This window comes from Flavobacterium kayseriense, from assembly GCF_014305095.1.
Taxonomy (GTDB): Bacteria; Bacteroidota; Bacteroidia; order Flavobacteriales; family Flavobacteriaceae; genus Flavobacterium; species Flavobacterium kayseriense.
This window is the reverse complement of record NZ_JACRUI010000002.1, coordinates 581,625-639,295: the sequence shown is the minus strand read 5'-3', so window position 1 is coordinate 639,295 and position 57,671 is coordinate 581,625. Positions and strand designations below refer to the sequence as shown.

Below are 57,671 nucleotides of genomic sequence, written 5' to 3'. Positions count from 1 at the left end.
TATGGTGCTTATCCTTCTCAGAAGGTATTGCAATTGCATAATGTTAAGGATGGGTTTTTAATTCATGGTCGCGCAAGCATTGCAGGTGAGGTTGTACAACGAGCTCGTGTTGTTCTGGCGCCTTTACGTTTTGGTGCGGGAATTAAAGGTAAATTAATTGAGGCGATGCAATGCGGTACTCCAAGTGTTACGACTTCAATTGGTGCAGAAGGTATGAACGGAAATTTGTTTTGGAATGGGGCAGTAGAGAACGATCCTATAATTTATGCTGATAAGGCAGTTGCCTTATATAAACAGGAAAAATTATGGAATGAGGCTCAAATAAACGGTATCCAAATTTTAAGGCAACGTTATCTAAGAAATTTATTTGAGCTTGATTTTGAAAAGCGTTTAGATCACTTAAAGTCTGATTTAAAGCAGCATAGACTAAATAATTTTATGGGTGCGCTTTTACAACATCATACACTTAGAAGTACTAAATATATGTCTAAATGGATCGAAGAGAAGAATAAATAGATAGGGAAGGGGTATTGTTTAGGAGTTAATTCCATTGTATCCATTTATAAAATTGAAGCTTATTAATTTTAATACTCTTCAACAACAATTAGAGGAAAAAACTAAGTAGTTTACAGGTTTATAATAATTGTTTTTTACCCGATTATCGCTATCGCTTCTATTTCAATTAACCATTCTCTTTTTCCTAGAATTGTTACACCAACTAATGTGCTAGCCGGATAATTTTCGTCTCCTAAAAAATCTTTTCTTATTTTTCTGTAGATTGGTAAATCATTTTCTGGATTAAAATTTACGATGTAGGTGGTCATTTTTACCACATTTTTAAAATTTGCATTACAATTGGTTAATTGTTTCTCTAAGTTTTGAAAAGTTGCTATTGTTTGACTTTCTAAATTGTTGCCTTCTCCTACTTGTCCTGATATATAAATTGTTTTGCTGTTGTTAACTTCTGTCATGACTGCTTGTGAGAAACCTTCATTAGGGTCGATAAATTGTTTTTTCATTTGGAAAATGTTTAGGTAATTTAAAATAATCTTAGGGTAAATTTGTATTCAATTCTCTTTATATATTGTTGATACAGAATGGTAGTGAAGATAGTGTTGGTTTGCATGAGGGATTGCAATGGCATCCTTTTATGTAACGTAGTGAAGTAAAAGATATAGTGCAAAGCCCGGCTTCGCTATAACGGTAGTGAAAGAGAGGTCATGCCCTAATAAAAAACCCGTCAAGAAAGTTCAAGACGGGTTTGGTTTTATTAGTAATTAGTGTTTATGCAAGCATAGTTACCGGGCTTTCGATGTATTGTTTCAATGTTTGTAAAAACTGTGCTCCCGTTGCACCATCGATGGTACGGTGGTCACAAGCTAGTGAAAGCATCATAGTGTTGCCTACAACAATTTGGCCATTTTTAACGACTGGTTTCTGTACAATTGCTCCTACAGATAGTATAGCAGAATTAGGTTGGTTAATTATAGAGTTGAATTCTACGATTCCAAACATTCCTAGATTAGAAACTGTAAATGTACTTCCTTCCATTTCTGTAGGTAGTAATTTTTTGTTTTTTGCTCTTCCTGCTAAGTCTCTTACGCTTCCGCCAATTTGAGATAAACTCATTGCATCTGTGAATTTCAATACAGGAACTACTAAGCCATCTTCTACAGCTACTGCAACACCAATATTCACATGGTGATTAATAGTAATTGCCTCTTCTTTCCACTGAGAGTTGATTTTTGGATGTTTTTTCAAAGCCATAGCACATGCTTTGATGACCATATCATTGAATGAAACTTTGGTATCAGGAAGGCTATTGATTGCTGTTCTTGCTTGCATAGCATCATCCATTGTAACTTCAATAGTTAAATTGTAATGAGGCGCTGTAAATAATGATTCAGCTAATCTTTTAGCAATAATCTTGCGCATTTGCGAGTTCTTGATCTCTTCAGTAAATACTTCTCCAGCAGGAACAAATACTTTTGGTGCAGCTGCGGGTGAAGCTGCTACTGCTTCTGTTTTTGCACCTGTTTCTGTTTTTGCAGCTGTTTGAGTAGTCGATGCTGTTGATGGCTGGAAGTTTTCGACATCACTTTTGATGATACGTCCGTTTTCACCAGAACCTTTAACTTGATTTAATTGAATACCTTTATCGTTAGCAATTTTCTTTGCTAGTGGAGAGGCCAAAATTCTTTTTCCGTCAGTACTTTCTTCTTGAGTCACTGCAGCAGGAGTCGCGGCATTATCTTGTTTTGGATCGTTTGAAGCGCTATCACTTTCTTCAGCTTTTCCGCCTGCTTTAAAGTTGGATGCGATTCCTGATATGTCCGTGCCTTCAGGTCCAATGATAGCTAATAAGCTGTCAACTGGTGCTGTGTTTCCTTCTTCGATTCCTATGTATAATAGAGTCCCTTCGTTGAAAGACTCAAATTCCATAGTAGCTTTATCTGTTTCGATTTCGGCTAAGATGTCTCCTTCGGTAATTTTATCTCCTACTTTTTTCAACCATGTAGCCACAGTTCCTTCTGTCATTGTATCACTCAAACGGGGCATCGTTACTACAACCACTCCTTTTGGTAATGCCGCAGATTTTGATGGTGCATCCTCTTGTTTTGTATCTTCTTTATGTGTTTCTTCAGTCGATTTTTCTTTTGAATCTGCGCTTGGTGCAGCATCTCCTCCAGCCAATAGTGCCGAAATATCTTCTCCTTCGTCACCAATGATCGCTAATAGAGAGTCAACTGGAGCTGTTTCGCCAGCAGGTATTCCTATATGTAAAAGAGTTCCTTCGTTGAAAGACTCAAATTCCATTGTTGCTTTGTCTGTTTCAATTTCAGCTAGGATGTCTCCTTCACTTACTTTATCTCCTACATTTTTAAGCCAAGTCGCTACCGTTCCTTCCGTCATAGTATCGCTTAATCGGGGCATTGTTACTTTGATTGCCATAATTATAATTTATGTGGGATAAATGGATAGTTTTCTTGTTCGTATACAACATCGTATAATTGCTGTACTGGTGGGTAATCTGATTCCTCAGCAAAATCTACACATTCTTGAACTAGGTCTTTCACTCTTTGTTCAATAACTTCGATCTCTTCTTCGGTAGCATATTTGTTTTCCATAATTACATCTAAAACTTGTGTAATTGGATCGATTTTTTTGTACTCTTCCACTTCTTCTTTTGAACGGTATAATTGGGCATCAGACATAGAGTGTCCTCTGTAACGATACGTTTTCATTTCTAAGAAAGTTGGGCCGTCTCCACGACGTGCTCTGTCAATTGCTTCAGTCATTGCTTCAGCAACTTTTACAGGATTCATTCCATCAACTGGTCCGCAAGGCATTTCGTATCCTAAACCTAATTTCCAGATATCTGTGTGATTTGCAGTTCTTTCTACTGAAGTTCCCATAGCATAACCATTGTTTTCTACAATAAAAACTACTGGTAACTTCCATAGCATAGCCATGTTAAAAGCTTCGTGTAGTGAACCTTGACGAGCAGCACCATCACCAAAATAGGTCATCGTTACTCCTCCAGTTTCAAAATATTTATCAGCAAAAGCTAGACCAGCTCCTACAGGGATTTGTCCTCCTACGATTCCGTGACCACCATAAAAACGGTGCTCCTTAGAGAAAATATGCATAGAACCACCCATTCCTTTAGAGGTTCCAGTTACTTTTCCTAAAAGTTCAGCCATTACACGTTTAGGATCTACACCCATACCAATTGGTTGTACGTGATTTCTATAAGCTGTAATCATTTTGTCCTTAGTTAAATCCATTGCATGTAATGCTCCGGCAAGGACCGCTTCTTGGCCATTGTACAAGTGAAGAAAACCTCTTACTTTTTGTTGTATGTATAACGCTGCAAGTTTGTCTTCAAACTTTCTCCACAGTAGCATATCTTCATACCACTTTAAATATACCTCTTTTGTAACTTCTTTCATCTCTAATGTTCTTTTGCTAAAGTTTTATTGTGTTATCAATTAGTACCCATAACGCAAAAAAGTTCCTCATCCAAGTTTGCGAATCGCAAAAATAAGACATTCCAACTGAGAACTAAAATTAAAAAGCCAATTTTTAGTTTTTTTATAGGAAGTTTTTATCAAACATTAATGGTAATAAGTTTTTTAAAGAATTGGACTTGTAGATATCACCAGATTCACCCATAAAGTATATTTCGATAGGACTGTCTTGCTTAATTTCGTATTCAGCAATAGATTGTCTACAAGCGCCACATGGTGGAATAGGGGTTTCGGTTTTAGTAGTGTCTGAGGCTGCGGTAATTGCCATTTGTACAATTTTTGCTTCTGGATACATAGAACCAGCGTAAAATATGGCTACTCTTTCAGCACATAGTCCAGAAGGGTATGCAGCATTTTCTTGGTTAGATCCTAAGATAACTTCTCCGTTATCTAATAAAATAGCAGCACCAACCCTGAATTTTGAGTAGGGTGCGTACGCTTTTTTTCTGATAGCGATTGCCTGCTCCAGAAGTTGCTGAGTAGCTTTTGGTAATTCGTTTATTGAATTATATACGGTTAGGTCAGTTGTAATGGTAATGTTTTTCATAGTATGTTAAGGAAAAAAAATCCAAATCTCATAAGCTGAAATTTGGATAATTATTTTAAAATATCGGTTGAATTAATAGGTTTCGTATTTGTCTCCAAAGTTAAATGTGAGAGAAAAACGAAGTGTGTTTTCTAGTGGGTTTGGTACTTTCGAAGCAGAAAATAAGTAAGAGACATCAATATTTACAGAGGTGTATTTGAATCCAGCTCCTAATGAGAAAAATCTCCTCGCTCCTTTTTCAGGGCTTTCGTGAAAATATCCAAGTCGCATTGCAAATGAATCTTGATAAGAGTATTCTGCTCCTACAGAATAAGTAAGTTCTTTTATTTCCTCTTTTACACCATCAGGTGCGTCTCCAAAAGATTTGAAAAGTCCAGATACCCAGCCAATAGATTTGTAATCTTGAGTAGCAAGATCAAAATCTGTTGCATCTACAGTGCCATCATTATTGATGTCTTTTCCTGTATAAGTGGATCCGTTGTAACCAACTTGAGGCGTTGGAACCAGAAGTTTAGTTATTTCCACATTTAAGCCCACCTTATTATAGTCATCTAAGATAAAGTCAAATCCTGTTCCTAATCTTAAATTAGCCGGAATGAAATTGGTGTTGATGTCGTCATTATCATAACTTATTTTTGGACCTAAGTTTTGAAGATTAAAACCAGCTCTCCATCTACCGTTAAATTGGTCATAGGCTATCTCCTCCGATTGATAGAATCCAGCAATATCTATTCCAAATGTATTTGCGGCTGTTGCATCACCAGTATCGGTACCTACTTTTAAGTTAGAACGAATGTATCGGCCTGCTACCGCCATAGAGAATTTCTCGCTTAGTTTTAAAGAGTATGATCCGTCCAATGAAAATTCGTTTGGAGAAACTATTCTAACATCTTCAGTAGGGTCACTCGTTTGACGTAATTCAATGTCTCCAAAACCAAAATAGCGTAAACTCCCTCCAAAGGCTGCTCTTTCACTGATTTTGTTGTAGTAGGTCGCTTGGCCCAACGAGATGTCGTTTGCTAAACCTGTTAAATAAGGTGTATAACTAACAGATAGACCTTGTTGGTCAGTAGCGAAAGCATATTTTGCAGGATTCCACTGTTGCGAAAATGCATCTGCTGAAGTAGCGACACCATTATCTGCCATTCCTGCAGCTCTTGCATCAGCAGCAACAAGTAAAAACGGGATTGCTGTAGTGATCACTCTCTCCTGAGCTTTAACGCCTTGAAGTAAGTGTACACATGCCAATAAAAATAATATTTTTTTCATTTTGGATATTAAAAATCATTAAACAAATATAGTATTTTATTAAAGTATTACAAGTTTTTCAAACTTTTCTGCTTTCTTATTAGTAAGGCTTGATTTTACAGTTAATTTATAGATGTAAACTCCTTTTCCTATTTTTTCTCCAAAATCGTCTCTGCCGTCCCACACAATATCTCTAGATAAAAAACCTTCTGTGGTTACTACTTGGTTTTTAGACCAAACAATTTTTCCTGTAACAGTTAGTACTTGTATCTGTATCTCTAATGGTTCAAATGGTCTATTGTGAGTAAACCAGAATTCAGTGTAATTTACAAATGGATTCGGATAGTTAAGTACATGTGTCAATGTTATACCTTCATCTGAAACTACTAAAAACTGAAGCTCCACTGTTGTTGGGTTGTTATAAACATCCCACACTTTAAAGGTAACAGTGTGTAATCCAGGAGCAATATTTCTTAAAGGAAAACGTAAGGTGCCCTTAGTGAAATCGTTTGTGTCTGTTTGATAGTAATCATTCAGTACAAATGGATTACTAACATCTCCATCTAAAACAGCTGTTATATCGTGTCCTATTCCGCTAGCGGTGTTTATTCCGTTTTCATCCTCAAGTAATGCTAATAAAAACGGTGAACTATTCGTTATGCCTCCCGATACAAATGTGTCATCATTCATATATAACTTCACTTTTGGGCTAATATTGTCTTGAGCGGCATTTTCGTTTATCCCTCCAATTTTTATTGTTGTATCGTACCCTGTTTGGTTCTCATTTGTTCCTGATTTGGTAGCGTAAAAACTAATTCTCCCATTATTTAAGGGGATTCTAATATCTCTAGGTACAACAAAATTAAACTCAAACAGCCCATTTACTACTGATGCGTTACCTCTAAATATAGTTTCTCCTAGTGTGGTGAAGTTCATAGCGGGACTATTGTTATCATTGTTAAAGGTTGTTCTTGTAATGTTTTTATCAAATATAGCAGTAGCAACATCTCCATTGTAATCCGTTAGTAGGTTGTTGTTTTCGTCGGTTAGTTCCCCAGATAGCTTAATTCGTCCGAGGGATTTAAAGTCATCTATTTGCTGAGAAACAGGAATGTCATTTACTTTCGTCAACCTAATTTTTGGCTTCGGGATAGCTAGTTTAATAGCGGGATCACCTATGTAAAAGACAACATTCGTTGAGGAGTTTGGATTGTTGTTTTTAGCGATTCTTAAGGCTTCTGCAATTGACACATCTTGATTAGAATCGTATGATAAAAGACTTGCGGTAAGTCTATCGTTGAAAATTTCGCCATTAAATTGTGATATTTCTCTAATAGTGGTAATCATGGCGATGGCGCCTCCTTTTGGATTCCAATACGTAAATTCTCCTGCCGTAGGCCTAGTCGGATTGTCAAAACGGGAAAATTCGCAAGTAATAGTAATGAATAAAGGGAATTTAAATTGATTGTTTAAGTTTTGACTATCCGATTTTTCCCAAATTCTTTCAGAAGCAAGCCCGTCCTCGCCTCCATGGCCAAGGTAATTAAAGATTAAAGCCCCTTTTTCGAATGCATTGAATATGTCGGTTCTCGCTTTTGGATAACGGAATCCTCCGGCAGATGCCTCCTGAGTGTATGAGTCTAAAATAATTTTATTTATGTTGAAAAATGGTTTTTTAACAGTAATCAAATCAGCTAGATTGTTTTGTTTGTTTTGTATACTTACATCAGATGTGATATCTGAATCATCAGCTATAATAACAACATTGTTTCGCCAGTTACCTAACGACTTCGCATCATGGTATTGTAAAACTTTATTAACCATTTCGTCCGCTTGTAAGGCATCATTCACGAGCATACGTCCGACTGTAATATCTATTCCTCCAAAAAATGAAATTATATTTCCTTCATTACTGTCCATTAACCCATAAAAATCATCAGAGGCAAAACAAGATTCTCCTATTGAATTACTATTTAAAGCGTGGTATATTGGTACAATGTTGCTGTTGTTTGGAGTTCTATTTTTATAATCATAGGAAGCATCTCCAAAGAGGTTAATGTATTTTAGTTTTTTGTCTGGTGTTGATGCGTTATCATATATATACTTTATGCAGTTGCGAATTGCTGCAATATCTTGTTTTCCCGCAGAGAACTCTTGATAGATTGTCTCGGTTGAAATAACCTTAACGTTTAGCATTGAATAAGACCGGTGAAAATTAGCTAGTTTTTCAGCTTGAGTTACTAAGGAATTCGGAGTAATAATCACATAATCAACATCTGTGAATAGCCCTTGGTTGTTTTTAAAAATAGTTCCTTTAATGTTTTGATTAGTAACTTTTGATCTATTTTCTTTTAAGGGACTATAATAATCTAAAGGATCAATTGCGATATATTTTTTTATAACTCCTAATTCGGACTTAAAAGAAAAAGAATCTTGTTTGTTGTTTTCTATCTTAGTTAGGTCTGCTAAATTAGTGATGTCCCATACCTCCGCTATTCCTGCCGCATTATTAATAGTGTATTGGGCAATTCCTGAACTGCTTACTGCTAGATCATATTGAAAACGGAATTGCTTACCATAACCTTGTAGTTTTCTCTTTGCAATTACGCTTATATAGTCAAGATAGCCTTTAGAACCCGGAACGCCATTGTTGTTGTAGGAGATTTTAATTTTGGTGGCTTCACTGCCTGTTGCTGTCGTATTACTGGGTAAAGATGCAGTATTAAAATTAATGCCAGAATTTGCTGTAATCGCACCAATATTTATTGATGCTGTATTTTGGCCATTTGTATTTACTGTAAATGAGGTAGGTGTGAAAGCTGCTGCTGCGAATGTTGCTCTAATTTTTAGTGGTACAGAGCTATCTATGTTTGGAAAGTTAAATGTAAATTCTTGATCTGAATTAAAATCAAATGATTCACCAAACCATTGTCTACCTAAGCGACTAATGTTTATTAGGTCTTGTTCGTGAAACTGGTAATCATCAAAAGTGCTTATTTGAAGAGTGCTATTGCCTTGAGGTTGGTTGTATTCTTGTATTCTTTTTCCTTTTGATCCAGATATTGTAATATAGTAGTATGATTTGGTGTCGTACAAGTTGAGATTTGTGTTGCTTTCTGAATTCCAATTTTCAATACCTTCAGCATAAAATAAAATATAATCTTCATTGTCGAACTTGCCGTCTTCTTCTCCTATTATTTTGATAGCGTTCTCCAATAGGTCAATAGGGTAATCTATACTATTGGATAATGGCAGCATTCTGCCTCCATTCCCGTACAAGCTAATTTTTTTGGGATCTAGAGAATTGGTGTTCAATCCTAAATCGTCTAAGAATTTTTTTGAAATTTTATAGACTCCTGATTTTTCGATATAAAAGCGATACCAATCCCCTGATGCCAGCACCGAGTTTGTTATTCCGCTACTTGTTCTATTCGTTGCTGTTGTTTTAGATGTGTTACTACCTATTAATTGATATGAGAAAGAGGTAATACGCTTTACGCCTGTTTCATCATTTATAATAGGTGAAACTGTGAAAAAAGTTTGAGTACTATTTCGTGCAGTATAGGTACTAAGTTTTGGTTCTGGCGTGCTGGGAATATTTTCTATAGGTAAATCACCTAGTTGTGTATTTGAAATGTTTTCATAAACGATATCGCTCAAAACTATTTTATTGTTTTGGGTCGAAGTATTAATGTTTATTGTGCTACTGTAAAGAATGGTTCTAGAAGGAGTGTCATAGAGGTACGATGTACCTTCGAATTGCGGTATATTTAGGGTACTGTCACCAAACTGCATTTCTGTTTTTTGATTCCATTTAATCGTTATCGTGCCACTATTTTGAGCTAGTGTGCTTATAGAAAGTAAGAATAGTATACATAAAAATAAATTTCGCATTATTTTGGTAAAATAGTATGAATTATAATTTATTAAATTAGGTAAAAATATGTCTTTTACTAGAAAAATAAATAATAAATAGTATAAATTTGCGTTTGATTTGTATAATTTGCTTAATATAGAGCAAGAAGATAAATTTAATTAATTCGGTATTGCAGGTTAATGGTTAATTATTATATTGCGTCACCTAAAAATCTCACCTTATAAATAGTATGAAAGTAAACAAAATTATAGCCTTACGATTGATGTTGTCAATGCTTATGGTCATAGGTTTTGCTAGTTGTAGTAAAAAGTCTAGTTCTAAAAATACGTCTAGAGGAACAGGATGGAATGTTGATAGTAAAAAAATGCAAGCTGCTAAAAAGCAAGAAGCTGGACCTGGTCTAGTTTTCGTTGAAGGAGGTACTTTCACCATGGGTAAAGTTCAGGATGATGTGATGCATGATTGGAATAATACTCCAACTCAGCAGCACGTTCAATCTTTTTACATGGATGAAACAGAAGTTACCAACTTTATGTATTTAGAATATTTAGATTGGTTAAAAGGAGTTTTTCCCCCTGAAGAAGAAAGTTACCGATATATTTATGAAGGAGCTTCGCCAGATACTTTGGTATGGAGAAATAGATTAGGGTATAATGAAACCATGACTAACAACTACTTGAGACATCCTTCTTATGCTGATTACCCAGTCGTAGGTGTTAATTGGATTCAAGCGGTTGAATTTAGTAAATGGAGAACAGATCGTGTAAACGAAGCTATACTTGAGAAAAAGGGATATTTAAAGAAAAATGCTAAAACGAATGACGTTTCAGCAGAGAGTACTTTTAGTACAGATACGTACTTAGCTGCTCCAACAATGACTTACGGTGGTAATGAAGAAATTGTGTTAAAGGGGGCGAAGGGCGCAAGAAAATCACCAAAAGCGGGTAAAGATGGTACAGTTGCTGAGCCTAAAAATGTTTATGCTCAACGTTCATCAGGAATATTATTGCCAGAGTATAGACTTCCTACTGAGGCAGAATGGGAGTACGCTGCAGCTGCAGATGTTGGTCAAAGAGAGTACAATATATATAAGGGGCAGAAAAAATATCCATGGTCTGGTAGTTATACTCGATCAGGTAAAAGACAATCTAAAGGAGATCAATTAGCTAACTTCAAACAAGGTAATGGTGATTACGGTGGAATAGCTGGATGGTCAGATGATGGTGCAGATATTACAAATGAAGTTAAAAAATATCCAGCAAATGACTTTGGGCTTTATGATATGGCTGGTAACGTTGCTGAATGGGTACTAGATGTGTATCGTCCTATAATTGATAATGAAGGAAATGATTTCAATTATTTTAGAGGTAATATGTACTCGAAAAATAAGATTGGAGCTGATGGCAAGGTAGAGATAGTTACTACAGAGAACATGAAAAGAGATACCTTGAGTAATGGTAAGATAATTGTTCGTAGTTTTCCAGGTCAGATCGCACAAGTTCCTGTAGATGAAAAAGAAACGTACTTAAGGCAAAACTTTAGCAAAAGTAATAATGTGAATTACCGTGACGGTGATAAACAATCTTCAAAGTATTATAATTTTGGAGAATCAGAATCTGATGATGCTGATAAGAAGATAGATAAGATGTATAACTCTCCTAAGCACAATGTCACAACGGATAGTTTGGGATTGATGGTTAGAAAGTATGATAGATCAAGCAAAAGAACTACTTTGATAAACGATGAAGTTCGAGTTTATAAAGGAGGTTCTTGGAGAGATAGAGCCTACTGGTTAGACCCTGCTCAAAGGAGATATTTCCCGCAAGACATGGCGACAGATTACATAGGTTTTAGATGTGCTATGTCTAAAGTTGGTCCAAAAGCAGAGAAAAGAAAAACACCTAGAAATTAATTTTTTTTATAATACAGTACTAAAAAGCCCTTTGATTAGGGCTTTTTATTTTTAAATCATTTACAGATGGATATTAGTTTTATTCACAGTTTGTTTTTAAAGTGCAATTCAGTTTCTATCGACACTAGAAAAATTGGAGAAGGTAGCTTATTTGTAGCAATAAAGGGTGATAATTTCGATGCAAATACATTTGCCGCAGAAGCGTTGAGTAAAGGAGCGCGCTATGCTATTATTGACAACGAATCCTATTATATAGATGACCGTACGGTTATTGTAGAAGATAGTCTTGTGGCGCTTCAGGCGTTAGCGAAGTTTCACAGGGCTTATTTGAAGCTGCCAATTATCGCATTAACAGGTAGCAATGGTAAGACTACAACAAAAGAGCTGATACAAGTTGTGTTGGCTAAAAAATACAATACTAAAGCCACGGTAGGTAATTTAAATAACCATATTGGTGTTCCTTTAACCTTATTGTCTTTTACTTCCAATACTGAAATAGGGATTGTAGAAATGGGCGCTAATCATAAAAAGGAAATTGAATTTCTTTGTGGTTTGGCTGATCCGGATTATGGATACATAACAAATTTTGGTAAAGCGCATTTGGAGGGTTTTGGTGGGGTAGAAGGGGTTATTGAAGGTAAAAGTGAAATGTATCAAAACTTAAGGGCTAATAATAAACTCGTTTTTGTGAATCTTGACGATCCTATTCAGGTGCTTAAGTCGGATCAAATTAAGATCTATTCTTTTGGTTTAAATAATGCGGCTGCGGATGTTGCTATTCTTGATGTAAAGGCTAATCCCTTTGTTACGGTTCGTTATGATTATACAACTATTTTTTCCCATTTAATAGGGCTTTACAATGCAAATAACTTGAATGCTGCTATAACTATTGGTAAATACTTTAAAGTTGATGATGTGCAGATCAAAGAAGCACTGGAAGCTTATGTTCCAGAGAATAATAGGTCACAAATGTTGAAAAAGGAAACGAACCAAATTATACTTGACGCGTACAATGCCAATCCTAGTAGTATGGCTGTGGCAATAGATAATTTTCTTCAATTAGAAGGTAATGGTAAGGTGATGGTACTTGGTGATATGTTTGAGTTAGGGCATGATAGTTTAGAGGAGCATAATGCGATTATTGCTAGATTATCAAAGGCGAATAACTGTCTCTGCTACTTTATAGGTCCCGATTTTTACGCGAATAGTATTGAAGCAGAAAATAAGATGTTTTTTAAATCTTTCGAAAACTTCTCGGATTATTTTAAAAATTTGAAAGTGGAAAATAGTACAATTTTAATAAAAGGTTCAAGAGGTATGGCTTTAGAGCGTACTCTGAACTTATTTTAAATAGAGATTTTTACACTAATGGAAGAGTGCATTGATAAGATATTGATGCACTCTTTTTGTTTAATTCTGAGATTAAATATTTGTAGTGCTTTTTGTTTTGAAGTAGTTTAGGAAGTGAATGCCTTTGATTTTTGTACTTGATCTAGATTTGGAGTATCTAACCTTTTTGCGCAATTCCTAACTTTTGAACTTCACACGAACTCAATCCTATTGATCCGTTAAAAGCTTATTGCTTTAAAATAAAAAAACTCCTTAATTTCTTAAGGAGTTTTTTGTGGGCGATGAGGGGTTCGAACCCCCGACCCCCTCGGTGTAAACGAGGTGCTCTGAACCAGCTGAGCTAATCGCCCTATTTTACTAGGTTGCTATCATTTCCTGATTGCGAGTGCAAATATATAGCTGTTTTTCGTTTCTACAAAATGTTTAGGCTATTATTTTCTTGATTATTTTAATATTTATTATATGTATTTGAATGATAAGATGTTGAGATTATTATTTTTTTAACCTTTAATTTCTTTTTCTAAAGGTAGCTCAGCCACAACAAATGTACTTCCGCCTATGTATATAAAATCAGTAGGCAAAGCATTCTTGATAGCGGTTTCATAGGCTATTGATACAGAAGGGTATATGTCTCCTTTTAGTTGAAATTCTTCTGCTTTTTCTCTTAATAGTCCGGCATCGAGTCCGCGAGGAATATTTGGCTTGCAAAAATAGTAAATAGCTGTTGTAGGGAATAAGGGAAGAATCTCTGCCAAATCTTTGTCATTGACTACGCCAAGTATAATATGTAGTTGATTGAATTTTTCTTTCTTGATTTGGTTTAAAACATACGTTAACCCATCCTTGTTGTGAGCGGTATCGCAAATAGTTTTAGGCGAAGCTTTAAGTTGTTGCCATCTTCCTTGTAGTCCTGTATTTTTTACTACGCTTTGTAATCCTGTAATTATTGCACTACTATCTACTTTAATCGGAGTAGTTGCTGTTAATACTGCTATCGTCTGCACAACGGTTTTTATGTTTTGCTGCTGATAGTCTCCCAGTAGGTCAGATTGGTGAATTTTGTCAATTAGATCTGATGCGAAAAAGATGTCGGCTTGGTTTTCCTTGGCTATAGTAAGAAAAACGGGTGTAGTTTCACTTGTGTATTCTCCTATTACTACTGGAGTATTTGGTTTAATAATACCTGCTTTCTCTCTTGCTATTAAAGGGATTGTGTTTCCTAAAAATTGTGTGTGATCTAATCCTATGTTAGTAATTACGGATACAAGTGGTGTTATGATATTGGTTGCATCAAGTCTGCCGCCCATGCCTACTTCGATTATAGCGATGTCTATTTTTTCTTTTTCAAAATAAGAAAATGCTAAACCTACACTCATTTCAAAAAAACTAATGTCGTTATTTTCAAAAAACGTTTTGTTATTGTTTATAAAGTCACAAACAAATTCTTCGCTGATTTCGGTACCGTTAATTTTAATACGTTCTCTATAGTCTATAAGGTGCGGAGAGGTATACAATCCTACTTTATATCCTGCTTCTTGCAAAATAGAGGCAAGCATGTGTGAGGTAGATCCTTTGCCATTTGTTCCGGCAACATGAATGCATTGTAGGCTTTGTTGTGGATTATCAAGATGATTTAATAGTGCTATAGTATTAGTTAAGTCTTTTTTATATGCCGATGCACCTTGTAGCTGGTACATTGGAAGTTGACTAAACATCCAATCTGTAGTTTCTTGATAATTCATTTCTATATTTTTGACTTCTAGTATTATGCCGTTTATTCGCCTAATTTAAAGTTTACCGTAATAAACCCTATTTGTGTTTCGGGTGCGTTAGAGTCGGGTTGCCATTTGTACTTTCTAGCTGTTGCCAAAGCTGGTTCTACCAAGCAAGGATTTGTATTAGTTGTTCCTTTGGTGTATTTAGCAGCAATTACATTGCCACTTCTGTTAACTGTAATTTGAACTACAACGGTTCCAAATTCATTACATTTTTGCACCTCTTTTCCTCTAGAGCTTATACTGCGACCATTTAGTCCCCAACCGCTTCCGTTACCAGTTCCTCCTCCTGATCCATAGTAGCTATTGGCATAGGGATTTCCATTAATACTTCCTTTGTCTCCTGCCGTGTTATCTGATCCTTCTCCACCTTTTGCTTTTCCGTCAGATTTAGGGCCGTTTATAAGGCTAGAGAGCGCATCAGAAGTACTTTGTGAAGGCTTTGGGCTTTCCTTTGGTTTAGGTTTAACCTCTTCGGTGGCTACTTGCTTTGTGGGTTGCGCTTTTTTTACTGCTTTCATTACTACAGCTTCTTCGATATCTTGTGACAATATTTCATCTTCACTTGAGGCAGCTGCTTTGGCAGTAGTAGGTTGCGGAGCAGATTGAATGGCTTCTGTAGGTTGAATGTCTCCAGATCCAAATTCAGTAGTGCCAAAATTAATGGCGATACCATTTTCTGGCGGTGGATCTAATGAAGTTAATCCTAAATAGAAAAACAAAGCAAAAAGAATCACAAAAATAATTGATGTGATTGTAAATGATTTCTTTTCTTCTTTTGTTTCTAAATATTTCATGTAGAATGAATCGGTTTTCTTTATCTGTAGTTCCTATTATTTTGGCCTTACAGCTAAAACTACTTTGATTTGATTTCTGTTTGCAATGTCAAGAACATTTACTGCTTTTTCTATTGGTACGCCTTCTTCTGCTCGTAAAATAATAGCTTTAGTTTTATCAGCAGTAAAAAGCGAAAGTAATTTTGACTCAAGTTCTGATTCAAGTACAGGCTCTTTGTCAATAAAAAATTCTAGTTTTTTATTGATGCTTACCGCTATATTTTTATTGCTATCTGTTTTCCCTTTTGCTTTTGGTAATACTAAGTCTAATGCATTAGTTGTAACCATTGTTGAAGTTAGCATGAAAAATATCAATAACAAAAAGACAATGTCTGTCATGGATGACATATTGAATTCAGCGCTAACTTTATTTCGTCCTCTTAAATTCATAATTATGCTGGGTCATTAAGTAAATCTAAAAAGTCAACTGCATTGGCTTCCATTTGATGTACAATTTTGTCTGTTTTAACTACTAGGTGATTGTATCCTACATAAGCAATAATTCCTACTACAAGTCCTACCACAGTAGTTGTCATAGCGGTGTATATACCCTCTGAAAGTGCACCAACTTCAATTTGACCACCAGCAGTAGCCATTTTATGGAAGGCTTGTATCATACCCACTACCGTTCCTAGGAAACCAGTCATTGGTCCAGCACCTGAAATGGTTGCTAGCATACTCACATTCTTTTCTAGTTTATATATTTCAAGTTTCCCAGCATTCTCGATTGCGGTATTAATATCGTCTAGTGGCTTTCCAATTCGTGAAATTCCTTTTTCAATTAGGCGCGCTACAGGAGATTTAGAGTGTGCACAAGCTATTTTAGCGTTATCAATACGTCCATTTCTGATGTTATCTCTTATCTGACTCATGAAATTGCTGTCAATTTGCGAGGCTGCATTAATGGCCATGAGGCGTTCAAAGTAAAGGTAAAGTGCGACAAAAAACATAAGGAATAAAGCGACCATAATGATTTGTCCTGCTAATCCTCCGCTAGTTAGTAGCTCAATGATGGATAATGTTTTTTCAACAGGAACAGCTTCTGCTAAATTTTCACTGGCAACAGATAAAGTATCTGCTTGTAACAATAGGCTCATATAATTTTTCTTTGTTATTGAAACGCTAATATATTATAAAAATTGTTAGTTTTTAAGATTAAAATGGTAAAGAAATGCATAGTGATACAAACTATTGAAAGTCGTTTGTAATCTGGTAAAAAAAAATCAGTTTGATAAATTTACGTTGCTGTATTTTTATCAAACTGATTGTAGAATATGCGTAATGTAACAGAAGTTTGTTACTTCAAATTTATGTTATAAAGTGTTAAACTAACTGTTTTAATGCTATTTCGAAAGCAGTTGCACTGATGTTTGTTTTAGAGCTGCTTATCGCATGTGCTTTCTCAATGGCGTTTTTAATTATTTCTGATGTATCGTGAAAAACGGCTTCGTCAGTTAATTCTACTTTCTTTTCCATGAAGTAAGCAAAAACACGAGCCATACCACAATTAGAAATGAAGTCAGGAATCAAACTTACCTTGTTATCTACGTTTTCCATAATTGGTCCGAAAAAGATAGCTGTATCAGCAAAAGGTACGTTTGCTCCACAAGAAATTACCTCGAGTCCATTAGCAATTAAACTGTCAATTTGTGACTGAGCAACAAGACGAGATGCTGCGCATGGTGTGAAAATCTCAGCGCCTATGGTCCATATTTTTTCGTTTATTTCGTCAAACGGAATCATATTGTCAGCGACTAATTTGTTACCGTCTTTGTTTAAAAATAAAGTTTTAATTTCATCAAATGAAAATCCTTCTTCTTTAATAAGTCCACCATCACGGTCAATAATTCCGATTACTTTTGCCCCCATTTCAGCTAAATAAAAAGCTGCAGCTGATCCTACATTTCCAAATCCTTGTACGATTGCTTTTTTACCTTTTACATCACCACCATAAATGTTGTAATAGTGACGAACAGCTTCGGCTACACCATAACCAGTAATCATGTCAGCGATCGTATATTTTCTAGCTACATCAGGTGAGAATTTTGGGTTCTCTATTACTTTAACTACGCCTTGACGTAATTGTCCTATGCGGTTAATTTTGTCAGCTTCAGTAGGTTTAAAATGTCCGTTAAAAACACCTTCCTGCGGATGCCATACACCGCACTCCTCGGTCATAGGAATCACTTCGTGAATCTCGTCTACATTTAGATCGCCACCCGTACCATAATAACTTTTAAGCAAAGGAGATACAGCCTTGTACCAGCGTTGCAGTACACCTTTCTTTCTAGGGTCATTCGGATCAAAATTAATTCCAGATTTAGCACCACCAATAGCAGGACCAGAAACTGAAAATTTAACTTCCATTGTTTTAGCCAAAGATAAAACCTCATTCATGTCAAGTCCTTTTCTCATACGTGTTCCACCACCGGCGGCACCACCACGCAATGAGTTGATCACCGTCCATCCTTCTGCTTCTGTCTCTGGATCTTTCCAATTAAAAACAATTTCTGGTTCTTTATTTTCGAATTTATGCAGTAAATCTTTCATTTTGTTGCGATATGTTTATTTTTAGCAAATATAAAAAATAGAATAATGTGAAATATATAATTTACTCATTATTTTTGATTGTAGATTTTTCCTGAGCAATGATCGTGTATAGCACCTGTTACGCTGCTTAAAACATTTATTTCACCACGCAGTTTTAGTACACCTAGAAAACCAAAAATTAATGCTTCTTTAAATTCTAGTGTTTTGCGATCAGGAATGATTATTTCCATTTCTGGTAATTGCTCCTTGATTTTTTCAATTAAAAAATCATTGTACGCTCCTCCGCCTGTAACTAGCATTTTTCCTTCCTTGATATTTAGTGCACGCGATACCTGAGATGCAACGTGTTTTATAAAGGTGTTTAATTTGTCTTCAATAGGAATATTGTACTGCTCCATCAGAGGCAGCACCGTTTCTTTTACAAATTCAAAGCCTAGAGATTTGGGATAAGACAATTTATAAAATGGTAATTCGTTCAGCTCATTAAGCAAATCGTTTTGACATTTTCCGCTTTTAGCCATTAACCCTTTGTTGTCGTACTCAAAACCTAATAAGGTTGCATAATAATTCAAAATAGTGTTTACTGGTGAAACATCGAAAGCAACACGTTTTTCGTTTTCTATAAATGAGATATTCGAAAAGCCTCCTAAATTCATGCAGTACTCATAATCAGAAAATAATATTTGATCACCTATTGGTACTAATGGAGCTCCTTGTCCTCCTAACTTTACATCTTGAACTCTAAAATCGCAAATGACTGTATTTTTCGTCAGAGTAGCAATTAAGGGTAGATTTCCTATTTGTAGTGTATAACCTTTTTGAGGTTGGTGCAAAATAGTATGTCCGTGGGAACAAATTGCATCTAGATTTTTTATTTTCTTTATTTTTAAAAAATCATTAATAACTGCGGCTAAAAGTTGGGTATAATCTTTGTCTAAATGCGCTAGCTCCTCATGTGTCAGCGACAAAGCTGTTTTTAATTTGTTTAACCATTGCGTTGAGTAGGATACAGTTTCGGATTCGAGGATTTCAAATTCCCATTTATTGTTGCATATAGTAAATACAATGCGTGCCAAATCTATTCCATCTAATGATGTTCCGGACATCACTCCTAATACAGTATACTTTTCTTTAAACATTGGCTAAAATTACGAAATCGTTTGAAATGCGAGATAAAATAATTACTTTTGTGAACAAATTTAAGAACAAATAATTTACAATAAAAGTATATGGATTTTAATCTAACCGAAGAGCATTTAATGATTCAGCAAGCTGCTAAAGATTTTGCTGTAGCAGAATTATTACCAGGAGTTATTGAACGTGATGAGCATTCAAAATTTCCAACTGAGCAGGTGAAAATGATGGCCGATTTAGGTTTTATGGGAATGATGGTGGATCCTAAATACGGTGGATCTGGTTTAGATAGTATCTCTTATGTGGTTGCAATGACTGAAATTGCTAAAGTAGATGCTTCTGCTGCGGTGATTATGTCCGTAAATAATTCGCTTGTATGTGCAGGTATTGAAAAATATTGTAACGAAGAGCAAAAAATGAAATATTTAGTGCCGCTTGCCAAAGGGGAAGTTATAGGTGCATTTTGCTTATCGGAACCAGAAGCTGGTTCTGACGCAACATCTCAAAAAACAACGGCTATTGATAAAGGAGACCATTACTTATTGAATGGAACTAAAAATTGGATTACTAACGGTTCAACTGCATCGACTTATCTTGTAATTGCACAGACTGATGTTGAAAAAGGACACAAAGGAATCAATGCTTTCATCGTTGAAAAAGGATGGGCTGGTTTTGATATAGGTCCTAAAGAAAAGAAAATGGGTATTCGTGGTTCAGATACGCATTCATTAATGTTTAATGATGTAAAAGTTCCAAAAGAAAATAGAATTGGTGAAGATGGTTTCGGATTTGCTTTCGCAATGAATGTATTAAACGGAGGTCGAATAGGTATTGCATCACAAGCATTGGGTATTGCAACTGGAGCTTATGAGATTGCCTTGAAATATTCACATGAAAGAAAAGCATTTGGGAAAGAAATTTTCAATCACCAAGCAATTGCATTCAAATTAGCTGATATGTATGTAAAAGTTACTGCAGCTAGATTGTTAGTAATGAAAGCAGCTTGTGAGAAAGATGCAGGAATGGATATTGCACATTCTGGTGCGATGGCTAAATTATACGCTTCTGAAATTGCATTAGAAGTAGCTAATGAAGCCGTTCAAATTCACGGTGGGAATGGTTATGTTGCTGAATACCATGTAGAGCGTATGATGCGCGATTCTAAAATCACTCAAATTTACGAAGGAACTTCAGAGATTCAACGTATTGTAATTTCTAGAGGTTTAGTATAGTATCTTTTCAAATGAATTCATATAGCCCTTTCTGATAAGTGATCAGAAAGGGCTTTTTTTTAGTATTTTTTCTTCTTTTATGTAGTTTCTTTAATTGTTAGGTAAAAGACTTTTGCTCATATCATAAGCAAGTATGCAATACTCATTTGTGTTGAATTCAAATTCACCAATGATTACCCAATTTAGTTTTATCGTGTGTGCCTTTAGAGAGGCTATATTTGTTCTGTTTATAAATGTTAAACTAAGCGGAAAGCTTTTTACCATTTCCTTTCTCATGAATTCAAAAAACGGAATGATAAGTCCTTTGCCTCGGTAGTCAGCATGAATACAAATAGGGCCATATTGAAAACTATCGGTAGTATTTATTTTGAAATTTTTAAATTGTAAACTTGGAAAACAAGTAATCATGTGTCTAAATATTGGCCATTGGCAATAGTAGTTCCAGTCAGCTGCAAAAATATAGGCGACAAGTTTATCGTTATCTATCGCAACAAATAAACCTTTTTGACCAATAATGGCGATGAGTTGATCTGTGGTAAACCGAGTGGTTACAAAACCTGCTTGCTTTTCTTTTTGAGATAAATTATCTACTAAGTATAATTCTTGCAAAGCTAGTATACCCTCAATATGGGATAGATCGGCAATTTTTAATACTAATGGTGCTATCGTGTTTGTAATCATGTCCGTTAAATTTTTGACCCTGTAATAGTACTAAAAAAAACAGAAATAATAGTAAAAGTTTATCTCACAGACGAACCCTTTTTGATGGTGCTATTTTTATTAGATTTGTTTATTTTTGTGTTATGAAAAATATTATTGTTACCGGAACGAGTAGAGGAATAGGATATGAATTAGCGCTTCAATTTGCTAATGCAGGTCATCAAGTATTAGCCATTTCAAGAAAAACCCCAAAAGCACTTCTCGAGCATGAAAACATTAGTTGCTTATCTTTGGATTTAGCTATAGAGACTGATGTGCAAGCAGTAGAAACTTTTATAGCAAACTCATGGAATACAGTAGATGCCATCGTTCATAACGCAGGAAGTTTAGTAAACAAACCTTTTGCGCAGCTTACCCAAGCCGATTTTGAAAACGTTTACAGAGTAAATGTGTTTGGAGTAGCTAACTTAACTCGAGTTTGTATTCCGTTTTTACCAAAAGGAAGTCACGTTGTCACCATTAGTTCGATGGGTGGTATCCAAGGAAGTTTAAAGTTTCCAGGTTTAGCAGCTTACAGTTCAAGTAAGGGCGCGGTGATCACTTTATCTGAATTACTAGCTGAGGAGTACAAAGAGCAAGGAATTGCCTTTAATGTTTTGGCGCTAGGATCGGTACAAACAGAAATGCTCGAAGAAGCTTTTCCAGGATATCAAGCACCTATTTCAGCCGAAGGAATGGCAAAGTACATTTATGATTTTACCTTAACTGGGAATGCTTATTTCAACGGCAAAGTCTTGCAAGTTTCTTCTACCAACCCATAAACAGAATCCTTGAGCGATACCTTAGCTAAATTTCTACCTGATCACGCAGTCAAGCCCGCCTTTGAGCTTATTGTCACTCATGGTGTGCACTTAAAAATCGTTAATGAACGAGCTACGCGTCATGGCGATTATAGAAAAGGACATAACGGGAAGCACGAAATCACCGTAAACGGAAGTCTTAATAAATACCGGTTTCTCATAACCCTTATTCATGAGATTGCCCATTTGGTAGCTTTCGAAAAGTACGGTCGCAACATAAAACCACACGGTCACGAGTGGAAGCACACTTTCCAGCAGCTAATGGTGCCATACATTCGTCCCGAAATTTTCCCTAATCAATTGTTACCCTTGCTTGCTAGGCATTTTAGAAACCCGAGCGCTAGTAGCGATACTGATACGACTTTGTCACTTGCGCTAAAGCAATTTGACCAGCAAAACGACAAAAACTATGTATTCGAAATTCCCTATGGTAGCGTGTTCCGAATCAAGAATGGTAAAGTTTTCAAGAAAATAGCAGTTCGTACCAAGCGATACGAATGTCTGGAAATTAGTACCGGTCGCTTGTATCTTTTCAATCCAAATGCTGAGGTAGAGTTGCTCCCGTTTCATTAATTTTTCTAGGGCCTAATCCTGCCTTACGCTGCAATCCGCCGTTGTATCGCTTTTTTTGTTAGGTCCTAGCAATAGCTTCCTTTGGTCGCTTTGCTACTCCCACAAAAAACAGCTTTACTGCCTGCGGGATTTCCGCTGCAGTCAGGGGCAAAAGCGATTGGAAGTATAAATACGCTTAGTATAAATACAAAACCTCAGAAAAAACTTTCCCGATATAAAATGTATGCGGTAAAAGTTCTATATATTTGATCATAGCTATTAGTTAGTAAACAGATTAGTCACCTAACCACATTTAAAATAATGGAAGAAAATTTAGTGCAAAACTGGATTGATACGGATAAAAAACTTTACGATTTAATAGTTGAGATTGAATCCACTGTAACTTCATTCACAGAACAAGCTGCTATGGCTTTTGAAAAATTGTCCAAATTATATAATATCCCAAGAATGCCAAGTGATATTGATGATGAAGGTGTTGACAATGACGAAGAGCTTGATGGGGTGATAGTTAAAAGATCGCTCTTTGAGGAACACGCATTGATTAAATACCTTGCAGACGAAGAAGACGATCCACGTAGCCTAGTATTGTCAGCTGCCTTTCACTTACTGAATGATTATCGAGTTGATTTATTCCAAGTCGCTGAAAAGGAGTTTGGGGAAAACATCCCTGAAAAATGTAAAATTGGAATAAAAGGTGAAGGGTTTAACGGAGAAGTTGTTTTTCCTCAAAAAGAATCTAAAAGTTGGTTTGAATTAGGTTGCAAAATAATGAAACAAATTAATTAAATACGTTTGCAAAAAGCCGCTTCTCGCAATTGTGAATTCTCTAGTAAATTCATGTTTACGTTTCACAAGAAATTTTATCTTTAACGGAAAATTTAGCCGTTTCAAATTTCTAGCTATTTTTCATAGGAATAACGTTATCCGTCAGTTTCTATTGATATTAGAAATTCTAAAGAAAATATAGTAAAGTAAGAATAACCTGTGAAAGAAAAATATTCAAGAATAACGTTCAAGTTATTGCTTTTAATTCCGCCTCTATTTATTTTATTTGTGGCAGATCAATTTATACTACCACAAAAACAAATTAACGATCGGATTAAAGAATATAAAAAAATTGTAGTAAACAAACGAGGAAAATTTAGCACTAGGAGTTCTCAAGAATTAATTGGGTATCGATATCACACTCATAAAGGTTACGAGTTTGCTACAGCAAAAACGTATATCGAAGAAAATGAAATCATCATTAGTGAAAGTTATTTATTTCAAAGCATTAGCAGCGTGAAAACGATGACTAAAGACTATTCAAAAGAGCTGATGTCTGGATCCAATGGCGCTTGCTTTTATATTGCAATTGGTTTATTTGCATGTTCGATTATTAGTTTACTGAACTTAAAATTCAACACTACATTATCTGAAAATGGCTTTCAAAATATCATATTGTCTAATGTGTTTTTACTAATAATATTTTTATATTTACTTTTGTTCTATAGTTGATCACTAAGAACTAAATAGTGTATAATACAGCAAATATATGTACTGTTTTTTGTGTAAAGCGGAAAGTACATGCTGTTTTGGTATGGCACGAATAGTGCTAATAAAACGCTAAAGACATTCATCATCGAACTGAATAAAAGTAGCGCAATTGTTCTAAGCAGTTGATGAAAACCAAACGAGATTTTTGATAAAAAACCAATTTATAAACTCAAATTACTACTAATGAAACTATTTAAATTTTCCATGAGTTTGTTGCTATTAGTTGTTGCGACAAGTTGTGTGTCTACTGTTGCATTAAATCAACAATTTTATAATTCGAAAAAAGTCGGTGTAATTGTGCAAGTAGATAGTATCTCAATGGCAAAAGCTGGTGGTCAGGGATTGCTGGATATGGCACTAACCTCCGGAAATAGATTTACGGAGCCTCTAAAAAATATTGAGCCAAAGTTTAACGTGCAAGAAAAAATAAAAAATGAGATTGCTGTTATCTTAAAGTCAAAAAACAAGCAATTTGAATTTTTGAACGAAAAATTAAATTATGAAGGTTTAGACAAATTTGAGAAACCGAATTCTGACGTAAAATACAGTAAAAAAGATTTCAGAAATTTGAAAACGACAAACAATGTAGATGAAATTTTGTATCTGAATGTCAAATACGGACTTTTGGTTAGCTATTATGGAATGATAGAATTAGATAAACAAGGTTACGTGCTCATTAGCAGTGAACTAGTAGACTTGAGTAATAATTCACTTTTGCAACAAGAAACTTTCCAAGCAATTGCAAAAATGAAAGGCAATTGGAAAAAAGGTGACGACTATGAAAACCTTACCAACTCTATTCAAGAGGCAATAGATAATGCGGTTCTTTCCCTGAAAACGAAGTTTTAATAAAAAATAAGTACAGTAGTCTTACTGAGTACTGTACTTTTTTATATTTACTTTTTTAGACGAGCATACCGCTGTTTTTGTGCGATATGTTGGTTCTCATAAACTTGTCTTATTTTATTAATTTACTCTTTTAAATAGGCTTCTCTTACTTTTCTAAATAAGTTAGAGGAGTATACAAAATCAACGACTGCTTCGTTATCTGTTCTAAAAATTTCCTCTTTAGTACCTTGCCACGCTTTTACACCATTTTTTAAGAACAAAATGTTGTCACCTATTTCCATAACCGAGTTCATATCATGCGTATTAATCACGGTAGTAATATCATATTCTTCAGTGATTTCTTTAATTAGGTTGTCGATCAATGTAGCCGTATTAGGATCTAGTCCAGAGTTGGGTTCATCACAAAAGAGATATTTTGGTTTGTTTACAATAGCTCTCGCTATAGCAACTCTTTTTTGCATTCCTCCTGAAATCTCAGAGGGTAGTTTGTTATGAGCATCTGTTAATGCTACTCTTTGTAAAACAAAATCAACTCTTTCTTTAATTTTGGCTTTATTATCTCGCGTAAACATTTTTAACGGGAAAGCAACATTTTCAGCTACAGTCATGGAGTCAAACAGAGCACTACCTTGAAATACCATTCCTATTTCGGTACGCAACTCTCTTCGGTCTTCATCATCTAGATTGCCGTACACACGTCCATCAAACTCAATAGTACCTACCTCGGGACGGTGAATACCTAATAAGCTTTTTAATAATACCGTTTTCCCAGAACCACTTTGACCGATGATCAGATTGGTTTTTCCAGTTTCAAAAACGGTTGAAATTCCTTTAAGAATTTTGCTTTCTCCAAACGATTTCTCGATGTTTTTTACTTCTATCATGCTCCTAGTAACAATTGTGTTAATATATAATTAAAAAGTATAATACATACTGATGTCCATACAAATGCCACTGTACTTGCTTTTCCAACTTCTAAAGCTCCACCTTTCATATAATAACCATGAAAAGAAGGGATTGTTGCTAAAAGCATAGCAAATACTAAAGTTTTTATAAAAGCATAAGCAATATGAAACGGAATGAAATCCATTTGAGCACCCATAATAAATTCTGAGCTAGAAGTAAAACCACCATAAACACCAGCCATCCAGCCTCCTAAAACGCCTAAAAACATGCTAATTCCAATCACAAATGGGTACAATAATAAAGCGATAATTTTTGGAAATACAAGGTAATTTAAGGAGTTAACACCCATAACTTCCAGTGCATCTATTTGCTCTGTTACACGCATGGTTCCAATACTAGAAGTAATGAAAGATCCCATTTTTCCCGCCATAATAACAGAGATAAAAGTAGGGGCAAATTCTAAAATCACTGACTGCCGTGTAGCGAATCCAATAAGGTATTTTGGGATTAAGGGGTTAGTAAGATTCAGTGCCGTTTGTATCGCTACAACACCTCCTACGAAAAAGGAGATAAAAGCAACGATTCCTAATGAATCAATTACAAGGTCGTCAATTTCTTTAAAAATAAGATTGCGCATCACAGACCATTTAGTTTGTTTACTAAAAATTTCTTTTAGCATCAAAAAATAGCGTCCTAATTGCGTTATATATCGAATGAGCATCATAATAGTGTGAATATGGGCTAAAATACAAAAATAGTAAATAGTATCTAGCACTTAGTAATTAGTTATGCGGGCATTTATTTAAAAAAGCTTCTCTTTCATCTTTTTTAAACGGTAGCTTTTAATGAATTTTGCTTGATCAGCGGTTACCATTAAAGGTATTTTGGCGACTTTTGCTTTGAGAAATCCTTGAATGTAATCAAAAAACAACAAAGGTTTCTTTTTCATAAAAGACAACTTAGCCGATGCAATAGCCGTAATGAGAAGTCCATAACCTAAAGTATAAAAAGCTTCTCCTTGTTTGTATCTAGCGGTTTTGTTGTAGTTAGCTCCCGTAGGTTTTAAGTGCTTTACGTGTAATGAAGCATCAGTGATGACTTTCCAATTATAAAATTTACAAAGTAATTCGTCAACGGTATCCCAGCCCATTTGTGCTTTTAAGCCACCTATTTGTTGGAAAGTTTCTTTCCTGTATGCCTTGAGCGCACCACGGATATGGTCTTTATCGGTTAGGTTTTCTAGAACCCAGTCCCCATTTTTCTCGATGTAACAAAAACCACCTACCATTCCTATCATAGGATCTGATTGAAAGTGTTTGGTAATGGTTTCAAAATAATTGGAAGGGAAAATTAAATCAGCATCGGCTTTCATTACTACATCATAAGCGCCATCTAACGTTTCTAATCCGGTATTAAAAGCTTGTATAACTTTACTTCCTGGTAAGTGAATAGCACTGGATTTTTTTTCTACTAGGCTAATACACGGATGCTCTTTGGCGAAAGCCAAAACTATATTGGCTGTATTATCTGTAGAATTATCGTTTACAATCACTATTTTTTTAGGTAGTAGTGTTTGTGTAACTAAAGATTCTAGAGTCAAACCAATTAAGGCTGCTTCGTTGTGCGCCGGTATAACGATGTAATAGTTCATTCAAGTATTTTTATTTTCCAAATATTAGGCCGTAGTCAAAAATCAAAAAGCAGTACAGTCGATTTTAGCTCTTAATTTTCTCAGCGTAAACCATATAATATCTTGGTGTGAAGAAACGCAATAAAGGACGGAATCCAATTTTTTTAACTGGATGTGTGAATTTTTCACGAGCCACTATTTTCCAACCTGTTTTTTCTAATAGCCAATCTAGTTGCCAATCTTCAAATTCGTGATAGTGTCTGTCCCATTTATCTGTTTTGCTACGGTAAGCAGGGGAGAACCAAAGTCGCAACGGGATTGAGATGAGTAATTTATCGCATTTTACACTTTCTAATATGGTGTAGGGATTGAGTAAATGCTCAAATATCTCGAATGCTGTGAAAACATCGTAAGCTTCATTTTTTAAAGCGGATTGATTAGTATCTAAATCTTCTCCAGTTGTGTTTTTAACGATATATCCATTTTCTAACATGATCTGAGAAAACGGATTAGATACGCCTAAATCAAATATGGTTTCAGAGGTAGCAACGTGTGCTTTTAAAAAGGCTAAGGTGTGTTTGAATCTTTTATTAGGAAACGTTTTTTCGTACATAGTCGATGCGAGTAACGAAAGTGACTTTCGTTCGTTATGGTTTATAGTTTGCAAATGTACAAAGATATATTTTTTCTACTGTAGATTTTTCTACTGATTGTTTTGATGCACTCCATGGAGATGGGAAACTTTAATTTTTTGTAAAAAAGAAGTCCGCTATCGATAAATAGCGGACTTTCTTTAAAATATATTTCGATTTTTTAATATCGGTATATAAATGCATTTACATTCATTCCAGCTCCTACGGAAGCAAAAAGTAGAATGTCTCCCTTTTTGATGCTTTGATCCTTAATTTCCCCACGAATTAATAAATCAAATAATGTTGGTACTGTGGCTACACTACTGTTTCCTAATTCATGAATGCTCATAGGCATGATGTCTTGTGGTACTGGACGGTCATGCAATTTGTAAAAACGTTGTATAATTGCTTCGTCCATTTTCTCATTGGCTTGGTGAATAAGAATCTTTTTCACATCATCAATAGCAATTCCGCTTTTGTCTAAACAGCTTTTCATTGCAGCTGGGACAGTTGTTAAAGCAAATTCGTAAATTTTACGGCCGTGCATTTTGATGTAACGAGTATCAGGATCTAAATCAGTGTTGTATGACTTTCCGAAGAACAAATAATTGGCTTCATCCATGGCATACGTTCCGCTTTCGTATGATAGCATTCCCGTTTCATCATCTGATCCTTCGATAATTGCAGCTCCTGCACCATCAGAGTAGATCATAGAATCTCTATCATGATCGTCTACTACTCTAGATAGGGTTTCTGACCCTATTACCAAGCATCGTTTCGCCATACCAGATTTGATGAATGCATTGGCTTGCAAAACACCTTCTATCCAGCCTGGACAACCAAAAAGGATGTCATAAGCTACACATTTAGGATTCTTTATTTGTAATTTGTTTTTTACTCTAGTTGCTAGACTTGGAAGCATGTCTGATTGTGTTGTACCTGCTTTTACATCTCCAAAATTGTGAGCAAAAATAATATAATCGATTGTTTCAGGATCGATACCTGCGGTAGCAATCGCTTTCTCAGATGCTAAAAAAGCCAAATCAGATGAATTTTGGTCTGTTTCCGCATAGCGCCTATGCTCAATTCCTGTGATCCCTTTAAACTTATTAATTATGATATCATTTGGGCGTCCAAATGGGGTTCCGTCTTCATTTAAAAAAACATGATTTCCAAAGTCGGTATTACTTACTTTCTTTTTAGGAATGTAACTTCCTATTCCAGTTATTTTTATTTTCATCGAATTGTTTTCCAAAATTTTAGGCTAATTTAAAGATAAAAAAATAATTCTAGCCAAGATATTTACTATGCGTGCATATAATTATGAAATAGTATATTTTTTGCTAAAATACTGAGGAATTTTCAATGAATCTATAAAATTAGTATTTATTATAAATAGTGATTTACTGATTGTGTAATTAGTGGCGCAGTATTTATTTTGTGAATGCAGGGATAAATTAGCTCCTTCTTACAAATGATTGAGCAAAAAAAATGCCTCGAATTTTTCGAGGCATTTTCAAAATTATTCATTCTTAGTCTTACATGTATGCTTCGATAGGAGCACAGCTGCAAACTAAATTTCTGTCGCCATACGTTTCATCTACACGACGAACGCTAGGCCAGAATTTATTATCGGATACATAGTCTAATGGATAAGCTGCTTTTTCTCTACTATAAGGTAAAACCCAAGTATCAGCAGTTAACATATTTAAAGTATGTGGAGCGTTTTTCAAAACGTTATTAGGCTCATCAATAGAAGCCGCTTCTATTTCTTGACGAATAGAAATCATTGCATCACAAAAACGATCTAATTCGGCTACGTCTTCTGATTCTGTTGGTTCAATCATTAGGGTTCCAGCAACTGGAAAAGAAACCGTTGGTGCATGGTAACCGTAATCCATTAAGCGCTTAGCAATATCAGAAACTTCGATTCCTTTTTCTTTGAAAGATCTACAGTCAAGAATCATTTCGTGTGCAGCTCTTCCTTTTTCACCTACATATAAAATAGGGTAGTGCTCTTCTAAACGAGCTTTCATATAGTTAGCGTTTAGAATTGCGTATTTTGTAGCATTTGTAATACCTTCAGAACCTAACATGCATATGTAACCGTACGAGATCAAGCAAACTAATGCAGACCCGTAAGGTGCTCCAGAAATGGCCGTGATCGCTTGGTCTCCACCAACTTGTACTAATGGGTTGCTTGGTAAAAAAGGAACTAATTTTTCGTTTACACAAATTGGTCCTACACCAGGTCCACCACCTCCATGAGGGATTGCAAATGTTTTGTGTAGGTTTAAGTGGCATACGTCAGCACCAATAGTTGCAGGATTTGTTAATCCTACTTGTGCGTTCATATTTGCACCATCCATATAAACTAATCCACCATTGTCATGGATGATTTGAGTAATTTCTCTAATAGCACTTTCAAACACACCATGTGTAGAAGGATAAGTTACCATTAAACAAGATAATTCATCTTTATATTTCAATGCTTTTTCACGAACATCTTCCACATCGATATTACCGTTTTCCATTGTTTTAGTAACGATAATAGTCATTCCGGCCATCGCTGCTGATGCAGGATTTGTTCCGTGTGCTGATGCAGGAATTAAACAGATTGTTCTTTTTTGATCTCCTCTTGAATGGTGGTACGCACGAATGGTCATTAAACCAGCATATTCTCCTTGAGCTCCAGAGTTGGGTTGCAATGTAGTTCCGGCAAAACCAGTAATTACATTTAATTGGTGCTCTAATTTTTTTAGCATTTTTGTGTAGCCAGCTACTTGATCCAATGGTGCAAATGGGTGAATGGTATTCCAGTAAGGCATACTCAATGGTAGCATTTCAGCAGCTGCGTTTAATTTCATTGTACAAGAGCCTAGTGCTATCATAGAATGAGTCAATGACAAGTCTTTGCGTTCTAGTTTTTTGATGTAACGCATTAAACTCGTTTCAGAGTGGTATTTGTTAAATACTTCATGTGTTAAGAATTCCGATTTTCTGTTTAAAAGCATCGGATAGTTATTCTCTACAGCGTATTCAGAAACCTCGAAAGCTTCTTTTCCTGTCGCTTCTGCAAATATGGCAATCACTTGGTTGATATCAGAGAACAAAATGGTTTCGTTCAATGATATAGAAATAGTTTCGTTGTCAATGTAGTAAAAGTTAACTTCATTTTTTTCAGCGATAGCTTTTACTTTTTGCGCATCAGCTTTAACTACAATAGTATCAAAAAAGGCAGTATTTGTTTGATAAACACCTAATTTGTTTAATGCGCTTGCTAATGTTCCTGCAGATGAATGTACTTTTTCAGCAATGTATTTTAAACCTTTTGGTCCGTGATAAACAGCGAACATTCCTGCCATAACTGACAATAATACTTGAGCAGTACAAATATTAGAAGTTGCTTTTTCACGTTTTATGTGTTGTTCGCGTGTTTGTAATGCCATACGCAAAGCACGATTTCCATCAGCATCTTGTGACACCCCTATAATTCGTCCTGGCATAGAACGCTTGTATTCTTCTTTAGTGGCAAAGTAAGCAGCATGTGGTCCACCATATCCCATTGGTATTCCAAATCGTTGAGTTGTTCCCACTACTACTGCAGCTCCCATTTCTCCGGGAGGTGTTAGTTTTACTAATGATAAAATATCAGCAGCGACTGCTACTTTTATTTCGTTGTCATTTGCTTTTTTGATGAAGTCAGCATAATCATATACTTGACCGTATTTTCCTGGATATTGTAAAATGGCACCAAAGAAATCTTTTGAGAAATCAAATTCTTGGTGATTACCAATCACTAACTCAATGCCAATGGGTGTTGAACGTGTTTGTAAAACAGATAGCGTTTGAGGTAATATTTCCTCAGAAACGAAAAATTTGCAAACATTTGATTTCTTTTGGTCTCTAGTACGAACATCGAACAATAGCGCCATTGCTTCAGCAGCAGCAGTACTTTCGTCAAGTAATGAGGCATTAGCAATTTCCATACCTGTTAACTCAATAACCATCGTTTGGAAATTTAAAATGGCTTCAAGGCGACCTTGAGCAATTTCTGCCTGGTATGGTGTGTAGGCAGTATACCAACCTGGGTTTTCAAAAATGTTTCTTTGAATCGCTGGAGGTACAATTGTTGGATGGTAGCCTAAACCAATATATGATTTGTACACTTTGTTGGTACGACCTAATAAGCGAATGTGATTTGCATATTCGTACTCTGTCATAATGTGCTCCAATTCCAAAGGATTTTTTAAACGAATATCAGTAGGGATAGTTTCGAATATCAACTGATCTAAAGTTTCAACACCTATGGTTTCCAACATTTTTGGTAAATCGTTTTCCCTTGGTCCTAAGTGTCTTAAAGCAAATGAGTCTGTTTTCATGTAAGTATACTAAAGTTGTGTTTTTTGAGTGACGCAAAAATAAGTATTATTAATAATTTAATTCCCGTTTTGCTTGTGATTTTTTATCAATTTATCAACTAATAGGTATGTTTGTTCACAATTGATTAAATTTGTTTAATGATTAGTTTTAAACAAATAGTTGATTTTTATCTAAGAAGCAGCATTCACGTGGCTTTGTCAGTGTATTCACTAGTCAGAATGACACAATTTATGTTCAACATTTCAGTAGATGAACCTATGGCTAACTTTGCTTTTTTAGGTACAATGGTTGGCTATAATTTTGTGAAGTATGATGCTTTGGCCAGAGCGAAGAAAAAGCTGATGCGAAAAGAGTTAAAATTGATCGCTTTATTGAGCTTTTTTGCTCTTATTGGAGTTGGATATTTTTTTTTTCAACTACAATTTTACACACAAATCATTGCCATCGTTTTTCTAGCGTTGACGCTTTTATACACCTTGCCGTTTTTTCCAAACAGAAAAAATGCTCGTAACTGGGCAGGAGTAAAAATTTATATTGTCGCTTTGTGCTGGGTAGGCGTAACTCTCGTACTGCCGCTAATTAATGCAGGCGTTCCTATGGGAGCTGATTTTTACTTAAAATGTGTGCAACGATTTATTTTGGTTTTTAATCTCATTTTGGTATTCGAAATAATCGACCTCGCACAAGATGACCCGCATTTACATACTGTTCCTCAGCAAATTGGTGTCAAGAATACTAAAATTGTTGGTCTACTGTTATTATTTCCTTTTTATCTTTTAGAATTTTTAAAGCATCATTTTGTACAAGAACAGTTAATGGTTAACGGGATTCTAGTTTTGATACTTGCTTTGTTTTTGGCTTTCGCCAATGAGAAAAGGTCTAAATATTACACTTCTTTTTGGGTAGAAAGTATTCCGATTTTTTGGTGGTTGCTTGTGGTGTTTTTTTAAATACAGCCAATCTAAAATGAAAATTGTGTGATTTCTATTTTTCAGTAACAAATTTTAAATAAGTATTTCTCTCAATTAAAAATTGTGTAAGATGTTGCTTCAATGCTAATTTGTCAAATAGTTGACCGAAAATCCCGAACGGAGTTTCATACTCCATTACGTCTGTCATAATAGTTTTTCCATCACTTTCTTCAAAAAAGTGGTGGTGTTTGAAGCTTTTAAAATGACCGTTCAACTGTTCGTCCACAAAGTAAGAAGGCTGTTCCATTTGAGAAATTAATGATTGATGTTGCAAAAAAACACCAAAATGCTTTCCCCGCCAAGTAACGGTTTCTCCCTTATTAATTAATCCAAATGTGGTGCCTGCAATCGCAATTTCGTTGCTTTTACCCGCAGATTCTTGATGAATGTCTATGTTTCTAGCATGATCAAAGACAAGGTGTATTGGTGCTTTGATTATGGTTGTAAGTTTTATTGTAGTCATTATTGCAATAGGTTTTTAAAGGCAGCTTCGATGCTGTTAAATTCAAATTTAAAACCATTTTCCGTAAGTTTCTTCGGAATCACATTTCGGCTTTTTAGAACTAACTCTGTTTCTGTTCGAATGATAAAAGAACCTATTTTTAATAGAAATGTAGGGATTGAAATCCCAATAAACTGTCCCACTGCTTTTCGAAGTTTTTTCATGAAATTAGCATTGGTGATGGGAGTGGGAGATACAATATTAATCACTCCTGTCATTTCTTGTCGAATAATAAATTCAATCGCTTTTGCAAAATCAGTTTCGTGAATCCAACTGATGTATTGGTTTCCTTTTCCCTGTTTGCCGCCCAAGCCAGTTTTAGCTAGCGTTTTTAATGGGATAAAAGCACCACCTTTTTTGCCTAAAACGATTGATGTTCGCAAAGCCGTTTTTAAGGTTTGAGGAGTGTCATATTTAAAGAAAGCTTTCTCCCATGATTGCGCTACATTCATCGAGAAATCATTGCCAATTTCTCCGTTGATTTCATCCATTTGTTTGTCTAGTGAAAATCGATATATTGTTGATGTTGATGAATTCAGCCAATGTTTGGGTGGGTTTTTACATTGCAAAACCGCTTTGTTTAAAATCTTGGTGCTTTCTATTCTAGATAGTAAAATTTCTTTTTTGTTTGCTTTGGTATACCGACAATCGACTGATTTTCCTGCTAAGTTAATCAATACGGTTGCGTTTTCTAATTCGGTTTCCCAACCGTTTAGTTTACGCGCATCCCAATTCACATATTTGATTCCGTTTTCTTCTTTGGATTTTCCTCGTGTAAGAATGACGATTTCGTCAAAAGTCTTTTCGAAATGTTTGACGAGAACTTGACCCAAAAATCCTGTTCCAGCGGCTATGATTAATTTTTTCATGATAGGTAGTATAGACCGCAAATCCATCATATAGGTGAATTCACGGTGATTATTTTCATTATGCTTGTGTTACTGCAGTACGATTGTTTAGTCCTTCTTTGGCTTTTCTTTTTCCTCTGAAAAAGAAATATAAATTTAGAAATAACATAAGGCCTAAATATACAGCAAAGGCTCCAATTTTATAGCTTAATGTCTCTACTAGTTCTTGGTACGTATCTTTGTGAAGGTACATTTCTAGAATCATTAGTGCGAATCCAAGGTTTAGGAGATAGAATCCGGTTTCAAAAAGTTTGTTAGTGGCGTAAGCAATTTCTTCGCGGCCATTGAAGATGTCAAGCATAAAGATTTTACTATTGCGAAATAAAGTTTTACTCACATAATAGGTAAGTGCGACGGCTACAGGTAAATAAATAGCATAACCGATAATAATTTTTGTAGTTTCCATGATGTTTGATTTTTAGAGTATTTTTTTTATGTATTTTGTTAGTATGATGATGTTGAGATAATGCATGAATGCGATTATGAGTATTACAATGGCTGTTTTTGAGGCGATTAGTTCTATCAATTGTGAATAGGTAGTAAGAGCTTTCCATGAAGCCAAGGTCATTGCACAGTATCCCAAATTCAGTAAATAGTATCCTGATAATAATATTTGATTGGTTTGCGTACAGAGTTCTTTGTGATCAGGGATTAATTGTGATACAAATACATTTCCGTTATCGTAGCAGATCTTACCTACTTTTAGAATTATAATTCCGGTGATTGTTAGGTAAATGCAATGCCCTATGATGTTGAGATTCATAACTCTATTTGTTTTTAAACTTTCAGAAAAAAATGAAAGTTTTGTTTAAATTTTTTTAATTCTATTTCATGAATTTCACAACCAACTTAGTCAGCCAATTATCTTTATACTCAGTTATTTTGTCCAAAACATTGTCGGCTTTTAAAACGAAATCATATAATTTAGTCGTTTGATTTACAAAGTGTTTTTCTTCTTCTGTTTGATTGGCTTCAATTGAGGAAACCTCTTTTAAAACCTTCAAAGCCGGTTTTATTTCCCTTTTGCTTCTTTCTCTTGCTATCTTTACAGCTAGTTCATCAAGATCTTTTTCGGCTGTAAAAAACTCCCTGCGTTCGCCAACTTTGTATTCTTTGTAAACAATTCCCCAATCCATCAAAGCGCGTAAATTCATACTAGCATTCCCGCGGGAAATTTGAAGTTCTTCCATCACATCTTCCATCGAAACCGGTTCTGCTGATACCATCAACAGCGCATGTATTTGTGCCATCGTCTTATTAATACCCCATTGGCTACCAAGCGCTCCCCAGGTTTGTACGAATTTGTTTTTTGCTTCTTTGAAATCCATAGTACAAATGTATGTAATAGTTTTTAAACTTTCAATAATAAATGAAAGTTTGTTTAAGAAAAAACCGAAGCATTTCTACTTCGGTTAAAAATTCCTTTTGCAACAATCTACAATAACCCCGCTCTTTTTAACAAAGCGTCTGGTTTAGGTTCTTGACCTCTAAAACGTTTGTATAATGTCATTGGATGTTCTGTTCCTCCTTTAGAAAGTACGTTTTCTTTGAACTTAGTAGCGACTTCTTTGTTGAAGATTCCTTTTTCTTGAAAATATTCAAAGGCATCTGCATCCAGAACTTCGGCCCATTTATAACTGTAATATCCTGATGAATATCCTCCTTGAAAGATGTGTGAGAAAGCCGTACTCATTGTGTTTTCGGCTACGTCTGGATACAATTGTGTGGCTGCGAATTGCTCAGTCTCAAAAGCTTTTACATCAGTAATTGCTGTTGGATCTTGACCGTGCCATCCCATGTCTAATAATCCAAAACTCAACTGACGCATGGTTGCTAATCCTTCTTGAAAACTCGCACTTTCTTTGATTTTATTTACGTATTCCATCGGGATCACTTCTCCAGTTTGGTAGTGCGTTGCGAATAAAGCTAAAGCTTCAGGCTCGTAACACCAGTTTTCCATCACTTGACTAGGTAGTTCAACAAAATCCCAATAAACTGAAGTTCCTGATAAACTTGGGTAGGTCGTGTTGGCTAACATGCCGTGTAATCCATGTCCAAATTCATGAAACAAAGTCGTTACTTCATTAAACGTTAATAAAGAAGGTTTACTTTCTGTTGGAGGTGTAAAGTTACATACGTTAGAAATATGCGGTCTTTCGTTTACGCCATCTTTTACATATTGTGATTTGAATGATGTCATCCATGCACCGTTGCGTTTTCCTTTTCTAGGAAAGAAATCGGCGTAGAAAATAGCCACTAAGTCTTTTTTCTCATCGGTTACTTCATAGGTCATAACTTCTGGATGGTATTTGTCAATGTCAAATACTTCGGTAAAAGTTAACCCATATAGTTTTTGAGCAATCGTAAACGCTCCGTTCAACACTTTTTCTAATTGAAAGTAAGGCTTTAATTTTTCGTCATCAAAATCAAATAATTTTTGCTTCAATTTTTCTGAATAATAAGAGCCATCCCATTTTTCTAATACTTCAATTCCGTCAAGTTCTTTGGCGAAAGCAGTTATCTCAGCGAACTCTTTAAGGGCAGCAGGTTTTGCTTTGTCCAGTAAATTATTTGAGAATGAAAAAACTTTCTCAGGACTTTCAGCCATGCGCTCTTCTAATACAAAGTGAGCGTGAGTAGCATAACCCAACAATTGTGCGCGTTCAAAACGAAGTTTGGCTATTTTTAAAACTATTTCTTGATTGTCACAGTCGTTCTTTTGAAATCCTCGTGCGCCAAAAGCGATCGCTAATTTTTTACGCAATTCACGATTGTCTGCATACGTCATAAAAGGCACGTAGCTTGGGTGGTCTAATGTAAAAATCCAGCCTTCTTTGTTCTTGGCTTTAGCCAATGAACTAGCGGCTTCGATGGCTCCTTCTGGTAAGCCTGCTAGATCTTTTTCGTCTGTCAAATGCATTTCGAAAGCATTGGTTTCTGCTAAAATATTCTCGCCAAATTGCAAACTCAACTTCGATAATTCTTTGTCGATTTCGCGGAGTTTGTTTTTCTTGTCTTCGGGTAAGTTAGCTCCATTTCGAGAAAAGCTTTTGTATTTTTTGTCTAATAAAGTACCTTGCTCTGGAGTTAATGTCAACGTTTCTCTTGAATCATAAACTGCTTTTACACGTGCAAATAACTCGGGATTAAGTCGAATGTCATTTCCGAATTCGGATAATAAAGGAGAAACTTCTTGAGCGATTTTTTGCATTTCGTCATTGGTTTCTGCTGAATTTAAATTGAAGAAAATACTAGAAGCACGATCCAAAATGTCACCTGTGTAATCCATTGCAACAATTGTATTTTCGAATGTTGGCGCTTCTGGATTATTGACAATAGCATCTATTTCTGCTTTTGCCAAAGCGATTCCTTCTTGAATGGCGGGAGCAAAGTCTTCATTCTTTATTTGTGAAAAAGGGGCAGTATCGTATTTTGTAGTAAATTTTTGAGTAAGTATAGTCATTATTTTGTTCTTAATAATCAGTAATAAAAATGAATAGTTATGCTTGCAAATGTAAGGATTAATTAAAAATAGGTAGTAGTACTTGCAATCTCATTACTGTTAAACTTAACAAAAATATTAGCCTGTAAACAGTTGTAATAACTACCTTGTAACGAAGCTTCGAAATAGTACAAGAAGTCATTATTTACTAATAGAAAAAATAAAAATGAACTATAAAATAGCAATAAAAAGAATTGATACCGTTAATGAGGTAGAAGGATATTGGACTACCGAAGATTTGATTCAGTTATGTGAACGATTTAATTTCCCAGATGCCGCTACTGCTGAGGTGAAGAATTTACCTGAATTATTACAAATGGCGATTTCTGATTATGAACCAAACGAAGCGGCGGCAATTGTATTGGATTATAAATTAGGTGAGGAACTTAATGAGGGGCAAATTGAACAGATTTCGCATAACATGCTAATAGATAAAGTGTGTGAGGAATATCCCGAAATACACATGCAGGGCCGAATGTTCCATATTAACCAATTACTGTTTAAAGCGTACAATGGTAAGTTTCCTAATGCTAAAGCATCCATAGTTCATTTTTCAATGACACCTATAGATGGAGATGTACAAGAGTTGACTGCCGAAAATGTATTAAAATTATTGAATGGTGGTTTGTCTGATCGCAATCTAATTAAAAGACTATTCGACGATCAAATGACACAAAATATTCCCTTTCCTACAGCCAGTGCGATAGTGTGGCAATTGAATACGACTGATAATGTGAATTTTAGTCTAGTTACATCTGAAAATTGGATAAACAATGATGATATTGTAGCATCGGAGTTTGAGAGTGTACTTCAAGAAATTGAAGACGAGCTCTAATTTTTACCTATTAAAAATAAAAAAAAGTGCTTCTCAGTTATGAGAAGCACTTTTTTTTATTTTTTATGTAGACTTTCCGAGGCTAACAAAACAGTTTCTTTCAGTCCTAATTTGTATGCAATAATTTTATCTAAAACTACTTTATTAGACGAGCCTATTATTTGAGCGGCTAATATCCCTGCATTCTTTGCCCCATTCAGAGCAACAGTTGCTACGGGAACTCCACCAGGCATTTGAAGTATCGATAAAACCGAATCCCACCCATCAATTGAATTACTGGATTTAACAGGAACTCCTATTACAGGTAATGGTGACATAGAAGCGACCATTCCAGGTAAATGTGCGGCACCACCTGCTCCCGCAATCACAACTGCAATGCCACGGTTGTGAGCATTTTGACTAAAATCAAATAGTTTTTCAGGTGTTCTATGTGCAGACACAATATCGACCTCTGTCTCGATTCCAAACTCTTTTAAAATATTTATGGCATCTTGCATGACAGGCATATCTGAGATGCTTCCCATGATTACGGCTACTTTACTCATGTTTTTTTTGTTTAAAGTTTAATGTTTGCGTTCGTCTAATAATTATTGCAATTAACCGCTTATCACTCTAATAGAATTTTTTACCTCCTCAGCAATTTTTCTAGCTACAGTCATGTCCTCATTCACAATGGTAACATGCCCCATTTTTCTAAATGCGCGTGTTTGTCTTTTTCCGTATATATGTGGTGTAACACCATCAATTGCCATTATTTTTTCGATATTCTCGTAAACTACCTGACCTTCATATCCTTCTGAACCTACTAAATTCACCATAACTCCTGCTACTTTACTAGCTGTATTGCCTAGTGGTAGGTTTAGAACAGCACGAATATGATTTTCGAATTGTGAAGTGTAACTTGCTTCAATGGAGTAATGTCCAGAGTTGTGCGGGCGAGGAGCTACTTCGTTAACTAAAATTTCGTCATCTTCGGTCTGGAACATCTCAACAGCGAGTAGGCCTACGTGGTTGAACTTCTCCGAAACATTCAATGCGATGGCTCTTGCTTTGTCCGCTACTTTATCATCTATTCGAGCGGGACAAATTACATATTCTACTTGATTAGCCTCAGGGTGAAATTCCATTTCGACTACAGGATATGTTCTAATCTCACCTGATGGATTGCGACAAACGATAACGGCTAATTCGTTTTTGAACGGCACCATGTCTTCGGCAATGCATTCTACATCTGGTAAGTTAATAAGATCAAGAGTCGATCGTACAATTTTGACTCCATTTCCATCATAACCAAATTCAGCACATTTCCATACGAAAGGGAAATCCAATTCGTCTTTTTCTAACGACTTTCGCAAATCGGCTAAATCTACAAAACGAAGGTGCTTTGAAGTAGGGATAGCATTATCTATGTAAAAATCTTTTTGTTTTCCTTTATTTTGGATGGCTCTAAGTGTTTTTGGAGATGGGAACACTTTAAGTCCTTCGTCTTCTAATTTTTCTAAAGCATCTAGGTTAACCAATTCGATTTCGATTGTCAGAACATCAACCATTTTTCCAAACTCATAAACCGTTTCAAAGTCCATTAAGTCGCCTTTGTAAAATTGGTTACAAGCCATTCTCGCAGGAGCTTCATCACTTGGGTCTAAGACGTAGGTTTGGATATCGAATTTTCGGGTTTCAAATAGGAGCATTTTTCCCAATTGTCCACCTCCTAAAATCCCTAATTTAAAATCAGAAGAAAAATAATTCATTGTGTAGTTGTTTGTTGCAAGCAAAGATACTTTATATACGTCAAAGCAAAAAATGCTATTTTATTTTCTTCAAAATTTCTCTAGCAGCAGCCTTGTAAGCAGCAGAGTGCTTGGGGTAATCTTCGATGAGAATTTGTTGTAATTCGGGATAAATCCATTTTATTGATTTGCCTAGCTCATACAAAGCCCTTGCTGCATATACCTTTGTTGCCACTTTTTTATTTGCAGTTATGAGCCAATCAAAACAGCTCTCAGTAATTTGTCGCTCTTGTGTGGCAGTCAATGAAAGATGACGACTGATGAAAATACACACTTTTGCGATAGCACGAGTCGCGCCATCATTTGTAAAGACAGAAAGAGTACTGCAAAATTCCGGAAGATAATCGATTATTAACGGGAGTCTTTTATGAAGCACGATTTCTAAAATCCAACACGCTTTGTTGTGGTTTTCGTTGGTCGAATCAATTGCAAGTGCAAATAATTGGGGAAATAATTCTTCGTTTGTGATTACTAACTGCGCTGTTTCAACTCTAATAACCGCAAAATTACTTGCCCAAATTGCATTCGTAAGTAGCAGGTCTTTCATATTAAGGTTAGAAAAAATGATATTATTTTCAAATGTAAGCTATTCTTATACTTTTAAAACTAAATTCCCTAATGAGAAATAACTATCTTTGCACATTATTTTAAAATTAAAAATAATGATTCAACTTCACGATAAACAATTTGTTCCGTTCCTTTCTGCTCAAGAAATCGCCCATGCTATTACAAAAATGACAGCGCAAGTCGAAGCTGATTTTAAAGATGAAGTACCTGTGTTTATAGGAGTGCTAAATGGATCTTTTATGGTTGCTTCTGATTTTATGAAAAGCTACAAAGGAGCATGTGAATTAAGCTTTGTGAAAATGGCTTCGTATGAAGGTACAAGTTCAACTAATGATGTTAAAGAATTAATTGGAATCAATCAAGATCTTTCAGGTAGATCAGTGGTAATCATCGAAGATATTGTTGATACCGGTAATACCATCGAAGAATTACACCGTATATTTAACAAGCAAAACGTTAAGCAATTAAAAGTGGCTACACTTTTTTTTAAACCTGAAGCGTATAAAAAAGACTTTCCAATCGATTATGTGGGGATACGTATTCCAAATAAATTTATCGTAGGATTTGGTCTAGACTATGATGGACTTGGTAGAAATTTACCCGAAGTATACAAACTAAAAGAATAACTACAACTACTCAACACACATTATGATTAACATTGTTTTATTTGGAAAACCAGGAGCCGGAAAAGGGACTCAAGCAGAATTTTTAAAAGGAAAATACAATCTAACACATCTCTCTACTGGAGATATTTTTAGATATAATATTAAAAACGGAACGGATTTAGGCAAATTAGCACAAACCTTCATGGATCAAGGAGAACTTGTACCAGATGATGTAACTATTAAAATGTTGCAAGCTGAGGTAGACAATAATCCTAATTCAGCAGGGTTTTTATTTGATGGCTTTCCTAGAACACTTTCTCAAGCAGAAGCGCTGGATGTATTTTTGGCTTCAAAATCTGAAAGCATTACGGCAACAATCGCTTTAGAAGCGGATGATGAGATACTAGTAGCTAGATTGCTAGATCGAGGTAAAACATCAGGTAGACCAGACGATCAAGACGAGGAAAAAATAAGAAATCGTTACCAAGAATACAATGAGAAAACAGCTCCTTTGATGGGGTATTATAAAGAGCAAGGAAAATTTTATGCTGTAAACGGAATTGGGTCTATTGATGAAATTACCCTTCGTTTAAGCGAAGTTATAGATAATTTATAAGAAGCTATTTCCAGCTGTACGCGGCAAGTTCTCGCTCATAAAACTAATTTTCTACCATAATAAAGGAGCTTCCGCTGGTCGCTCTTTTTTATAGAGAAAAATGAAGTTTTACGAGTTTCGCACTTTTTGCTTCCATCTGGGCTATAAAAAATATGGAAATACTAATCATACTTTTTCTGATTTTACTAAACGGACTCTTTTCGATGTCTGAAATTGCGTTGATTTCAGCACGAAAAAACAGATTAGAATCTGCTGCAAAAAAAGGGAATAAAAGTGCACAAATTGCATTAGAGTTGGCTAATGCACCAAACAAGTTTTTATCTGCAGTTCAAATAGGGATTACCCTAATTGGTATTTTAACAGGTATATACAGTGGTGATAAAATTACAACGGATGTTCAGTTATTTGTTAGCTCTTTTGAGGTTTTAAAACCGTACGCACCTACTATTGCAGTGGGAATAGTAGTGGTGATTTTAACTTTTTTTTCCTTGGTATTGGGAGAGTTGTTGCCAAAACGAATAGGTTTGAATCATCCTGAAGCGATTGCTAAAAAAGTAGCAATGCCTATGAAAGTGGTTTCAATTGTGACGGCACCCTTTATTTGGTTGTTGACGCACTCCACAGAATTTCTATTGAATGTATTACAAATACGACCTTCAGCAGACGGAAAAGTAACTGAAGAGGAAATTAAAGCGATTATAAAAGAAGGAACTGAAGGTGGTGAAGTACAGGAAATCGAACAAGATATTGTAGAACGTGTTTTTCATATTGGAGACCGAAAAATCAACTCCCTAATGACACATCGTAAATCGGTAGTGTTTTTAGAAGTAGGCGCTAATAAAGATGCGGTAAAAGAATCTATGTTGGAAGAGCTTCATTCGATCTATCCAGTATTCAACAAAAACTATGATGATATTGTAGGTGTCGCTAATTTGAAAAGTATTTTTGCTACAATTGATAATCCTGATTTTAGCTTACTAAACATAATAACAGATCCTCCGTTTATGATGGAGCATACTACAGCCTATACTGCTTTAGAGCAATTTAAAAAAACTGGAATTCACTATGCTTTTGTATCTGATGAGTACGGAAGCTTTCAAGGAGTGATTACTCTTAATGATATTTTAGAAGCTTTGGTAGGTGACGCAGCGGAGTTTTATAAAGATGATTTTCAGTTAATAGAAAGAGAAGATGGTAGCTGGTTAGTAGATGGTCATTACTCATTACACGATTTTCTAACCTATTTTGAGTTAGATGATTTGATTAGTGATTATGATGTCACAACTGTAAGCGGATTAATAATGACTGAGTTGTCACATATACCAAAACAAGGAGAAAAGCTGAGATGGAATCATTTTGAGCTAGAAGTGATAGACATGGATGGAGTGAAGATTGATAAAGTGATTGTGAAATCATTACGTAAATAAAAGTATAAAGAATACAATTTGATAGTTGCGCTTAAAAGATTAGGCGATTAACAATCAAAGGCATAAAAATGATAATTTATAAGGTTATAGTGCTTTAGCAACTAGTTTTTATAAATTGTTACAATTAAATAAAGAGTTATGACAGAAGGGAATTTCGTAGATTATGTAAAAATATTTGTTTCGTCCGGTAAAGGAGGAAAAGGATCTACGCACTTACACAGAGAGAAATTTATTGAAAAAGGAGGGCCTGATGGAGGAGATGGAGGTCGTGGAGGACACGTTTTTCTAGTAGGAAACAAGGGTCTTTGGACTTTATTTCACCTAAAATTTGCACGTCATATCAAAGCGGGTAATGGTGGTGATGGTAGTGGTGATAGAAGTACAGGAGCTGATGGAGATGATAAATTTATAGAAGTACCACTAGGAACCGTAGTAAAAGACAAAGAAACAGGCGAAATCTTGTTTGAAATTACTGAGGACGGTGAAAAGCAAGTGCTTTCTAGAGGAGGTAAAGGTGGTTTAGGAAACTGGCACTTTAGAAGCTCGACGAATCAAACTCCTCGTTATTCTCAACCTGGATTACCGGGTACTGAGATGGATGTGATTCTAGAACTTAAAGTTCTTGCTGATGTTGGTTTAGTAGGGTTTCCTAATGCGGGAAAATCAACTTTATTGTCAGTATTAACTTCGGCTAAGCCAAAAATTGCTGACTATCCTTTTACAACTTTGAAGCCTAACTTAGGAATTGTTGCTTACAGAGATTTTCAGTCGTTTGTAATTGCTGATATTCCTGGAATTATCGAAGGTGCTGCTGAAGGAAAAGGTCTAGGTCATTATTTCTTGAGGCATATCGAGAGAAATTCGACTTTACTATTCCTTGTTCCAGTAGATACGCCAGATATTAAAGGAGAATACGATATTTTAGTAAATGAACTAACGAAGTACAATCCAGAAATGCTGGATAAAGAACGTTTGTTAGTGATTTCTAAAATAGATATGCTAGATGATGAATTAAGAGCAGAACTAAAAGCAGAACTCGATGTTTCATTCAAGGAGGTTCCCTATATGTTTATTTCCTCAGTAGCTCAAATTGGGTTGACAGAGTTGAAAGATAAACTTTGGAAAATGTTGAACGACTAATTAGTTTTCTGATTTAAAATAGAAAATCCGCTTCAAATTGTTTGAAGCGGATTTTTTTTATTCTTTATTCCTTCACTTGTACTCGTATTCCTTTTGTGTGACTTGAAAATTCTGGTGCATACATACTTTGAATAGTAGAAATTCCGTTAGAGAAATCACCTAAATTATTTACTCTGATGTCATACTCTAAAACATAAGTACCTTTATTAATTTGATCAAAAAAGAAATGCGTTGCTGCATCTCTAGTGCTTTTATAAAATCCTAAACCAGACTTGAATTCGTAGCTCGATAAAACATCGATAGGTTCAAAGCAAGACGCTCGCATATCTTTTAGATGTACAAACTCCATGTTTTCGGTTGCCTTGATAATTAGACGAACGGTGACTAAGTCTCCTAACTTAAGTGACCTTGCTGTTGTGATTTGCTGCAATTGATCTCCTTGAGTAGTAGTACTCTTCACGTATAATTCCTTTGAAACAGTTAGACTAGTAGCGGTGTTGCTTTTTATTTTGTCTAATTCTTCAAAATATTGCCAGTACAAGCCACCGTATCCAGGAACCTTACTTTTATTATCGATGGAAATAGAACTCATTTCCTTTTTAATTTCATCCGCTTTCCAGTTGATTTTTAGATATCCACTTTCGGCTTCTTTAGTCTCTGTCGATAGTTTCTTCGTAAGTATTTTGTCATCACCTATTTTTATCACCGTATTGTCCTTAACACTCAACCAATCGCTGCCCTGTAGTAGTAATGCATAAATGGCTTCGGTAGTGGCTTTGGTAGTGGGCCAGTTTTTAGTTTGCTTGTTTTTTAAAAGCCATACTTTCATTGCATCAACTGATTTTGTATCGTTATTTATCTCTGTAAAAGCTTCGATCAACAGGGCTTGCGTTTCTATTGGTGCTTGGTACCAATACCAGCCCGCCTTATTAGCAATCCAGTACATTCCCCAATCTTCATTAGTAGAAGCAGTCTCTTTTAGATTTTCGATGATTTTTTTAGCAGTAATTTTTTCGCCAAAACGATGTAGTACTAACGCAGCCATTCCTTTTTCGTATAATGAATAGGTTAGCCAGCTATCCTCTATATTATTTAAGTAGGTTGTTGTTGCCTTTTTTAGTGTGTCTGATAAAGGATATTTGCTCAGATAAAAAGAACGCGTATAGAGGTAATGTAGTTCTGAGCTAGGATTTATCCAAACTAACTTGTCGTTCTTTTTTAAATTAGAAACGGTGCGTTTGTATTGTTCTAAAAACTGTATGTCGATGTAAGGGATAGCTGTTTTTGTAATCGCTTTAATCTTAGAACTAGAAATGGAATCTGCTTGTATTTTTTCGAGGTGGCCTAAACCAGACAGAATGTGTCTAGTGATGTATTCATTATCACCACCACCATCAAACCAACTAAAAGCACCTGAAGGTTGCTGCTTTTGTTTTAATTTGGCGAAAGTAGCCTCTTGGCTTTGCTTCATTTTATCTAAATCAAATAGAGTCGCTAGTTTTTGCTTCTTCTCCTCTTCTGATTTTGCATCATTTAACCAAGGAGTTTCTGCTAGAATAATCGACTTTAATTCCTCGTTTGTTTCAAGGGCAGACTTCAATTTTCCGTTTTCCTTCCAATGATCAAATACGATAGCGATTTTAGGATTACTATTGATGATCGTCGTTGCTAAAGCGTTGGCATAATAACGAGCAAAAGTTTGCTCTGCACATTCATGTTCGTATTCCATCAAGTACGGTAAAGACTGTAATGCTAACCAAGTAGGATTTGAAGTGTATTCTAGCGTAAATTGATGATTTCGCAACGTTGTTGAGGTGTTGTTTTTTAAATTTTCAAAAGAGTACTCTTTCTTTGTGTTTTCGCGAACCCAAACAGGTATACTTTCTGTAACTAACATACTATTCGTTAACACAGGGACTATATTTTCCTCTCCATCAGAGAAGTTACCTGATTTTGCTAAAATGCGGTATTGTACGCCTTGCATTCCTTGGGGGATAACAATTTTCCAACTGCTTGTAGTATTTCCGAGTGCACTCAAGCTAAAGTTTTGTGTAGCTTTTATATTTAACATTTTTGCATCTACTGATTGCATGGTTGCTGCATCAAATAGCTGTAAAATCGCCAGACCAACTTTGGGTGTTTTGGTAGTGTTAGCAATTTTTGCCATGATGGTAATGGTATCTTTCTCTCTAAAAAAACGAGGGAAATTTGGCACAATCATTAATTCTTTTTGTGTGATTACGGTTTTCTCTAAATAGCCACTTACCGCATTTTTATTGTGCGCAAGCAAGCGTAATTTCCAAGCCGTAAGTGCTTCAGGTGATGTGAAGCTAAAACTAAACTTTCCGTTTTTATCTGTTTTTATAGTAGGGTAGAAAAAAGCGGTTTCAGCAAGATTCGTTCGTGCTTTTACCTGAGTCAATGCTTCGATTGCTTTTTTCGTAGTAAATACAATTACGCCATTCTTCCCTTTATTTCCATAAAGTGCGACGGCTTTGGCATTTTTTAATACTTCGACAGATAGAATGTCAGTAGGATTTATACTAGTGGCCTCAGCAGCCGTAGTTTCAACTCCATCAATAATATATAGAACATCTGGAGAACCGTTTATTGAGCTTGCTCCTCGAATTTTTAATCCAGGAGCAATACTTGCTAATCCTTCAGGAATTCCTGCCATATTATAAATTTGATTGTCAGCTTCAGCAACTATTTCTGTTGCTGCTGCTGTTAATGACTTATTTTTTTTCGTGGCATAGCCTATTACAACAACCTCTTCAAGGTTGTTGTTGTCTTGTTTGAGTTCCACGTCAAGTGAATTAGAACTAATTGTTTGCTCTTTTTTTTCGTAGCCTATGTAATTGAAGACAAGTATTTCATCTTCAACAGCTTCTATTTGAAAATACCCTTCAAAATCTGAAGAGGTAAATCTGTCCGTTCCTTTTATGTTTATATACACGCCAGCAAGTGGTCCTGACTCATCAGAAACAATTCCTGAAATCACTTTGACATTAAAAGGAACTTTACTTTTTCTACCAAGCTGTTTGTAATATTCATTAAGTGTGTATTTGTTTTGAATTTTACTAAAGTTAAAACCAAACCACATTAGTTGCGTTCTTTCGCTATAAAGTGTGATTAGTACATCTTTATTTTTTAAATTTCGCAGTTTGGTATACGTTTTATCAAAACCTAAAGCTGTTCTGGTGTTTATATAATTGGGGTTATAATTTGGGAATCCAAGCGTTCTCCAGTCCGTAATGGTGAATTGATCTAAAGACCTATCATACATAGATGCAAGTATTTCTGCCTCATTCGTGGTGTGGTTTGCGTTTAGTTTAAAGGACCAGTTCTCTAATTTTCCAGGCTCTATTTTGTTTCTGAAGGTTTCTACTTCGAAATTTAATTCGGAATCAACTGTTTGCAGTGCTACACTTAATTCTTTTGTAAATAATTGGTTTTCAAAAATAGTTTCAAAACCAATTTTGATATCGTTCTCAAATTCTTTGTTTATAGGAATAACAAGACTTGTTGTATGGTTTTGCGACATTATACTGTTTTGGTAATAGGTTTTACCAGAGTAGTTCGCAACGATATTCATGTGTAGCGTGTCGATGACTGACAGGATTTCTAATCGAGCAAAGCCGTCTTTTTTAGGATCTTTATTGATTTGTTTGACTGTAAATAGTTCATTAGGAGTGAATTTTGTCGCTGACTGCTGAATTTGAAATTCAGTTGTGGTTTCCACATTATTTTTGAATTCATCTACTGCTGAAAAGACAATTTTATAACTTCCAGATTCATAGTTTTTGATGAAATCTAGCGGAATTGTTTTATCTGTTTTGGTGTCTACGGTTTTAGTGAACAATAATTTAGGTTGAATTTCTTTGGCGCTGTTGGGGTCGCTATTTATTTCATATGGAAATAGACGATCAAATTCGGTTTTTGAAATGGTGGTAAAATCAGGGTATTGCCATACTCTCGTTTTAAATTTAGGAACTGTAGGGTTAATTAAATACAATTTAATTTGCCCTTTTGTAGGCACAAATTGCCCATTCAAATTTTCGCTTGAGAGTGTAACGTTGTTTTGGTTTGCTGTTTCGATTTTACTGTTAACTGTGGCTTTTAGCTCGAGTGCGTGGTAACCTACTTTGGCTACTAATTTACGTACTGTGCGAGTTTCGCCGTTAACATCAGTAACATTTGCTGTAATCCAATAACTAAAAACAGGTTGTTCTGTACTTTTAGAAACTAGTGATGGTAAGGCCACAAATTCGATGTTAAATTTCCCGTTAGCATCAGTTTCAGTAGTTGTAGTGGTAATGATTTCTGGCTTTTCATATCTGCCGTAACGGTAGGCGATAGGGTTAGTAACTATTCGTTCGATTGTATACGCAACTTTAGCGTGTGATATAGTACTACCAGAGAAAGCGTTGGCTATACCACTACTTTTTATTAATTGGTTTACTAAAACGGTTTCTTTTATTTGCTCTATTATGATTTCAAATTTTGGTCGCTTGTATTCTTCGACATTAAAATTAATTGTCGAATAGTTAAAATCAACATTGTCCCAAAACGGATGCTCATCTCTTTCTAGATTATAGGAAACGTCTTTTTCATAATCGTTTGGTTCGTCGGCTTGCATGGTATAGCTTCCGGTTAAGCCCGTTGTGGGTAAAATAAATTCTCCCGAAAAAGAACCGAAATCATTTGTAACAACATCAAAATTTTTGACTTCAGCTCCTTTAGGATCATTAATTGTTACTGCAAAGCTAGTCTTAGGAACAACTGTCGATTGGTTGTCTTTTTTTTGATAAGCAATTCCCTTGTAGTATACTGTTTGTCCGGGACGATAGATAGCACGATCTAAAAAGAATTCAATTTTACCTTCAAAATTGGCCTTGTCCTCTACATCATAATCGTCTTGGTAGCTGAGGTAGTTATTATTTAAAGATAAGGTATCAGTAATTGTACTCACCACGAGTGAGGAATTCTCATAATTGCGCTTATAGTCGATAATTTTGGTGTGTGTCGCTAGACCATTAGCGTTTGTTGTTATTGTAAAATGGTTCGATTTGATAGTAACACTTTCTAGAGGTTTACCTGTTTTTCTATCAAGCACCGTATAGTTTTCGACTTGGTCATTTCTTGAGGCAAGTAAGGATAAGTTGGTTATTGTTATGACCTCATAACCATAGCCTTTTGTTTCCTTTAATTCATTTTTACTCTCAAAAGACACGAGATAATTTCCAGTTGTTAGCTGCGGTAGCAGTACTTCCGTTGTATATTCAAAATAGTCTTTCTTATCAATAAGCTCATATATTGTGGTCGTACTTAGTTTTGTGTTTTTCTTGATATCAGCTGCTAAACTATCTCTGTTTCTGTAGTTGCTTTCGAAAGCATTAAAAGTGGTGTTAGGTATTTTGTAATAGGAAATAATGATGTTGTTAGTATTTTGATAACTAATAAAAGCTCTTGAATTTTCTTTATTGTAAAGCTGTTTTTGGAGCTGAACAGTTAAGGATTTAGATTCTATTTCTCCCTTTTTCTGAATAGCTCTTTTATATGTATTAGAATGATCTTTTGCGGTAATGATGCTATCCAATAACGTTATCGCTTTTACATTGTAGTCAGGATGTGTTTGTTTTGATGCGTTTTTTGCATAAAGTAGAGCAACTTGTAAATTAACAAGGTGTTTTTCTGATGGCTGTCTTAGTTTTTCTTTAATTTGTTTTAGTCTGATTAGTAAATCCTGATCTGATTTAATCAAATAGTCATTACAAAATTGCAGCCTTTTTAAAATGTTTTCTATTGTAGGTTCGGTATTCTCTAATTTTTGATAGTAGGTAAGGGTCTTGCTTAGTTTTTCATTGGTAATGAAATCCAGATTTAGTTTGGTAAAATCTTCTGTTGTTCCTAATAAGTTGTTCTTTTTCGTTTCGAAGGTTGCTTGATTAAAATCCCAAACACTGATTTTTGAGGTATAGAATTGTATGTTTTCTTTTAGTAGATAGGTATAGAGGTTTTGATTTTTAAATTTATCAAGAGTAAAAAAGTCAAAAATAGCTTGATAGTCGGTTAAGGGTGTGTTTTTTAACTTGGTTTCGTCAGATAAAGTTGCGTCAATACTCAGTTGCATTTTATTCTCAAAGTTAATTGATGACCAAGTTAAGAAATCTTCGTTATCAGAAACTAAATTGGTTCGTCGCTGAATTAGGTAGCGGTTGTCATTGTAATAATCTTGTAAGGACCTAGTGTAAATTAAGTTTAAAATTGCTTTTGAGGGAGTAGAGACTATTGTGATTTGTTGCTTCAAATCATTTATAATTTTAGTTTGGGCATTTTCCTCTAAAACCTGTCTGTATTTAGAGCGATAGAAAAAGCATTTTATGATTTCTACTTCGTTTTTTTTATTTGCCGCTTTTTTATAAATGGTTCTAACAATTTCGTTAGCTGTTTTTATCTTGCCTAGTTTTTCGTTTGCCACAACCTCGCTCCATTTTTTATCAAACTGTTGCGAAAAAACGGTCGTTGAAATAAAAAGTAAAAGAAGAAATATGTTTTTCATAAGTACGATATCATAAGGGATTGTTGATGCAATTGCGCTAGTTTGAACAAGGGAACAAATTACTGTTTTTTAGGGAGATTATTAGAATTATTTTATTCTTTTTTCTTACTTTTTATAAATATGTTAGATGCTTTTTTTCTAAATCGCTCAAAGGTTTCGAATTGCTTATTTAGGTTTTGCTTTTAGAATATAAACAATAAAGTGATTCCCTCGCGTAACAGGAGGAAATCACCGTAGGTATTATAAAAGCGTATTGGTTTGTAAACGATAGCAAAAGCCATCTCGTAACAATGATAGCAGAATTTTTTTTAGTTTCTGGTAAAAACGGAATGAATCACCCATGCAGGACCAATTAAAAGAAATTGTAAGTCCTTAATAAATGAAGGTTTTTTACCCTCGATTTTGTGTCCGTAAAACTGACCAACCCATCCTATAGTAAATAAGCCTATTGAGAACCATAGTAAGGGAAAAAACTGCGCAATTATGTAATTTCCTGCTAGGCATAAACTAGTAAAAACTAGCATTTGCAATCCCATTTTTAAGGATAATCTAAAATAGAAGAGGAGTACAAATAAAAGAATGATAAATGCCCAATTTGCAATCACGGGATGAATAGCAGCGAGTGGTGTAAGTGATTGGTTAGGAATACTCATGAATAAACCAACTACCGAAAAAAAGATTAGAGGAACACAGATGTAATGAATTTTTTTGTTCGTTACATTTTTATGACTTACGCCATATTCTTCGAACCATTGCGCTAATGTTTTCATGTTTTATTTTTTACTAATGTAGCAAAAAAACTTAAAAACAAGGAAAGAAGTTTAGGAGTGAAGGCATAAGTAATTTGTGCGCAAGTGTAGAATGCAAAATTGAATGAGGGATAGCAGCGAAAATCCTTTTTGAGGTTTTACCGAAAAAAGATTGCAGCGTATAGCCCGACCCGCTTTCTTGGCGGGGCATTCCCAAATAAAACTGTATATTGTACTAAAGGTCGTTTTTGGCGTTGTTTTTGGTATTGTAAGTATGATCATATTATGCTTTTGATAACCAAGAGAGGCAGTAATAATCTAATTATTTTATAATTTATAAACTACAGACGATAAGATTGTGTTGGAAATCATTGTTTCTCTCTGTTTCATGAAATTAATTTTTTTACTGTTGTATGCCAATATTTAGCATTTTTATGTGATACAAAACTTAATTTATCCTTTAAAATTTACTTATTTTTGAACTATGAAATATTTTTTAATTCTATTTTTAGTACTACCTATACTTGCTATGTCACAAAATAACCTTGAGAAAGGACAGCGTTTGTTTGATGAAGGTAAAACAGATCAGGCTGAAGTTGTTTTTAAATCGATAGTAAAAGCAGAACCATCAAATCTAAAAGCAGTAGAGTATTTAGGTGATATCGCCGGGATTAATAAATCGTGGGACGAGGCCTTAGGGTTTTATGGCATGCTAAAAACAGCTCGACCAAATGAGGCAGATTACTTTTATAAATATGGAGGAGCTTTAGGCATGAAGGCGTTGGACGTTAATAAATTTAAAGCCTTAGGAATGATTGACGAGGTTAAGGGCTCTTTTGAAAAAGCGATTAAATTGGATCCGAAACATATTGAAGCTAGATGGGCTTTGATTGAATTGTATTTGAAACTTCCCGGTATAGTAGGAGGTAGTGAGTCTAAAGCAATTAGATATTCATCTGAATTGATGCGATTGTCTCCGGTAGATGGTAATTTGTCTAGAGGACATATCGAAGAATATTTTAAAAGATATACTAAGGCAGAGCAATATTACAAAAAAGCCATAGCGGTAGGTAATTCAAAGACAAGTTATCAAAAATTAGCTGATTTGTATAAAAACAAGATGAATAGTCCTGAGAAAGCTTCAGAAACGATGATGCAGTACAAGAGTAGTAGTTCAGCTGGAAAAAAAAGCATTTAGAAAGACGTATAAATTAGATTGATTATTCCATTATCTTTAAACCTAAAGACTTATAACATAGATTACATATGAAAACTCATTTTATAGCCATTGGTGGGAGTGCGATGCACAACCTAGCATTGGCACTACACAACAAAGGATATCAGGTTAGCGGTAGCGATGATTCTATTTTTGAGCCTTCAAAGTCTCGTTTAGAAAAAAAAGGAATTATGCCACCTGCATTAGGATGGTATCCGGAAAAAATAACGTCTGATATTGAAGCTGTAATCCTAGGCATGCATGCTAAGGCAGATAATCCAGAATTGCTAAAAGCGCAAGAATTAGGGCTTAAAATTTATTCCTATCCTGAGTTTTTATATGAACAGTCTAAAACAAAAACCAGAGTAGTTATAGGTGGTTCTCATGGCAAAACAACTATCACTTCGATGATTTTACATGTTATGCATTACCACGATATCGCAGTCGATTATATGGTAGGTGCCCAACTGGAAGGATTTGATACCATGGTGCACCTAACGGAGGAGAATGACTTTATAGTTTTAGAAGGAGATGAATACTTGTCGTCACCAATTGATCGCAGACCTAAATTTCATTTATATCAGCCCAATATTGCTTTGATTTCTGGAATCGCTTGGGATCATATTAATGTTTTCCCAACCTATGAAAACTATGTTGAACAATTTGAAATTTTTATAGGCAAAATAGTTAACGGTGGTATTTTAGTTTACAACGAAAATGATACTGAAGTAAAACTTGTGGCCGAGGCTGCGACTAATCCAATAAGAAAATTACCGTATTGTACACCAGAATATAGAGTAGAAAACGGAGTTACTTTATTAGAAACCCCGGAGGGTGATATGCCTATCGAAGTTTTTGGGGCGCATAATTTGAATAATCTGGCTGGAGCCAAATGGATATGTCAAAATATGGGTGTTGATGAAGCTGAATTTTACGAAGCAATTGCAAGTTTTAAGGGGGCGTCTAAAAGATTAGAGAAAATTGCTGAATCTAAAACTGCAGTAGCTTACAAAGACTTTGCACATTCTCCTAGTAAAGTAGCAGCAACAACAAAAGCGGTAAAAGAGCAATATCCAGATAGAACAGTTGTAGCATGTTTAGAGCTGCATACGTACAGTAGTCTGAATGCCGAGTTTTTGAAGGAATATGAAGGAGCGTTAGATTTTGCTGACGAAGCAGTGGTGTTTTATTCACCTGATGCAGTGAAAATTAAACAACTAGAAGAAGTCACCTATGATCAGATAGCGACTGCTTTTAATAGAAAGGATTTAGTTATTTATACCAATCCCGCTGAATTTAAAGATTATTTATTGAGTAAAAATTTAGATAATTCGGCTTTGTTGCTAATGAGTTCAGGTAATTACGGCGGACTCAATTTTGATGAAGTTAAAAAAATAATCGGGTAATTTTGGTAGTGGAAGAGCAAATCAAAATTGTAAGGACGACCAATGAAAATGAAGATTTCATTGGATTAGTAAAAGCTTTAGACAAAAGCTTGTGGGAAACGTATCCTGAGCTGCAATCTAATTATTGGCAAAATAATATTATCGAATTTAATCCAAATGTGATTGTAGTCTATTGGGATCATACTCCTGTTGCGTGTTCTTGCTTTAAGAAATACGATACCAATACAATTGAAATAAAACGTATGTTTGTTACTCCTGATACTCGAGGGAAAGGGCTAGCTCAAATGATGTTACATGAGTTAGAGGCTTGGGCGATGACTCTTGGTTTTAAGGTTTCAGTACTCGAAACGTTGTATAGACAGGAAGCTGCTATTGGTATGTATCTAAAAGCGGGTTATGTTGCCATAGAGAATTATGCGCCTTACGAAGGTTTGAAAAACAGTATTTGCATGAGAAAAAGTCTTTAAAATAATTGTAGTTGAATGATTAAAATCGCTTTCTTGTTAATTTAAATCTATACCAGTGGAACACACTAATTTTCCGATTACAAATTGGTCCGAAGATGATAAGCCCAGAGAAAAGCTTATGCTAAAAGGCAAATCCGTACTTAGTGATGCTGAGTTAATCGCTATTTTAATTGGTTCAGGAAGTAGGAGTGAGTCAGCAGTAGAGCTAAGTAAAAGGATTTTGAAAAGTGTAGATAATAACTTAAATGCTTTAGGGAAATTATCGATTGGGCAATTAATGTTATTTAAAGGTATCGGAGAAGCAAAGGCCATTTCGATAATTGCAGCGATGGAATTAGGAAGACGCAGGAGAACCGAAGATGCAGTTGAACTAACAAAGGTAACCTCGAGTAAAGTGATATTTGAAATTATGCAACCTATAATAGGAGAGCTACCACATGAGGAGTTTTGGATTATCTACCTTAACAATTCAAATAAAATCCTTTCCAAATCACAATTGAGTAAAGGTGGAATTACTGGAACGCTTGTAGATGTCAGAATTGTGTTTAAGTCTGCACTTGAAATTGGTGCTACTAGCTTAATTTTATGCCATAACCATCCTTCAGGAACGCTGGTTCCAAGCGATGCTGATAAGCATATTACCAAAAAGTTAAAAATAGCGGGTGATAGCCTGGAAATAAAAGTATTAGACCATTTAATCATTGCTGAGACGAATTACTTTAGTTTTGTAGACGAAGGTGTTTTTTAAAATATTTATTTATGAAAATTGAAAATATTACAGACATATTTTTTGATCTAGACCATACGCTTTGGGATTTCGAAAAAAATTCTGAATTGACATTTGCAAAAATATTTGCAGTCAGCCACCCAAAGGTGAGTGTCAATAATTTTATCGAGAAATACATTCCAATAAATCAAGCGTGTTGGCAACTGTATCAATATGATAAGATTACGCACGAAGAGTTGCGCTATAATAGGCTAAAGCATTCTTTTGATGCGATTGATTATAAAATAGCAGACGAGCAAATTGCTGTTCTTGCTCAAGATTATATTGATTTATTACCAGATAATAACCATCTCTTTGAGGGAGCCTTTGAGATTTTAGATTATTTAAAAGGTAAATACCAATTACATATTATTACAAACGGTTTTGCGGATGTGCAGGACAGGAAAATTAAAAATTCGCAATTACAAGATTATTTTGTTTCGGTTACAAATTCAGAGACAGCTGGAGTTAAAAAACCAAATCCATTGATCTTTGAACATGCGTTGCAAACTGCAAACGCAAGCAAATCCCAAAGTGTTATGATTGGAGACTCGCTCGACGCTGACGTAGAAGGCGCCTTAAAAATTGGTTTAGATGCTATTTTTTTTAATGAAAGTAAAATTAAAGTCGAAGGTCATATCAAACAAGTCAATCATTTATTAGAATTAAAAAAATACCTATAATTATGAAAAAGCAGTTAGCATTTATAGCCTTACTTATATCAGGTTTGGGAATAGCGCAGTCAATAAACGACTATAAAGCGGTTATCATTCCCTTAAAATATGAATTTATGAAATCAGACAATCAATATCGATTGGCTACCTTGACTAAATTTAATCTTAATAAGGCAGGTTTTGAGGCTTATTATACCAATGAAGAAAAACCTATGGGTTTAGGTGATCGTTGCGGATTTTTGGATTTAGATGTTATAAACGAAAAAGCTTTTTTGACTACTAAATTATATGTTGTTTTTAAGGATTGTTACGGTAATGTTGTATATAAATCTGAGTTAGGTTCGAGTAGGGAGAAAAGCTATGAAGTTGCGTACAGCGAAGCATTGAATAGAGCGTTTGAGTCTATAACTGCTTTAGAATATAAGTACAGCGGAAAAGTGAATGCTG

At 35.1% G+C, this 57,671-nt stretch carries 51 protein-coding genes and 1 tRNA gene (2 of these 52 cut by a window edge); 21 read left to right on the top strand and 31 right to left on the bottom strand.

Features of this window, described 5'->3' with window-relative positions; all coding sequences use genetic code 11:
• Nucleotides 1-516: the 3' end of a glycosyltransferase gene (locus tag H8R22_RS09275; protein ID WP_394368135.1), read on the top strand. The gene continues 717 nt to the left of window position 1, outside the view; 516 of the gene's 1,233 nt are visible here — the last part of the coding sequence; the start codon falls outside the window, past its left edge; the stop codon is at nt 514-516.
• A gap of 134 nt (nt 517-650) precedes the next feature.
• Here the strand turns inward: H8R22_RS09275 and H8R22_RS09270 are convergent, their stop codons facing one another.
• The 6 genes from H8R22_RS09270 to porU all read right to left on the bottom strand — a co-directional run bounded on the left by H8R22_RS09270 (nt 651) and on the right by porU (nt 9,720).
• A complete protein-coding gene (locus H8R22_RS09270; protein WP_187010158.1) occupies nt 651-1,019 on the bottom strand; it encodes a RidA family protein in 369 nt (122 codons plus the stop codon).
• A gap of 265 nt (nt 1,020-1,284) precedes the next feature.
• A complete protein-coding gene (locus H8R22_RS09265; protein WP_187010157.1) occupies nt 1,285-2,952 on the bottom strand; it encodes a pyruvate dehydrogenase complex dihydrolipoamide acetyltransferase in 1,668 nt (555 codons plus the stop codon).
• Between the two features lie 2 nt (nt 2,953-2,954).
• Nucleotides 2,955-3,953 carry a pyruvate dehydrogenase (acetyl-transferring) E1 component subunit alpha gene (gene pdhA, locus H8R22_RS09260; protein ID WP_187010156.1) on the bottom strand — a complete coding sequence of 333 codons (999 nt, stop codon included), beginning with the start codon at nt 3,951-3,953 and terminating at the stop codon, nt 2,955-2,957.
• A 142-nt stretch (nt 3,954-4,095) separates the two neighbouring features.
• Nucleotides 4,096-4,578 (bottom strand): cytidine deaminase, encoded by a 483-nt coding sequence (cdd, locus tag H8R22_RS09255; protein ID WP_187010155.1) that lies wholly within the window; start codon nt 4,576-4,578, stop codon nt 4,096-4,098.
• Nucleotides 4,579-4,650: 72 nt separating this feature from the next.
• Nucleotides 4,651-5,847, bottom strand: a complete 1,197-nt coding sequence (gene porV, locus H8R22_RS09250; protein ID WP_187010154.1) for a type IX secretion system outer membrane channel protein PorV — start codon at nt 5,845-5,847, stop codon at nt 4,651-4,653.
• Nucleotides 5,848-5,886: 39 nt separating this feature from the next.
• Nucleotides 5,887-9,720, bottom strand: coding sequence for a type IX secretion system sortase PorU (gene porU, locus H8R22_RS09245; RefSeq protein ID WP_187010153.1), 3,834 nt, complete (start codon nt 9,718-9,720; stop codon nt 5,887-5,889).
• A 212-nt stretch (nt 9,721-9,932) separates the two neighbouring features.
• Here porU and gldJ point away from each other — a divergent pair, with 212 nt between their 5' ends.
• Both gldJ and H8R22_RS09235 read left to right on the top strand, forming a co-directional pair.
• Entirely contained in the window at nt 9,933-11,615 is a 1,683-nt protein-coding gene (gene gldJ / locus H8R22_RS09240; RefSeq protein ID WP_187010152.1) for a gliding motility lipoprotein GldJ, read from the top strand.
• 66 nt (nt 11,616-11,681) lie between these two features.
• A complete protein-coding gene (locus H8R22_RS09235; protein WP_187010151.1) occupies nt 11,682-12,965 on the top strand; it encodes a UDP-N-acetylmuramoyl-tripeptide--D-alanyl-D-alanine ligase in 1,284 nt (427 codons plus the stop codon).
• 275 nt (nt 12,966-13,240) lie between these two features.
• On the opposite strand, the gene H8R22_RS09230 is transcribed toward H8R22_RS09235, so the two are convergent.
• From H8R22_RS09230 to H8R22_RS09200, 7 genes are all read right to left on the bottom strand, one after another.
• Nucleotides 13,241-13,315: transfer RNA gene (locus tag H8R22_RS09230), tRNA-Val, on the bottom strand.
• Between the two features lie 150 nt (nt 13,316-13,465).
• Nucleotides 13,466-14,707: a bifunctional folylpolyglutamate synthase/dihydrofolate synthase gene (locus tag H8R22_RS09225; RefSeq protein ID WP_187010150.1), complete on the bottom strand. Its 1,242-nt coding sequence runs from the start codon at nt 14,705-14,707 to the stop codon at nt 13,466-13,468.
• Nucleotides 14,708-14,739: 32 nt separating this feature from the next.
• Nucleotides 14,740-15,537: an energy transducer TonB gene (locus tag H8R22_RS09220; protein WP_187010149.1), complete on the bottom strand. Its 798-nt coding sequence runs from the start codon at nt 15,535-15,537 to the stop codon at nt 14,740-14,742.
• A gap of 36 nt (nt 15,538-15,573) precedes the next feature.
• Nucleotides 15,574-15,966 (bottom strand): ExbD/TolR family protein, encoded by a 393-nt coding sequence (locus H8R22_RS09215; protein WP_187010148.1) that lies wholly within the window; start codon nt 15,964-15,966, stop codon nt 15,574-15,576.
• A gap of 2 nt (nt 15,967-15,968) precedes the next feature.
• Nucleotides 15,969-16,673, bottom strand: a complete 705-nt coding sequence (locus tag H8R22_RS09210) for a MotA/TolQ/ExbB proton channel family protein (RefSeq protein ID WP_187010147.1) — start codon at nt 16,671-16,673, stop codon at nt 15,969-15,971.
• Between the two features lie 226 nt (nt 16,674-16,899).
• Complete coding sequence (locus H8R22_RS09205; RefSeq protein WP_187010146.1) at nt 16,900-18,126, bottom strand: Glu/Leu/Phe/Val dehydrogenase dimerization domain-containing protein; 1,227 nt, start codon at nt 18,124-18,126, stop codon at nt 16,900-16,902.
• 68 nt (nt 18,127-18,194) lie between these two features.
• Nucleotides 18,195-19,265 carry an anhydro-N-acetylmuramic acid kinase gene (locus H8R22_RS09200; RefSeq protein WP_187010145.1) on the bottom strand — a complete coding sequence of 357 codons (1,071 nt, stop codon included), beginning with the start codon at nt 19,263-19,265 and terminating at the stop codon, nt 18,195-18,197.
• A 90-nt stretch (nt 19,266-19,355) separates the two neighbouring features.
• On the opposite strand from H8R22_RS09200, the gene H8R22_RS09195 reads away from it, so the two are divergent.
• On the top strand, nt 19,356-20,492 hold the full coding sequence (locus H8R22_RS09195) for an acyl-CoA dehydrogenase family protein (protein WP_187010144.1): 1,137 nt from the start codon (nt 19,356-19,358) through the stop codon (nt 20,490-20,492).
• Nucleotides 20,493-20,582: 90 nt separating this feature from the next.
• Here H8R22_RS09195 and H8R22_RS09190 read toward each other — a convergent pair whose 3' ends face one another.
• Complete coding sequence (locus H8R22_RS09190; RefSeq protein WP_187010143.1) at nt 20,583-21,173, bottom strand: GNAT family acetyltransferase; 591 nt, start codon at nt 21,171-21,173, stop codon at nt 20,583-20,585.
• Between the two features lie 122 nt (nt 21,174-21,295).
• On the opposite strand from H8R22_RS09190, the gene H8R22_RS09185 reads away from it, so the two are divergent.
• From H8R22_RS09185 to H8R22_RS09165, 5 genes are all read left to right on the top strand, one after another.
• The gene (locus tag H8R22_RS09185; RefSeq protein ID WP_187010142.1) at nt 21,296-21,973 is read left to right on the top strand and encodes an SDR family NAD(P)-dependent oxidoreductase; all 678 of its coding nucleotides are present in this window, start codon (nt 21,296-21,298) and stop codon (nt 21,971-21,973) included.
• Nucleotides 21,974-21,982: 9 nt separating this feature from the next.
• Complete coding sequence (locus tag H8R22_RS09180) at nt 21,983-22,585, top strand: SprT-like domain-containing protein (RefSeq protein WP_187010141.1); 603 nt, start codon at nt 21,983-21,985, stop codon at nt 22,583-22,585.
• Nucleotides 22,586-22,885: 300 nt separating this feature from the next.
• Nucleotides 22,886-23,371: a hypothetical protein gene (locus tag H8R22_RS09175; RefSeq protein ID WP_187010140.1), complete on the top strand. Its 486-nt coding sequence runs from the start codon at nt 22,886-22,888 to the stop codon at nt 23,369-23,371.
• Nucleotides 23,372-23,569: 198 nt separating this feature from the next.
• A complete protein-coding gene (locus tag H8R22_RS09170; RefSeq protein WP_187010139.1) occupies nt 23,570-24,082 on the top strand; it encodes a hypothetical protein in 513 nt (170 codons plus the stop codon).
• A gap of 222 nt (nt 24,083-24,304) precedes the next feature.
• Nucleotides 24,305-24,970, top strand: coding sequence for a hypothetical protein (locus H8R22_RS09165; RefSeq protein ID WP_187010138.1), 666 nt, complete (start codon nt 24,305-24,307; stop codon nt 24,968-24,970).
• Between the two features lie 122 nt (nt 24,971-25,092).
• Here H8R22_RS09165 and H8R22_RS09160 read toward each other — a convergent pair whose 3' ends face one another.
• The 6 genes from H8R22_RS09160 to gcvP all read right to left on the bottom strand — a co-directional run bounded on the left by H8R22_RS09160 (nt 25,093) and on the right by gcvP (nt 32,520).
• Nucleotides 25,093-25,854 carry an ABC transporter ATP-binding protein gene (locus H8R22_RS09160; RefSeq protein WP_187010137.1) on the bottom strand — a complete coding sequence of 254 codons (762 nt, stop codon included), beginning with the start codon at nt 25,852-25,854 and terminating at the stop codon, nt 25,093-25,095.
• Nucleotides 25,851-26,600 (bottom strand): MlaE family ABC transporter permease, encoded by a 750-nt coding sequence (locus tag H8R22_RS09155; RefSeq protein ID WP_187010136.1) that lies wholly within the window; start codon nt 26,598-26,600, stop codon nt 25,851-25,853. Before H8R22_RS09155 ends, H8R22_RS09160 begins: the two co-directional genes overlap by 4 nt.
• A gap of 78 nt (nt 26,601-26,678) precedes the next feature.
• Nucleotides 26,679-27,527 (bottom strand): glycosyltransferase, encoded by an 849-nt coding sequence (locus H8R22_RS09150; protein WP_187010135.1) that lies wholly within the window; start codon nt 27,525-27,527, stop codon nt 26,679-26,681.
• Between the two features lie 64 nt (nt 27,528-27,591).
• Nucleotides 27,592-28,119, bottom strand: coding sequence for a class I SAM-dependent methyltransferase (locus H8R22_RS09145; RefSeq protein WP_187010180.1), 528 nt, complete (start codon nt 28,117-28,119; stop codon nt 27,592-27,594).
• Nucleotides 28,120-28,319: 200 nt separating this feature from the next.
• Nucleotides 28,320-29,378, bottom strand: coding sequence for a 3-oxoacyl-ACP synthase III family protein (locus H8R22_RS09140; RefSeq protein ID WP_187010134.1), 1,059 nt, complete (start codon nt 29,376-29,378; stop codon nt 28,320-28,322).
• A 298-nt stretch (nt 29,379-29,676) separates the two neighbouring features.
• Entirely contained in the window at nt 29,677-32,520 is a 2,844-nt protein-coding gene (gene gcvP, locus H8R22_RS09135; RefSeq protein ID WP_187010133.1) for an aminomethyl-transferring glycine dehydrogenase, read from the bottom strand.
• 138 nt (nt 32,521-32,658) lie between these two features.
• Here gcvP and H8R22_RS09130 point away from each other — a divergent pair, with 138 nt between their 5' ends.
• Entirely contained in the window at nt 32,659-33,471 is an 813-nt protein-coding gene (locus tag H8R22_RS09130; RefSeq protein WP_187010132.1) for a UbiA prenyltransferase family protein, read from the top strand.
• A gap of 34 nt (nt 33,472-33,505) precedes the next feature.
• On the opposite strand, the gene H8R22_RS09125 is transcribed toward H8R22_RS09130, so the two are convergent.
• The 6 genes from H8R22_RS09125 to H8R22_RS09100 form a co-directional block, all read right to left on the bottom strand.
• Nucleotides 33,506-33,955, bottom strand: coding sequence for an SRPBCC family protein (locus tag H8R22_RS09125; protein ID WP_187010131.1), 450 nt, complete (start codon nt 33,953-33,955; stop codon nt 33,506-33,508).
• Entirely contained in the window at nt 33,955-34,863 is a 909-nt protein-coding gene (locus tag H8R22_RS09120; RefSeq protein WP_187010130.1) for a TIGR01777 family oxidoreductase, read from the bottom strand. The genes H8R22_RS09125 and H8R22_RS09120 overlap by 1 nt, the downstream gene beginning before the upstream one ends.
• A 58-nt stretch (nt 34,864-34,921) precedes the next feature.
• On the bottom strand, nt 34,922-35,308 hold the full coding sequence (locus H8R22_RS09115; RefSeq protein ID WP_187010129.1) for a hypothetical protein: 387 nt from the start codon (nt 35,306-35,308) through the stop codon (nt 34,922-34,924).
• A gap of 12 nt (nt 35,309-35,320) precedes the next feature.
• Nucleotides 35,321-35,665 carry a hypothetical protein gene (locus tag H8R22_RS09110; RefSeq protein ID WP_187010128.1) on the bottom strand — a complete coding sequence of 115 codons (345 nt, stop codon included), beginning with the start codon at nt 35,663-35,665 and terminating at the stop codon, nt 35,321-35,323.
• A 61-nt stretch (nt 35,666-35,726) separates the two neighbouring features.
• The gene (locus H8R22_RS09105; RefSeq protein WP_187010127.1) at nt 35,727-36,230 is read right to left on the bottom strand and encodes a GbsR/MarR family transcriptional regulator; all 504 of its coding nucleotides are present in this window, start codon (nt 36,228-36,230) and stop codon (nt 35,727-35,729) included.
• Nucleotides 36,231-36,337: 107 nt separating this feature from the next.
• Nucleotides 36,338-38,365, bottom strand: a complete 2,028-nt coding sequence (locus tag H8R22_RS09100) for a M3 family metallopeptidase (RefSeq protein WP_187010126.1) — start codon at nt 38,363-38,365, stop codon at nt 36,338-36,340.
• A 205-nt stretch (nt 38,366-38,570) separates the two neighbouring features.
• On the opposite strand from H8R22_RS09100, the gene H8R22_RS09095 reads away from it, so the two are divergent.
• The gene (locus tag H8R22_RS09095) at nt 38,571-39,239 is read left to right on the top strand and encodes a hypothetical protein (protein ID WP_187010125.1); all 669 of its coding nucleotides are present in this window, start codon (nt 38,571-38,573) and stop codon (nt 39,237-39,239) included.
• Between the two features lie 56 nt (nt 39,240-39,295).
• Here H8R22_RS09095 and purE read toward each other — a convergent pair whose 3' ends face one another.
• From purE to H8R22_RS09080, 3 genes are read right to left on the bottom strand one after another with little or no spacing between them, the layout of a single operon-like run.
• Nucleotides 39,296-39,784 (bottom strand): 5-(carboxyamino)imidazole ribonucleotide mutase, encoded by a 489-nt coding sequence (purE, locus tag H8R22_RS09090; protein WP_187010124.1) that lies wholly within the window; start codon nt 39,782-39,784, stop codon nt 39,296-39,298.
• Nucleotides 39,785-39,835: 51 nt separating this feature from the next.
• On the bottom strand, nt 39,836-40,990 hold the full coding sequence (locus tag H8R22_RS09085; protein ID WP_187010123.1) for a 5-(carboxyamino)imidazole ribonucleotide synthase: 1,155 nt from the start codon (nt 40,988-40,990) through the stop codon (nt 39,836-39,838).
• A 55-nt stretch (nt 40,991-41,045) separates the two neighbouring features.
• The gene (locus tag H8R22_RS09080) at nt 41,046-41,576 is read right to left on the bottom strand and encodes a hypothetical protein (RefSeq protein ID WP_187010122.1); all 531 of its coding nucleotides are present in this window, start codon (nt 41,574-41,576) and stop codon (nt 41,046-41,048) included.
• A 115-nt stretch (nt 41,577-41,691) separates the two neighbouring features.
• On the opposite strand from H8R22_RS09080, the gene hpt reads away from it, so the two are divergent.
• The 4 genes from hpt (at nt 41,692) to obgE (ending at nt 45,384) form a co-directional block, all read left to right on the top strand.
• Nucleotides 41,692-42,222: a hypoxanthine phosphoribosyltransferase gene (hpt, locus tag H8R22_RS09075; RefSeq protein WP_187010121.1), complete on the top strand. Its 531-nt coding sequence runs from the start codon at nt 41,692-41,694 to the stop codon at nt 42,220-42,222.
• 22 nt (nt 42,223-42,244) lie between these two features.
• Nucleotides 42,245-42,817, top strand: a complete 573-nt coding sequence (locus tag H8R22_RS09070) for an adenylate kinase (RefSeq protein ID WP_187010120.1) — start codon at nt 42,245-42,247, stop codon at nt 42,815-42,817.
• Between the two features lie 152 nt (nt 42,818-42,969).
• On the top strand, nt 42,970-44,244 hold the full coding sequence (locus tag H8R22_RS09065; protein ID WP_187010119.1) for a hemolysin family protein: 1,275 nt from the start codon (nt 42,970-42,972) through the stop codon (nt 44,242-44,244).
• Nucleotides 44,245-44,382: 138 nt separating this feature from the next.
• A complete protein-coding gene (gene obgE / locus H8R22_RS09060; RefSeq protein WP_187010118.1) occupies nt 44,383-45,384 on the top strand; it encodes a GTPase ObgE in 1,002 nt (333 codons plus the stop codon).
• A 64-nt stretch (nt 45,385-45,448) separates the two neighbouring features.
• On the opposite strand, the gene H8R22_RS09055 is transcribed toward obgE, so the two are convergent.
• Together H8R22_RS09055 and H8R22_RS09050 are read right to left on the bottom strand one after the other, a co-directional pair.
• Nucleotides 45,449-51,946, bottom strand: a complete 6,498-nt coding sequence (locus tag H8R22_RS09055) for an alpha-2-macroglobulin family protein (RefSeq protein ID WP_187010117.1) — start codon at nt 51,944-51,946, stop codon at nt 45,449-45,451.
• Between the two features lie 308 nt (nt 51,947-52,254).
• Nucleotides 52,255-52,716 (bottom strand): Mpo1 family 2-hydroxy fatty acid dioxygenase, encoded by a 462-nt coding sequence (locus tag H8R22_RS09050; RefSeq protein ID WP_187010116.1) that lies wholly within the window; start codon nt 52,714-52,716, stop codon nt 52,255-52,257.
• A gap of 463 nt (nt 52,717-53,179) precedes the next feature.
• Here H8R22_RS09050 and H8R22_RS09045 point away from each other — a divergent pair, with 463 nt between their 5' ends.
• The 6 genes from H8R22_RS09045 to H8R22_RS09020 form a co-directional block, all read left to right on the top strand.
• Nucleotides 53,180-53,893: a tetratricopeptide repeat protein gene (locus H8R22_RS09045; protein WP_187010115.1), complete on the top strand. Its 714-nt coding sequence runs from the start codon at nt 53,180-53,182 to the stop codon at nt 53,891-53,893.
• A gap of 68 nt (nt 53,894-53,961) precedes the next feature.
• Nucleotides 53,962-55,317, top strand: coding sequence for a UDP-N-acetylmuramate--L-alanine ligase (locus tag H8R22_RS09040; protein WP_187010114.1), 1,356 nt, complete (start codon nt 53,962-53,964; stop codon nt 55,315-55,317).
• Between the two features lie 8 nt (nt 55,318-55,325).
• Nucleotides 55,326-55,784 (top strand): GNAT family N-acetyltransferase, encoded by a 459-nt coding sequence (locus H8R22_RS09035; protein WP_187010179.1) that lies wholly within the window; start codon nt 55,326-55,328, stop codon nt 55,782-55,784.
• Between the two features lie 55 nt (nt 55,785-55,839).
• Nucleotides 55,840-56,532 carry a RadC family protein gene (gene radC / locus H8R22_RS09030; protein ID WP_187010113.1) on the top strand — a complete coding sequence of 231 codons (693 nt, stop codon included), beginning with the start codon at nt 55,840-55,842 and terminating at the stop codon, nt 56,530-56,532.
• A gap of 11 nt (nt 56,533-56,543) precedes the next feature.
• On the top strand, nt 56,544-57,233 hold the full coding sequence (locus tag H8R22_RS09025; RefSeq protein WP_187010112.1) for a YjjG family noncanonical pyrimidine nucleotidase: 690 nt from the start codon (nt 56,544-56,546) through the stop codon (nt 57,231-57,233).
• A gap of 2 nt (nt 57,234-57,235) precedes the next feature.
• Nucleotides 57,236-57,671, top strand: the 5' portion of a protein-coding gene (locus H8R22_RS09020) for a hypothetical protein (RefSeq protein ID WP_187010111.1). Its footprint extends 323 nt past the window's final position; the window shows 436 of its 759 coding nt (coding positions 1-436); its start codon is at nt 57,236-57,238; its stop codon lies off the right edge, out of view.

Bases quoted from the DNA above. Each gene is read 5' to 3' on its own strand.
- H8R22_RS09270 (WP_187010158.1), bottom strand. From the start codon at position 1,019: ATGAAAAAACAATTTATCGACCCTAATGAAGGTTTCTCACAAGCAGTC.
- H8R22_RS09265 (WP_187010157.1), bottom strand. From the start codon at position 2,952: ATGGCAATCAAAGTAACAATGCCCCGATTAAGCGATACTATGACGGAA.
- pdhA (WP_187010156.1), bottom strand. From the start codon at position 3,953: ATGAAAGAAGTTACAAAAGAGGTATATTTAAAGTGGTATGAAGATATG.
- cdd (WP_187010155.1), bottom strand. From the start codon at position 4,578: ATGAAAAACATTACCATTACAACTGACCTAACCGTATATAATTCAATA.
- porV (WP_187010154.1), bottom strand. From the start codon at position 5,847: ATGAAAAAAATATTATTTTTATTGGCATGTGTACACTTACTTCAAGGC.
- porU (WP_187010153.1), bottom strand. From the start codon at position 9,720: ATGCGAAATTTATTTTTATGTATACTATTCTTACTTTCTATAAGCACA.
- gldJ (WP_187010152.1), top strand. From the start codon at position 9,933: ATGAAAGTAAACAAAATTATAGCCTTACGATTGATGTTGTCAATGCTT.
- H8R22_RS09235 (WP_187010151.1), top strand. From the start codon at position 11,682: ATGGATATTAGTTTTATTCACAGTTTGTTTTTAAAGTGCAATTCAGTT.
- H8R22_RS09225 (WP_187010150.1), bottom strand. From the start codon at position 14,707: ATGAATTATCAAGAAACTACAGATTGGATGTTTAGTCAACTTCCAATG.
- H8R22_RS09220 (WP_187010149.1), bottom strand. From the start codon at position 15,537: ATGAAATATTTAGAAACAAAAGAAGAAAAGAAATCATTTACAATCACA.
- H8R22_RS09215 (WP_187010148.1), bottom strand. From the start codon at position 15,966: ATGAATTTAAGAGGACGAAATAAAGTTAGCGCTGAATTCAATATGTCA.
- H8R22_RS09210 (WP_187010147.1), bottom strand. From the start codon at position 16,673: ATGAGCCTATTGTTACAAGCAGATACTTTATCTGTTGCCAGTGAAAAT.
- H8R22_RS09205 (WP_187010146.1), bottom strand. From the start codon at position 18,126: ATGAAAGATTTACTGCATAAATTCGAAAATAAAGAACCAGAAATTGTT.
- H8R22_RS09200 (WP_187010145.1), bottom strand. From the start codon at position 19,265: ATGTTTAAAGAAAAGTATACTGTATTAGGAGTGATGTCCGGAACATCA.
- H8R22_RS09195 (WP_187010144.1), top strand. From the start codon at position 19,356: ATGGATTTTAATCTAACCGAAGAGCATTTAATGATTCAGCAAGCTGCT.
- H8R22_RS09190 (WP_187010143.1), bottom strand. From the start codon at position 21,173: ATGATTACAAACACGATAGCACCATTAGTATTAAAAATTGCCGATCTA.
- H8R22_RS09185 (WP_187010142.1), top strand. From the start codon at position 21,296: ATGAAAAATATTATTGTTACCGGAACGAGTAGAGGAATAGGATATGAA.
- H8R22_RS09175 (WP_187010140.1), top strand. From the start codon at position 22,886: ATGGAAGAAAATTTAGTGCAAAACTGGATTGATACGGATAAAAAACTT.
- H8R22_RS09165 (WP_187010138.1), top strand. From the start codon at position 24,305: ATGAAACTATTTAAATTTTCCATGAGTTTGTTGCTATTAGTTGTTGCG.
- H8R22_RS09160 (WP_187010137.1), bottom strand. From the start codon at position 25,854: ATGATAGAAGTAAAAAACATCGAGAAATCGTTTGGAGAAAGCAAAATT.
- H8R22_RS09155 (WP_187010136.1), bottom strand. From the start codon at position 26,600: ATGATGCTCATTCGATATATAACGCAATTAGGACGCTATTTTTTGATG.
- H8R22_RS09150 (WP_187010135.1), bottom strand. From the start codon at position 27,527: ATGAACTATTACATCGTTATACCGGCGCACAACGAAGCAGCCTTAATT.
- H8R22_RS09145 (WP_187010180.1), bottom strand. From the start codon at position 28,119: ATGTACGAAAAAACGTTTCCTAATAAAAGATTCAAACACACCTTAGCC.
- H8R22_RS09140 (WP_187010134.1), bottom strand. From the start codon at position 29,378: ATGAAAATAAAAATAACTGGAATAGGAAGTTACATTCCTAAAAAGAAA.
- gcvP (WP_187010133.1), bottom strand. From the start codon at position 32,520: ATGAAAACAGACTCATTTGCTTTAAGACACTTAGGACCAAGGGAAAAC.
- H8R22_RS09130 (WP_187010132.1), top strand. From the start codon at position 32,659: ATGATTAGTTTTAAACAAATAGTTGATTTTTATCTAAGAAGCAGCATT.
- H8R22_RS09125 (WP_187010131.1), bottom strand. From the start codon at position 33,955: ATGACTACAATAAAACTTACAACCATAATCAAAGCACCAATACACCTT.
- H8R22_RS09120 (WP_187010130.1), bottom strand. From the start codon at position 34,863: ATGAAAAAATTAATCATAGCCGCTGGAACAGGATTTTTGGGTCAAGTT.
- H8R22_RS09115 (WP_187010129.1), bottom strand. From the start codon at position 35,308: ATGGAAACTACAAAAATTATTATCGGTTATGCTATTTATTTACCTGTA.
- H8R22_RS09110 (WP_187010128.1), bottom strand. From the start codon at position 35,665: ATGAATCTCAACATCATAGGGCATTGCATTTACCTAACAATCACCGGA.
- H8R22_RS09105 (WP_187010127.1), bottom strand. From the start codon at position 36,230: ATGGATTTCAAAGAAGCAAAAAACAAATTCGTACAAACCTGGGGAGCG.
- H8R22_RS09100 (WP_187010126.1), bottom strand. From the start codon at position 38,365: ATGACTATACTTACTCAAAAATTTACTACAAAATACGATACTGCCCCT.
- H8R22_RS09095 (WP_187010125.1), top strand. From the start codon at position 38,571: ATGAACTATAAAATAGCAATAAAAAGAATTGATACCGTTAATGAGGTA.
- purE (WP_187010124.1), bottom strand. From the start codon at position 39,784: ATGAGTAAAGTAGCCGTAATCATGGGAAGCATCTCAGATATGCCTGTC.
- H8R22_RS09085 (WP_187010123.1), bottom strand. From the start codon at position 40,990: ATGAATTATTTTTCTTCTGATTTTAAATTAGGGATTTTAGGAGGTGGA.
- H8R22_RS09080 (WP_187010122.1), bottom strand. From the start codon at position 41,576: ATGAAAGACCTGCTACTTACGAATGCAATTTGGGCAAGTAATTTTGCG.
- hpt (WP_187010121.1), top strand. From the start codon at position 41,692: ATGATTCAACTTCACGATAAACAATTTGTTCCGTTCCTTTCTGCTCAA.
- H8R22_RS09070 (WP_187010120.1), top strand. From the start codon at position 42,245: ATGATTAACATTGTTTTATTTGGAAAACCAGGAGCCGGAAAAGGGACT.
- H8R22_RS09065 (WP_187010119.1), top strand. From the start codon at position 42,970: ATGGAAATACTAATCATACTTTTTCTGATTTTACTAAACGGACTCTTT.
- obgE (WP_187010118.1), top strand. From the start codon at position 44,383: ATGACAGAAGGGAATTTCGTAGATTATGTAAAAATATTTGTTTCGTCC.
- H8R22_RS09055 (WP_187010117.1), bottom strand. From the start codon at position 51,946: ATGAAAAACATATTTCTTCTTTTACTTTTTATTTCAACGACCGTTTTT.
- H8R22_RS09050 (WP_187010116.1), bottom strand. From the start codon at position 52,716: ATGAAAACATTAGCGCAATGGTTCGAAGAATATGGCGTAAGTCATAAA.
- H8R22_RS09045 (WP_187010115.1), top strand. From the start codon at position 53,180: ATGAAATATTTTTTAATTCTATTTTTAGTACTACCTATACTTGCTATG.
- H8R22_RS09040 (WP_187010114.1), top strand. From the start codon at position 53,962: ATGAAAACTCATTTTATAGCCATTGGTGGGAGTGCGATGCACAACCTA.
- H8R22_RS09025 (WP_187010112.1), top strand. From the start codon at position 56,544: ATGAAAATTGAAAATATTACAGACATATTTTTTGATCTAGACCATACG.